We start from the raw sequence: 56,404 nt of genomic DNA on the forward strand, positions 1-56,404 counted from the left end.
GCCTAACGCCTGAATTAAGCCGTGCCGCGAAGCGGCATCGGCTTGAATGAAATGTTAGGGCTGCGGGCCCGTGGACCCAACCCCGTTGGAAGAACTGTACGACAAAGCGGCCCGGAACACAGGCTTGCCCCGAGACCTAGCGGGAGGCCCGGTGCGGCGCGCAACTCCGTGAGCCAGCGGCTTGCCCCACGTACGATCGGGACTGAATTTGCTGCGCGCGACTCTGGAGCACGGAGCTTGCACCGATGACTCTCGGCGCCGGAGGCCAACGCAAAGACACAAATTCCCCGTCAGCCCTAACGCCTGAATTAAGCCGCGCCGCGAAGCGGCGTCGGCTTGAATGAATTGTTAGGGCTCACAGCCGCATGCCCAGCCAAATTACTGCCTCAGTCGAGGCGGACACAATGGGCGTGAGAACCCTGGGCCAGAATGTACCGGCCTGAACGTGCCCGAGAGATTGATCGTGGTGCTGTTGCTCCTCAGCAACTATGGAAGAAATCGCTGACACGGCGGCGGGGTCATGGCCCTGCAGTACGACTAGTTGGTGCTCTAGGTGCCGAAGTACGACACTCTCAACGGCCGTGGTAGTTGCAGCAATAGCACTGCTACCGAGCAGGCCAGTTATGGCTCCGAGCACGAAGCCGCCCACGCCACAAAGCCAGTAGCTACGGCAGCGACGACGGTCACGTCGCTCCAGCTCAGCACCAAAAATTGCGCGGTGCCGTTGCTCGTGTGACCTGAACTCACGAAGCTCAGCGAGCATCTTTGGAGCGGTCAGACGAGCCATAAGGATCTGGCCGCTGTAGATGCCTATGGCGCCATGCTCGCCGGCATGGTTGACCTTGACGATACGGTCGCCAAGATCGTTGGCCACAGGTTGCACGGCTACTTCCATGTGAGCCCTAACGCCTGAATTAAGCCGCGCCGCGAAGCGGCGTCGGCTTGAATGAATTGTTAGGCATCACTCTCCGAGTCTGGACGGCAGCGAGCCATGAACAACGAGAAAGATTTGCCTACCGGATAAAAGGTGCTGTCTTGATAGGGAAAGCGAACATATACCGAGCCGAAGTCCGATGCCTTGAAGCACATGTAAAGATATCCGCCCGGCTCAACCTGGCCAATTATCACCATTCGTTCTTCCGGCTCTCCCAGTAGTTCCGATTCTATGATGCTTGTGGCTGTATAGAGGCTTGTAACCACGTCCTCTGGGCCGCTGCCAGGCACTTGGACCAAGTGGCGAACAAGCAAAGGCGGCTCTAGATGCTCTGTAGTGTGTGTGGTGAGGAACACGCGGTAGTCGGAAGGCAGCGCGGCACCAAGAGCTGACTCTAACTTTCTTACCGCCTCGAAAGACATGGGTTGTGATGCCTAACTACTAATAGACCCCACAGTGGGGCGTAGCGCCGACTTTGCTTCCAGCGGAGCGCCTCGTCAATCACGCGCGCCTTTGCAATCAGCTACTTGCCTGGAGGGGGTGCCCTACGGGTCCACGAAATAGACCTCCTGCCGTCCGGATATCCGGATACGCCCGCACTCATGCCGGCGTATCAACCGACGTCCAACGGACGTGCCGACGGCCGCAAGTGTTTGACGGCGCTGGCGTCGCCCGTAGTGCAGAGGTCGGTTCGCCGGTCTATCGGCAGCCGTGCCGGTCCGGTCGGCCGCGGATTCCGCACAACAAAAAGCCCCGCCGAAACGACGAGGCCTTCAGGATCGCTGGTGCCGGAGGTGGGACTCGAACCCACACGCTTTTAAGGGCGGCGGATTTTGAGTCCGCTGCGTCTACCGATTCCGCCACTCCGGCGCGGGCGCGCAGTATAGCGGACGGGGCGGCCCGCCCCGGGCGGCTACAGGCCCAGTCCGCCGTGACGGGCCATGCCGGCGGCGAGCACGAAGATCAGCGCGATCAGGGCGAACTCCACCTTGATCACCGTGCGTACGCGCGACACCTCGGCGGCGTTCGGGCGCCAGTCGGCCTGGGTGCCGGCGGCCTTGCGCCAGCGCAGGAAGGCGAGCGTCGGGTAGATCGACAGCAGCGCGGCCAGCACGAAGGCGCCGACCTTGGCGTGGAACCAGGGGTTGTGCAGGTAGAAGGCGCTGCCCTTGACGCCCATGCCCACGCGCATCAGTCCGGCGAGCAGCAGCAGGCCGGCGGTGGCGCCGTAGCCGCGGTCGATGCCGACCAGGCGACGGAGGGCGCCGGTGTCGAGCGGGCGCGAGAGCAGGGCGGACTGCACGGCCAGCATCGCGACCAGGCCGAACAGCAGCAGGTGGTGGGCGGAGGCGAGGATGAAGTCGCGCAGCATGGGGCGGTCCGTGCGGAAGGGGCGGGGCTATCGTCGCATGCGTCGACGCCGTGGTCGCGCGTCATCGGCCACGGGCGCGGTCCGCGCGCGCTCCGCCTCGGCGCGATCAGGCGCCGGTGTCGATCGGCAGGCGGGCGTCGACGCGCCGGTACCAGTCGTCGCCCATGGGTTCGAACTTGCAGCAGTGCTCGATCGGCGCCTGGTAGATGTGCACCGACACCGCCACCGCGGTGTCGCTGGCGTTGGCGATGCTGTGGTACTCGTGCGGCGGGATCAGGCTGCCGGCGCTGCCGGGACCGGCCTGCATGCCGCCGGCGGCGCGGAAGCGGACGCGGTCGCCGTCGGATTCCAGCAGTTCGAACTGGGTGATCTCCAGCGCGCCGTGCCACACGCCTTCCACGCACCACAGGCCGCAGTGGTCGTGCACCGGCGTGCCCTGACCCGGGCCCCAGGTCATGGCGACCACGCTGTAGCCGTGCTCGGGGCTGCGGTAGAGCTCGCGGCGGGCGTAGTGGTCGGCGATGGGCGCGTGCACGCAGTCGGGCAGGCGGATGGCGGGGTCTCGGATCAGGGCGCACAGGGTGCTGCGCAGCTGCGCGGTCACCGCGTGCTCGTCGCCGGCGGCCACGGCCGCGTCGATGGCGGCCAGGAATCGCTGCTGGCCCTCGAAGGGGAGGCCGGGCGGGGCGGCTGGGGTCATGCGGGGATTCTAAACCGTCACGGATGAAACTGTTGGACGGGGGGTGGGCGGGTTGCGGCCATCGGCGATGGTCGCGAATGGCGCGGGCGACGGGGCTGTCGAGGCGTTGGAGCTGCCCATGTGTAAGCCGGACAAGCGCCTGCGGGCCGTCGCCGTGGCCCCGGATGCGCTGCGCTTATCCGGGCTACGGGGCATCGGAGGCGTGTCGAGGGACCATGGGCATGGGCCCCGGATGGGGCCCGCGTGTGCGGGCGTCGGGAATCGAGCCAAGGGCAGCTGGCGACCGCTGCGGGCGGGATCAGCGGCCGGTTTCCGGGTGGGCCTGCCGTTCCGCGATTCGCGCGCGTCAGAGCCCGTCGAGGAAGCCGCGCACGGCCGGGCCGAAGCGGTCCATGTCCACCAGGAAGGCATCGTGGCCCTGCGGCGAGTCCAGGCCCAGGAAGCGCGCATCGGCGCCGCCGCGGGCCAGGCCTTCGGCGATCTCCTCCTGCTGCTCCACCGGGAACAGGATGTCGGTGCGCGCGCCGATCGCCAGCGCGCGCTCCACCCGCACCTGCGCCAGCGCGGCCAGGACGTCGCCGCCGGCGTATTCGGCCAGGTCGAACCAGTCCATCGAGCGGCTCAGGTAGAGGTAGCTGTTGGGGTCGTAGCGGCGCACGAAGCGCCGGGCGTGGCCTTCGAGGTAGCTTTCCACCTGGAACTCGAGGCCGAAGGGCTCCTCGTCCGGGCGGTCGGACTCCAGCCGCACGCGGCCGAAGCGTCCGTCCCACTCCAGCGCCGAGCGGTAGGTGATCACGCCCAGCTTCCGCGCGATGCGCATGCCGGATTCGGGATAGGTGGCCTCGTCGTAGCGGCCCTCGTTCCAGTTCGGGTCCAGCCGGATCGCCTCGCGCTGCAGCGAGCGCACCGCGATCGAGAACGGCAGGGCGCGGGCGCTGCCGCTGATGTTGACGTGCGCGCGGCTGATGCCCGGGTGGCGGTGCAGCAGGGCCAGCGCGGTCATGCCGCCCATCGAGTTGCCGACCACGCAGGCCAGGCGCTCGATGCCGAGGCGGCGCACCACGTGCGCGGCGCCGTCGGCGACGTCTTCGATGGAGACGTCGGGGAAGCTCAGGCGATACAGCTCGCCGGTGGCGGGATTCACGGAGGCCGGCCCGGTCGAGCCCTTGCAGCTGCCGATCGGGTTCACGCTCACCACGAACCAGCGGTCGGTGTCGATCGGCTTGCCGGGGCCGACCATCGCTTCCCACCAGCCGGGCGTGGGGTCGTCGTCGCGGCTGGCGGCGTGCGCGTCGGGCGACAGGCCGGTGAGGATCAGCAGGGCGTTGCCGGCGCTCGCATCGAGCGTGCCCCAGGTTTCATAGGCGACGCGCGCGTCGTGCAGCGTGCCGCCGCGCTTCATCGGGAACGGGGAGGGCAGGTCGACCCAGCGCGTGCCGGGCGGGATGAACTCGGTCATGCGGGGATTGTAAGGGGGTGCGGATACGGGCGACGGGCGGTCGGTTCCCGGCCGTCACCCGTCACCGTAGCCCGGATAAGCGAAGCGCATCCGGGGAAAACCGCCAAATCCGCGGCTCCGCACACGGGTACGAACGCGCATCCCGTCGCCGACGGGTGACGGGGCGAGGTGGCGGACGTGGACGTCGCGAGCGCCGGATGCGCGGTGCGCGTCCGCGCGGCGCCTCGGTGAAGGTGTGCGGCGGCGTGCCCCGGATGCGCTTCGCTTATCCGAGCTACGGGGCTACGGGGCTACGGGGCGATGTCGAGGGCGATGGGAGCGGTGGCGGGGAGGCGCACTCGCACGGGCGCGGACTCGAGGTCGGCTTCGCTTCGGTTGGCGCTGCCGGTGGCGGAGATGCGCGCCAGGACTTCCACTTCCTGCAGCGCGGAGAGCTTCGCGGTGGGCATCGGGCTGTCGCCGTCGTCGAGCACGATGTCGAGCGGCAGGTCGCGCACGGCGTGGCGTTCGACGGCGACCGGCATCGGTGGGCCGTCGGCGGCGCGGGCGATGACGAAGACCACGGCATCGGGCGACAGGCGCGCGCGTTCGGCCAGGCCCGGGGCGAGGGTGACGCGCACGCGCAGGCTGCCCGGTGTCGCGGATACGGACGCGCCGTCCGCGGAGGTTCTGGAGGATTCGCCGGCGGAAGGCGCCTGCGCCGCATCCGGCGGCAGCGGCGGCATGCCAGCCGCCTCGCGCGCCTGGTCGATCTGGGTGCGCAGAGCGGTGGCAGTGCTCGCATCGACCTTGGGCAGCAGCGCTTCCCAGGTGGCGACGGCGGCGGCATCCTCGCCGCGCTGGCGCTGGACCACGCCGACGAACCAGGCGGCGCGCTGGTTGTCGGGTTCGATCGCCAGCGCCTGGCGCAGCATCGCCAGGGCCTCGTCGTCGAAGCGGTTGCCGGGCGTGGCCTGGGCGCGCGCCTGCGCGGCCTCGAGCAGCAGCTCGGGGTCGTCTGGAATGTGTTCGAGCGCGGTCATGTAGGCATCGCGCGCCGCCTCGCGATTGCCGAGCGAAGACTGCGCGCGGGCCAGCAGGCGCCAGCCCTCGGGCTGCGCGGGATCGCGCGCGAGCGCGACCTGCAGTTCGGCGATCGCCTCTTCCATCGTCGGCGCCTCGCCGCTGTCGGCCATGGCCGGCAGGGCGGAGGGATCCAGCGCGGCCGGCGTGCCGACGATGCGGTACAGCGCGAACGCCAGCACCGGCACCACCACCACGATCGCGGCGAACATGCGCGGCGAGGCCTTGCGCAGCGGCAGCGCGACGAGGGCCGCGACCGCCAGCGCGGCCAGCACCAGCACCGCATGCAGCACCAGCGCGCCACTCACCATTCCTGGTCCTCCTCCACCGGCAGCGGCTGGCGGCCGCGCGCGCGCACGATGCGCGCCACCACCACGCCGCCGACCAGCAGCAGCAGGCCCGGCGCCAGCCACAGCGCCCAGGTATGGCCGCCGAAGCGCGGCCGGTAGAGCACGAATTCGCCGTAGCGCTCCACCAGGAAGGCGCGGATCTCGGCGTCGCTGCGGCCCGAGCGCATCAGGTCGAACACCTCGCGCCGCAGGTCGTGAGCGATCTGGGCGTTGGAGTCGGCCAGCGACTGGTTCTGGCACATCACGCAGCGCAGTTCGGCCACCAGGTCGTGGAAGCGGCGCGCTTCGGCGTCGTCGCGGAAGTCGAGCGGCGTGGCGTCGCGCACGGCCTGGGCGCGCGCGGGATCGGCACCGGCGAGCAGCAGCGCCGCCACCAGCGTGGCCAGCAGCCAGCGCGTCCACGCCACCCGCGGCGCACGCCCTGCATCGAGCGACGACACGGCACCCGGCAGACTGCGCGCGCTCACTTCGGCACCCCGATCGCATCCAGCGCGGGCAGCAGGCTCGAGGCCAGCGTCGCATCGTCGATGGGGCCGACGTGCTTCCAGCGCACGATGCCCTCGGCGTCGACCAGGAAGGTCTCGGGCGCGCCGTAGATCCCCCAGTCGATCGCCTTGCGGCCGTCGTAGTCCACCAGTACAAGCCAGTACGGGTTGCCGAACTGCTCCAGCCAGCGCATGGCGTCGGCGTGCTCGTCCTTCCAGTTGTAGCCGATCACGCGCACCCGCCGGGTTTCGGCGAAGCGGGTGATCACCGGGTGCTCGACCCGGCAGCCGGGGCACCAGCTGCCCCAGACGTTGAGCAGGTAGGGCTGGCCCAGCAGTTCCTGCGACGTGACCAGGCGGCCGGGTTCGTGCAGGACCGGCAGCGCGAACGGGGGCGCCGGCTTGCCGATCAGTGGCGAGGGCAGGGCCTCGCGGTCGGCGCGGTCGGACACCAGCACGCCGTACAGCAGCAGTCCGACCAGGCCGAGGAACACGACCGCGATCGCGGCGGCGGTGAGGTGGCGTGCGCTGGCCATCAGGCGGTGCCTCCGGTGTCTGCCGGCGCGGCGTCGTCGGTCGCCGCGCCTTCGCGTGCGCGTGCGCGACCGCCGCCCGACACCCGCCGGAAGCGCCGATCCGCCGCGGTGACGAACCCGCCCAGCGCCATCAGGAACGCGCCGGCCCAGATCCAGCGCACGAACGGCTTGACCTGCAGCCGCACCGCCCACGCGCCGTTGCCCAGCGGTTCGCCGAGCGCGACGAACACGTCGGCGAACACGCCGGCATGGATACCGGCATCGGTCATCACCTGGCCGCCGCTGGCGTAGGCGCGCTTTTCCGGATGCAGCAGCGCCAGCGGCGCGTCGTCGCGGAATACCTGCACCAGGCCGCGGTCGGCGACGTAGTTCGGTCCCTGCGCGCGCTCGACGCCGTCGAAACGGAACGAATAGCGGCCGATCTCGCTGGTCTGGCCGGGCATCATTGCCACTTCGCGCTGCACCAGCTGCGCCTCCACCAGCAGCGCGCCCACCAGGAACACCGCGATGCCGCCGTGCGCCAGCGCCATGCCCGCCATTTCCGGGGTGAACGCGCGGCCGCTTGCGCGCAAGCGGCTCCACACGAAGCGCAGGGTGCCGAGCGCCACCCACGCCGCGGCCGCGACGCCGGCCGCCGTCTTCAGCGGCCCCTGTGGCGCGAAAAAGTAGGCGATCACGCCCAGCACCGCGGCCAGCCCCAGCCACGGCAAGAGCATCGCAGTCGGCTTCGACGGCTGCTCCTGCTGCCAGCGCGTGAGCGGGCCGAACGGTACCAGCAGCACCAGCGGCGCCATCAGCAGCACGAACAGGGTGCCGAAGTAGGGCGGGCCCACCGACACCTTGCCCAGGTCCAGCGCGTCGGCCAGCAGCGGATACAGCGTGCCCAGCAGCACCATCGCGCAGGCCGCGGCCAGCAGCAGGTTGTTCACCAGCAGCAGGGTCTCGCGCGAGGCCGGCGCGAACGGCCGCCCCTGCGGCAGGCGCGGCGCGCGCAGCACGTACAGCGCCAGCGCGCCGCCGATCACCGCCGCCAGGAACGCGAGGATGAACAGCCCGCGCGAGGGATCGGCCGCGAACGAGTGCACGCTGGTCAGCACGCCCGAGCGCACCAGGAACGCGCCCAGCAGCGACAGCGAGAACGTCGCGATCGCCAGCAGCAGGGTCCAGCCGCCGAAGCTGCCGCGCTTCTCGGTCACCGCCTGCGAATGGATCAGGGCCGCGCCGGCCAGCCAGGGCATGAAGCTGGCGTTCTCCACCGGGTCCCAGAACCACCAGCCGCCCCAGCCCAGCTCGTAGTACGCCCACCACGAACCCAGCGCGATGCCGATGGTCAGGAAGCCCCACGCCACGTTGGTCCACGGCCGCGTCCAGCGCAGCCAGCGCGCATCCACCTGGCCCTCGAGCAGGGCGGCGATCGCGAACGCGAACGGCACCACGAAGCCGATGTAGCCGATGTAGAGCATCGGGGGATGGATGATCATCCCCGGGTCCTGCAGCAACGGGTTGAGGTCGTGCCCTTCCACCGCCGCCGGCAGCAGCCGCGCGAACGGGTTGGAGGTGAAGATCATGAAGGACAGGAAGCCGATCGCGACCAGCCCGATCACCCCCAGCACCCGCGCCGCCACCACCTCCGGCAGGTGCCGCGACCACAGCGCGACGGCCGCGTTCCAGATGCCCAGCATCAGCACCCACAGCAGCAGCGACCCCTCGTGCGAGCCCCAGACCGCGGTGAAGCGGTAGACCATCGGCAGCAGCGAGTTGGAGTTGTCGGCGACGTACTTGACCGAGAAGTCCTGCTGGACGAACGCGGCCGTGAGCGCGGCGTACGCGAACGCCAGCAGCGCCAGCTGGGCATAGGCCGCGGGCCGCGCCACCGCCATCCAGGCCGGCTTGTTGCCGGCCGCGCCGGCGAGCGGCAGGGCGGCCTGCAGCAGCGCCGCGAGCAGGGCGAGCAGCAGCGCGAGCTGGCCGAGTTCAGGCAGCATGCGCGGCTCCGTGGTGCAGGCTGCAGGGGAATGCGCCGCTGAAGCCGAGCGGATGCACCCGACTGGCGCTGCGGCGCTCATGCCGCATCGATGCGATGGCGGCGAATGCGTGCGCTCTCGCTCGCCCGTGCCACTGGGTCCCCGCCTGCGCGGGGACGATGAGACTCCTCACTCCTTCGCCCCTGCGCCGGGCGCCGCGTCGACGTTGTGCTTGCTGTGCGCCAGGCCCATCTTGTCGGCCACTTCCTTGGGCACGTAGGTCTCGTCGTGCTTGGCCAGCACGTCCTCGGCGACAAAGCGGCCGCCGTCCATGCGCCCGGTCGCGACCACGGCCTGGCCCTCGCGGAACAGGTCGGGGAGGATCTTGTCGTAGGTGACGTCCAGCTGCGCGTCGCCATCGGTGACGCGGAAGTGCGAGACCAGCGAGCCCTCGTCGCGCCGGAACGAGCCGGTCTCGACCATGCCGCCGAGGCGGAAGCGCGCGTCGCCCGACGACACCGCGGGCCCGGCGCTGCCGGACAGCACCTCGTTGGGGGTGTAGAGGTAGGCGATGTTCCGCTGCAGCGCGAACGCGACCAGGGTGGCGGCCAGGCCCGCCGCGGCCAGCAGCGCGAGCACGAACCACAGTCGGCGGCGACGGGTGGGGTTCATCGCTTGAGCTCCGGAGCGACGGTGGCGGTCGCACCGCGTGCGGCCTCGCGCCGGGCCAGCAGCCGCACCGCGCGCATGACCTGGGCGATGCGGATGCGCGGCGCCACGAAGTCCCACAGCAGCACCGTGGCGAACACGGCGTAGGCGGCGATCACGTAGCTGGCGTAGCTCATGCGGAGGCTCCGGCCAGGCGGCGCACCCAGTCCTTGCCGGCCTCGCGCTGCAGGTTGTCGGCGCGCGCACGCGCCAGCAGCGAGCCGATCGCCCACAGCTTGGTGCCGACCACCATCCAGATCAGCGGCGGCAGCATGCTGGCGTCCATCGAGGATTCGCCGAACACGCGGATGGTCTGGCCCTGGTGCAGGGAGTTCCACCACACCACCGAGTAGCGGATGATCGGCAGCATCACCACTCCCACGATCGCCAGCAGCGAGGCCGCGCGCGCGGCGGCGCGGCGGTCTTCGATCGCCGCGTACAGGCCGATCACGCCGAAATAGAGGAACAGCAGCACCAGTTGCGAGGTCAGGCGCGGGTCCCAGTCCCACCACGTGCCCCACATCGGCTTGCCCCAGATGCTGCCGGTGGCCAGGGTGATGACGGTGAACGCGGCGCCGATCGGGGCGCAGGCCATGGCCAGGATCTCGCACAGCTTGATCCGCCACACCAGGGCGATCGCGCCGTACAGCGCCATCAGCGCGAACATCGCCATGCTCATCCAGGCGCTGGGCACGTGGATGTAGAGGATCCGGAAGCTGTCGCCCTGCTGGTAATCGGCCGGCACCAAAAACAGCGCGCCGTACAGCCCCACGCCCATCGCCAGCAGGCCCGCCGCGAACGCCCACGGCGCCCAGCGGGCCGCGAAGCGGTCGAAGGTGGGGGGCGACCCGAGCTGGTGGAACCAGCGCACCACCGGGTTCATGTTGGACATCGGGCTGGCTGCTCGCAGGGGCGGGACCGCGGGAGGCGGCCGGAGGCCGGGTCTGGCCGCCGGCATCCTTGGCTAAGTGTCTATTTTTTCAGACTCGACCGGTGCGGCCAAGCCTGAGGGGGTGGACAGGATGCCCCAGTGCGCGCCGGGTGGACATGGCCGGGGCGGCAAATGGCGCGTGCGGATCGCGTTCGCAGCAGGATCCGGGACGTGCCGCGGGGACGCGGCAGGGTCGGGATCCGGCGGGCGTAGGCGGTGGGTGGGGCTGGCGCGCAGCGCCCCGGGGAGGTCCCGGATTATCGCGCGCGCTGGTGGGCACAAGGCGGGAAGCGGTTCGCGGAGATCCGGATGCGCTGCGCTTAACCGGGCTACGCAGGCGGGGAATCCGGCGGGTGGCGGCGGGAAGCGGATAGGCCCGCATCGCGCGCTCTGGTAGGCCCGGGGCGGGAAGTGGTTCGCGGAGATCCCGGATGCGCTGCGCTTATCCGGGCTACGCAATCGCGGGCGCCTGATCTGAAGTCGCCGTGCGCCGTTCTGCCGGGCGCCGGTTGCCGCGGTCGCCCCGGACCCCCAGGTAGCCCGGATAAGCGCAGCGCATCCGGGGGCAAGGCCAGGCCGGGCGCGTCCGGGTCGAGGCCGCGACGTGCGCTATTGCGCCGCGATCCGGATCGCGGTCGCCGCAGCCACGGGCGCCAGCACCAGCGCCATCAGCAACCCCGCGCCGAGCAGCAGCAGCCCGCCCGCCGGATCGTGCCCCTGCGCCGCGGCCGCCACGCTGCCGGCGCCGAATACCAGCACCGGCACGTACAGCGGCAACGCCAGCAGCGCCAGCAGCACGCCCGCGCGGCGCATGCCCACGGTCAGCGCCGCCACCACCGCACCGATCAGGCTCAGCAGCGGCGTGCCCAGCGCAAGGGCGCCCAGCAGCACCGGCCACAGCGTGCGCGGCAGGTACAGCAGTTCGGCCAGCAGCGGCACGGCCAGCAGCAGCGGCGCCGCGGTGGTGAGCCAGTGCATCAGGGTGCGCACCAGCACCAGCCAGGCCAGCGGCACCGGCGCCAGCCGCCACTGTTCCAGCGAACCGTCCTCGGCGTCGCCGCGGAACAGCGTGTCCAGCGCCAGCAGCCCCGACAGCAGCACCGCCACCCACAGCACGGCGGGCGCGGCGCGCGACAGCAGTTCGCGTTCGGCGCCCATCGCCAGCGCGAACAGCACGACCACCAGGATCGCGAACAGCGCCGGCTGCAGCGCGTCGCCGCGACGGCGCCAGAGCAGGCGCAGGTCGCGCACCATCAGGGCACGCGCGGCGGATGCCAGCGTGGGCGCACCGGCGCTCATGCCGCGGGAGCCTCGCGGCCGAGCGTGAGCAGGCGGGTGCGCACCGGCGGCGCGGCGTAGGCGCCATGCGTGGTGACCAGGGCGCCGCCACCGGCATCGAGGTGCGCGCGCACCATGCGGTTGACCAGTTCGATGCCGGGCAGGTCGAGGTTCGCGTACGGCTCGTCGAGCAGCCACAGCGGAGCGGGCGACAGCCACAGCCGCGCCAGCGCCAGGCGCCGCCGCTGGCCGGCGGACAGGTGGCGCACCGGCGCGTCATCAAAGCCGGCCAGGCCGACGATCGCCAGGGCCGCGTCGATGTCGAGCGTCGGCCGCCGGCCGAGCAGGCCGCACAGGTAATCGAGGTTCTCGCCGGCCGACAGGTCCACCTTCAGCCCGGGCAGGTGGCCGAGGTAGGCGACGTGGCCGGCGCGCGCAGCGGCCGCCACCGGCGCGTCCGACAGCCGCACTTCGCCCTGGCCGCCGTCGAGCAGGCCCGCCAGTACGCGCAGCAGGGTGGTCTTGCCGGCGCCGTTGCCGCCCTGCACCAGTAGCGCTTCGCCGGCCTCGACGCGGAAGTCCAGCGGGCCGAACAGCGGCATCTCGTCGCGGGCGAAGCGCAGGCCGCGCACGTCGAGCAGCGGCGCGGAAGCGGAAGGGGTGTCGGGCATCAGGCGCGATTCGGCCGGCGGTCGGCGATCGCGATCATTGTAGCCAGTCGACGTCGACGTCACCGGTCTCGTCGGGCGGGCGCGGGGCGTCCATCCGCAGCCGCACCGCTTCGCCCGGTCGCCACCACAGCGTGCCGAGCTGGCCGAAGCGGCGCGCCAGGGCGTCGAACGGCCCGACCTCCATGCCCATCACCAGCCAGCTCGGTTCGCGCCAGCTGCGGTTCCGGGCCGAGGCGAAGGCCGGGCGCAGGCCGTAGCCGCCGGCCACGAGCTGCGCGTGCAGGGCGTCGTCGTCGCGCCGGTTGTCGTCGTCGCTCCGCTCGACCGAGCGCGGGTTCCACGCCGAGAGCATCCCGAACGAGGTCGCTTCGGGATAGGCCAGCTCCAGTCCCGGCGTGGGCAGCCCGATGATCACGTCGTGCCACGAACCGTCGTACTGCCAGCGGTACTCGGCCGCCAGGTAGGCGTGCAGCAGTTCGGACACGCGGGACGGGTCCATGGGAAGCGGGGCAGCGGGCATCGGGGTCAATGCGTCCGGCGGTGGCCGGGGCTGCGCCCGGGGGAGGCAACCGGTGCGCGCAAGGCGGGCAGGGCGCGCACCGCGTGTGCCGCAGGCCGGGGAGGAGCCATGCCGCGCGTCTCCTGCGTGGGGGTTCGATAGGTGTAACCGATCGGACCCGGATCGTAAACTGCGCACTCCGCTCCGAACCCTGGCAAGCCTCTTGATGCTCCAGACCAAACTGCCGAAGGTCGGCACCACCATCTTCACCGTGATGTCGCAGCTGGCGCAGGAGCACGGCGCGGTGAACCTCGGCCAGGGCTTCCCCGACTTCCCGGTGCCGCCGCGGCTGGTCGAGGAGCTCGACCGGGCGATGCGCGCGGGCCACAACCAGTACGCGCCGATGACGGGGGTGCCGGCGCTGCGCCAGGCGATTGCGGCCAAGACCGCGCGCGTCTACGGCCACGCGCCCGATGCCGATACCGAGGTCACCGTGACCAGCGGCGCGACCGAGGCCATCTTCAACGCCATCCACGCCGTCGTCCGCGCCGGCGACGAGGTGGTGGTGCTCGACCCCTGCTACGACTGCTACGAACCCGCGATCGACCTGGCCGGCGCGCGCGCGGTGCACGTGCCGCTGGACCCGGCCACCTTCGCGCCCGACTGGCAGCGCGTGCGCGAGGCGATCGGCCCGCGCACCCGCATGCTGATGATCAACAGCCCGCACAACCCGTCCGGCGCGATGCTGTCCGCGGACGACATGCGCGAGCTGGCGGCGATCCTCGAGGGCACCGGGGTGTTCCTGCTGTCGGACGAGGTGTACGAGCACATCGTGTTCGACGGCGCCCGCCACGAATCGGTGCTGCGCCACCCGGCGCTGCGCGAGCGCGCGTTCGTGGTGTCGAGCTTCGGCAAGACCTACCACTGCACCGGCTGGAAGATCGGCTACTGCATCGCGCCGCCGGCGCTGAGCGCGGAGTTCCGCAAGGTGCACCAGTACAACGTGTTCTCCACCTTCACCCCGGGCCAGCATGCGTTCGCGGCGATGCTCCGGGACGACCCGGCGCACTACGAGCAGCTCGGCGCGTTCTACCAGGCCAAGCGCGACCGCTTCCGCGAGCAGCTGGCGACCACCCGGCTGGCGCCGCTGCCGGTGCCGGGCGGCTACTTCCAGCTGGTGGACTACTCGGACGTGAGCGACCTGGACGATGCCGCCTTCTGCCGCTGGCTGACGGTCGAGAAGGGCGTGGCGGCGATTCCGCTGTCTCCGTTCTACGACTCGCCGCCGCCGGGCCAGCGCCTGGCGCGGCTGTGCTTCGCCAAGAACGAGGCGACCCTGGACGCGGCGATCGAACGCCTGCAGCGGCTGTGAGGAGCGAGCGATGAACAACCTCCGTGTCTCTCTCGTGCAGGGCGCGACCCGCTGGCACGATCCGGCCGGCAACCGCGACTACTACGGCGACCTGATCGCCCCGCTGCACGGCACCACCGACGTGGTGCTGCTGCCGGAAACCTTCACCAGCGGCTTTTCCAACGAGGCCATCGGCGATGCCGAGACCATGGATGGGCCCACCGTGGCCTGGATGCGGGCGCAGGCCGCACGGCTCGGCGCCGCGCTGTGCGGCAGCGTGCAGCTGCGCGTGGACGGATCGGTGTTCAACCGCCTGCTGTGGGTCACGCCCGACGGCACGCTGCAGCACTACGACAAGCGCCACCTGTTCCGCTACGCGCGCGAACACGAGCGCTACGCCGCCGGGCGCGAGCGCCTGACCGTGGAGTGGAAGGGCTGGCGGATCTGCCCGCTGGTCTGCTACGACCTGCGCTTCCCGGTGTATTCGCGCAACCGCTACGACGTCGAACGCGCCGGCGCGCCGGACTACGACCTGCTGCTCTACGTCGCCAACTGGCCGGCGGCGCGCGCCTACGCGTGGAAGACGCTGCTGCGCGCGCGCGCAATCGAGAACCTGTGCTACGTGGCGGGCCTCAACCGCGTCGGCACCGACGGCAACGGCATCGACTACGACGGCGACAGCGCGGTGATCGACTTCCTCGGCCACCCGGTCAGCGAATGCACCGACGCCGAGGTGGTGGTGACCACGACCCTGCTGGCGGACGAGCTCGCGAAGCACCGCGAACGTTTTCCGGCGATGCTCGACGGCGACGCGTTCGAGCTGCGCTGAGGCGGCGGTCAGCCGTTGTAGAGGTAGTACACGCGCCGGGTGCGCGGCGACACCACGATCATCCCGATGCGGCCGTAGGCGTAGTAGCTGCCGGGCGTATTCACGGCCTCGGCCGCAGCGCGCAGCTGGTCGCGGTCGGCATCGATGCAGAAGCCGTACGCGCAGACGTACTGCAGGATCTCGTGGCGGCCGGTCGTCGGATCGGGCGGCCAGCGCCCGTCCGGCGCCAGTGGCGTGGCACGCCAGCCGCTGTAACGGCCGCGCCAGCGGCGCGATGCCTCCGGCGGCGGCATCCGCTCCAGGTAGTCCACGCCGCCGGCCGCGATCGTTCGCGCGGCGCCCCCAGGCAGACGGTAGGCGATGAAGCCGGCCTCGTTGCCGCCCGGCCCGAACCCCCAGGCCTCTTCTTCCGCGTAGACCACCTGCCAGACACCCAGCGCCGGGGGCACATGGCCCAGCCGGTGCGCGTGAACCATCGCCGCGCAGCCGCCCCCGGCGAGCACTGCCGCGCACGCCGAGAGCGCCAGCATCGCGCGCGGCGCGACCACGACTGCGGTCACCAGCGCCACGACCAGTGCCAGGGCGAAAGCGAACATCGACAGGAGCGCGATCACGCATGGCCCCGCGGCCGCGACCCGCTGCGACGGGAATGGAAATAGATCCGCTCCGCCGCCCAGCGCAGGGGCGGGGTGCCGAGCAGCAGGTCGAACACCCAGTCGCGCTGCAGGTGGTCGAAGGCCCAGCGCAGGGTGCGCTTGCTGCGGAACCTCGGCGCGGCGCGTTCGGCGATGCGGGCGGGGTCCGGGCCGCCATGCCGCAGATGCGCGGCGATGGCCGTGCCGACCGCCTCGCCGTGCCGCCAGGCCGAATGGATGCCGCCGGCGGTCACCGGCGAGACGATGCCGGCGGCATCGCCGGTCAGGATCACGCCCGGCGCGGCCAGCGGACGCACCGGTCCGCCGCAGGGAATCAGGCCGGCGCGGGTGGCGCTGGGGGTCAGGTCTGGTTCGATTCCCAGGCGCTCGCCCACGCGGCGGCGCAGCGTGTCGATCTCCGGCACGCCGGCGCGATCGGCACGGTGGCGGAACGCGAGGCCGAACTGCACGCCCGTGGGACTCTGCGCCGCCCAGCCGATGTAGCCCGGCGCGAGTGCGTGGTCGATGAAGCAGTGCAGGCGCCCGGGCTCGCGCAGGGTCGCGCCGTCGAACTCGTGCTCGACGCCGTAGAGGAACTCGCGCACGCGGCCCAGCCCGGCGCGCATCGCCACCCGGGACTTGGCGCCGTCCGCGCCCACCAGCCAGCGGCAGGTGCCCAGGCCGTCGACCTGCCAGCCGCCGTCGATGCGGCGCGCGTCGGTGAACGACTGCATCAGCCGCAGGTCCACGCCGGCGCGCTCGAGCTCGGCCGCCAGCCAGCGCATGACACCGGGCGTGTCGGTGGCGAGGAAGTAGTAGCCATCGCGCTGCAGGGCCAGGCTGCGCAGGTTCGGCGCGTACAGGCGCACGCCGTCGATCCGGCGGACCAGCGACGGCGGCAGCGCCGCCAGCGCGGTGCCTTCCGCCGCCTCGCGCACGATGATGCCGGTGGTGTGCAGGCGGATGCCGGGGTCGCGCTTGCGTTCGAGCACGCACACGCGCAGGCCCGCCCGGCGCGCCGCGAGCGCGCAGGCGGCGCCGGCGAAGCTCGCGCCCACGATGACCACGTCCCACTGCATGCGATCGGTATCCGGCACGGGCGCCCTGGAGGTTCAGAGGAAGTCACAGCGTGGACGCGCCGCGTGGCCGCGCGATGGGCCCGCAGTGAAGCGGGGATGAAGCGGGAGGCTGCGGAACTGCTTCACCCGCTGCGACGCCACGCGGCTCTGGCGAGCCGCGCTCGGTCGGCGGCACGCGTGGAGATGCATGCATGGCGCGGGAGGCCAGGAAGATATGTGCGCGCGAGCCGTTGCGCCGTGAGCGAAGGGTGCGCGCGTCCAGCCGACGTCGGTGCAGGCGGCCGGGCGGCACTCCCGCAGTCGTCGTGGAATACGGACTGCCACCGGGTGCCGCAGCCGCCGGGTGACGGTCCGCGCCGGGTGACGGTCCGCGCCGGATCCCGACCCGCGCGTGGCGGAGCCGAATCGGACGATTCCTACACCGGGCAGGTGCATCCACCGATGCCCCTGCAGCGCCCCGCTGCTTATCGTGGCGCCCGTTCCCGATGCGGTGTAACGGCCATGGACGGTCCGCAGACATCCGGCCGCAGCGCGCGGCCGCCCTTCGGCCCCGTCGTGGCGGCGGGGCTGGTGCTGGGCGTGCTCGCGGCCTCGCGACTGCCGGCATTGCCGCCTGCCGCCTTACTGGCCGCACTGCTGGTGCTCGGCGCCGTGGCCTGGGCGCGGACGGTGGACTGGCGCCGGCCGGCAGGGGCGCTGCTGGTCGGAGTCGCGCTGTTCGGGCTGCACGCGGAATGGACGCTGTCGCGGCAGCTGCCGCCCGGCCTGGAGCGGGGCGATTTCGCGCTGGCGGGGCGGGTGGTGCAGCTGCCCGAACACGAACCGCGCCGGACCCGCTTCGCGTTCCGGGTCGACCGCGACGACGCGATGCCGCCGGCGTTGCGCGGGCGGGTGCTGCGGCTGTCCTGGTACGACGACCGCGCCTCGCCCCGGGACCACCGCTTCGGCATCGAGGCCGGCAGCCGCTGGCGGTTCACCGCGCGCCTGCGCGCCCCACGCGGGCTGCGCAACCCCGGCCATGGCGACAGCGAGCAGCAGATGCTCGCGGCGCGCATCGCCGCCACCGGCTACGTGCGCGATGGCGAACCGTTCGACCGGTTGCGGCCCGCATCCGGCATCGACGGCTGGCGCGAGCGTACGGCCGCGCGCATCGACACGGCGGTGGCGCGGCCGTCGTCGCGTTTCGTGCGCGCGCTGGCGCTCGGCGATACCCGCGCCCTGGCCGATGCCGACTGGGATGCGCTGCGTGCCACCGGCCTGACCCATCTCATCGCCATCTCCGGCTTCCACGTCGGCCTGGTGGCGGGGTTCGCCGCGCTCGCGTTCGCCGCCCTGTGGTGGCTGCTGCCGGCGCTCGGCCGCAAGGTGCCGCGCCCGCAGGCTGCGGCCGTGGGCGCGCTGGTGGGCGCGGCCGGGTACGCCGCCGTGGCCGGATTCGCGCTGCCGACCGTGCGCACGGTGCTGATGGTGGCGGTGGTGGTGCTGGCGCGGCTGTGGCGGCGACCGATGGGCGTGGCCGATGCGCTGGCACTGGCCGCCATCGCGCTGCTGCTGGTCGATCCGCTGGCGGCGCTGACCGCGGGCTTCTGGCTGAGCTTCGCCGGCGTGGCCTGGCTGGTGTGGTGCCTGCCGCGCGTGGGCGCGCAGCCGCTGGTGGGCGGCTTCCTGTCCGCGCAATGGGTGGCCACGCTGGGCCTGCTGCCGCTGACCGCGGCGCTGTTCGGCCAGGCATCGCTGGCCGGCCCGCTCGCCAACCTGGTCGCGATTCCGTGGTGGAGCCTGGTGGTGGTGCCGCTGGCGCTGGTCGGGACCGGCCTGGAAGCGCTGCATGGGGGCTGGGGCGACGGGGCATGGCGGCTGGCGGCATCGGCGTTCGACCTCTCGTGGCCGCTGTTCGAATGGCTGGCGGCCGGACGCGCGTCGCTGTGGTGGCTGCCCGAGGCGCGCTGGTACGCGCTGCCGCTGGCGCTGCTGGGCGCGTTCTGGCTGCTGCTGCCGCGCGGCGTGCCGGGCAAGGCGCTGGCGCTGCTGCTGTGGCTGCCGCTGCTGTGGCCCGACCGGCAGCTGCCGCGCCCCGGCGAGTTCGACCTGGTGATGCTGGACGTGGGGCAGGGCACCGCGCTGCTGGTCCGCACCGCGCGCCACGCCGTGCTCTACGACGCCGGGCCGGCAGTACCCGAAGGCTTCGATGCCGGCGACCGCGTGGTGGCGCCGTCGCTGCACGCGCTCGGCGTGCGACGGCTGGCGGCGACCGTGATCAGCCACGGCGACGCCGATCACGCCGGCGGTTTCGCGTCGCTGCGCCGGCGGTTTCCGGACGGCCCCGTGTTCGCCGCGCGCGAGGCGGCCATCGAGGGCGCCGCGCCATGCCTGGCCGGCACCGTCTGGACCGCGGACGGCGTCAGCTTCCGCTTCCTACACCCGGACGTGCACTTCCCGGCCATGGGCAACGATTCGAGCTGCGTGCTCAGGATCGAATCCGCGCACGGCAGCGCGCTGCTGGCCGGCGACGTGGGCGAGGTGGTCGAACGCCTGCTGGTGCACGACCACCCCGGTGCGCTACGCAGCGACGCAGTGCTGGTCGCCCACCACGGCAGCGGCAGCTCGTCGGATCCGGCGCTGGTCGCGGCCACGCAGGCGCAGGTGGCGCTGGTGTCGGCCGGCCACGGCAACCGCTTCGGCCATCCGCAGCGGGCGGTGGTGGAGCGATGGGAGCGGGCCGGTGCGCGGGACGCGCTCACCGCGCGCGATGGCGCGGTGGTCGTGCGCCTGCGCCGCGACGGGGTGCGCAGGGAGGCGCGCCGTCACACGCATCCCAGGCTCTGGGACGCGCAGCGGCGCATCGGCGACGTGCGCTGAGTCACTCGGGGGCGGCTGGGCACTGGGCTATCCTATCGGGCAGTCAGGTCAGGCCTACGGGCCGGAGGGGAGTGCGTGCTCGAACTGGTGAAGGCCGGCGGCTGGCCGATGATTCCGCTGCTGCTGCTGTCCGCGGTGGGGCTGGCGATCATCGTCGAGCGCTTCTGGGCGCTGCGTCGCAAGGCGGTGCTGCCGCCGGGGCTGGGGCAGGAGGTCCGCGCCTGGGCCGCGCGCGGCAAGCTCGATCCCGCGCACATCGACTCGCTGCGGCGCAACTCGCCGCTGGGCGCGCTGCTCGCCGCGGCGCTGGACGTGCGCCATCGCCCGCGCGAGGAGATCCGCGAGCGGGTCGAGGACGTGGGCCGCCACATCGCGCACCGGATGGAACGCTTCCTCAACGCGCTCGGCACCATTGCCGGCGCCGGCCCGCTGCTCGGGCTGTTCGGCACCGTGGTGGGCATGATCCAGATGTTCCTCGGGGTGATGGACCACGGCGTGGGCGACGTCAACCAGCTCGCCGGCGGCATCGGCAAGGCGCTGGTGTGCGCGGCGGCGGGCATGATCGTGGCGGTGCCGGCGCTGGTGTTCCACCGCTACTTCCGTGCCCGGGTGGACGGCTACATCGTCGACATGGAGCACGAGGCGATCCAGCTGATGGACGTGATCGATCCGCGCGCGCGCCGCGCCGCCGCCGCGGTGGCGGCCGTCCCGCCCGACGCCCAGCCGGCCCAGGCCTGAGCCGATGCGCATCCGCGACCGCCGCGCCGAGGACGTGCCGGAGATCAACCTGGTGCCGCTGATCGACGTGATCCTGGTGCTGATCATCTTCTTCGTGATCACCACCACCTTCGACGCGCGCTCGGTGCTCAAGCTCGAACTGCCGCGTGCCGGCGGCGAGCCGAACACCCAGTCCGAGTCGCTGAGCCTGCTGATCAACGCCGACGGCCGCTACTTCGTCGGCGACCGCGAGGCGCTGCGCACCGACGTCGAATCGCTCAAGCGCACGATCGTGGAAGTCGCCGGCGACGATCGCGAACGGACCGTGCTGCTGCGCGCCGACGCGCGCACCCCCTGGCAGGCGGTGGTGACCGCCTACGACGCGCTGGGCCAGCTCGGCTTCACCCGCATCGCCAACGCGACCGCGCCCGAAGCGCCCGCCCCGGCGGCGCCGTGACTGGGAGCGCCGCCCACGCGACTGCCGACGCCCAGGGCGCCTGGCCCGTCTACCGGCGGCTGCTGGGGCACGCCTGGGTGTACTGGCCATTCCTGCTGGTGGCGGTGGTGGCGATGGTGATCGAGGCGCTGGCGGGCGCCGCGTTCGTGTGGCTGATGGAACCGCTCACCAACGACGGCTTCGTCGACCCCAAGCCCGAGATGGCGATCGTGTTGCCGCTGTCGATCGTCGGCCTGTTCCTGCTGCGCGGCATGGCCACCTTCGCCACCGACTACGGCATGGCGCGGGTGGGGCGCAGCGTGGTGCGCGACCTGCGCGAACTGGTGCTGGGCAAGTACCTGCGCCTGCCGAGCAGCCGCTTCGACACCGAATCGGTGCCGGCGATGGTGAGCCGGCTCAACTTCGACACCGAGCAGGTCACCCAGGCCAGCTCGGACGCGCTCAAGGCGATCCTGACCGACGGCCTGACGGTGCTGTTCCTGTTCGGGCTGATGCTCTACACCAGCGTGAAGGTGACGCTGGCGATGATCCTGATCGCGCCGCTGATCGGGGTGCTGGTGTGGTACGTGGGCGGCCGCTACCGGCGCATCAGCCGCGGCATCCAGGACGGCATGGGCGACCTCGCGGCCAGCGCGGAGCAGTCGCTGGCCGCGCAGCAGGACGTCAAGGTCTACGGCGCGCAGGGCTTCGAACGCGCGCGCTATTCCGGCTTCGCCAACCGCATCCTGCGCCTGAACATGAAGGTCGAGACCACGCGCGCGGCCTCGTCCGCCCTGGTCCAGATCCTGGCCGCGCTGGCGCTGGCGGCGATCGTGTGGGTGTCGGTGCGCGAAGCGCTGGTCGGGCGCCTGAACCCGGGCGAGTTCGTGCAGCTGATGACGGCGATGATGGGCATCATCCCGTCGCTGCGCCGGATCACGAACGTTCAGAGCGTGATCGGGCGCGGCGTGGCGGCGGCCGAGCGGCTGTTCTCGGTGCTCGACTCGGCCGAGGAACCCGACACCGGCGCGCGCCCGGTGGCGCGCGCGCGCGGCGAGCTGGTGTTCGACCACGTCTCGCTGCGCTACGCCCGCGACGACGACGAGCGCCACGCCCTGCACGACATCAGCTTCCGCGCCGCGCCGGGCACGGTGACCGCGATCGTCGGGCGCTCCGGCAGCGGCAAGACCAGCCTGGTGCGGCTGGTGCCGCGCTTCTACGAGCCGAGCGCCGGCACGATCACGCTCGACGGCGCGCCGCTCGACGACTACCGCCTGTCCGATCTGCGCCGGCAGATCGCGCTGGTGGGGCAACGGGTGATGCTGTTCGACGACAGCGTCGCGGCCAACATCGCCTACGCCGCCGAGGCCACGCCCGAAGCGCTGCGCGCCGCCGCCGAGGCCGCCAACGCCTGGGAGTTCATCGAGCGTCTGCCGCAGGGCATGGACACGCCGATCGGCGAGAACGGGGCGATGCTGTCCGGCGGCCAGCGCCAGCGCCTGGCGATCGCGCGCGCGATCCTGCGCGACGCGCCGATCCTGATCCTGGACGAGGCCACCGCCGCGCTCGATACCGAATCCGAGCGGCTGGTGCAGGAAGCGCTGAACCGCCTGATGCCCGACCGTACGACGCTGGTGATCGCGCATCGCCTGTCGACCATCGAACACGCCGACCAGGTGCTGGTGCTCGACCAGGGCCGGCTGGTGGAGCAGGGCACGCATGCCGAGCTGCTGGCGCAGGGCGGGCTGTACGCGCACCTGCACCGGATGCAGTTCCGCGACGGCGGCGAGGCGTGAGCCGAGGGTCCGGCCACGCGCCGCGCCACTGGTACGCCGATGCCCCGGTGCCGCTGGCCGCGCGCGCGCTCGCCGGGCTGTACGGCGCGGTGGCCGGGCTGCGCCGCGATCTCTACCGCCGCGGCGTGCTGCGGCGACAGCGCGTGGCCGTGCCCGTGATCGTGGTCGGGAATCTCGTCGCCGGCGGCAGCGGCAAGACGCCGCTCACCATCGCCCTGGTCGAACGGCTGCGCGCCGCGGGCTGGACGCCGGGCGTGGCCAGCCGGGGCTACGGCCGCGCGGACGCCGGAACGCCGCGCTGGGTGGAGGCCGGCACCGACCCGGCGCTCGGCGGCGACGAGCCGGTGCTGGTCGCCACCCGCACCGGCGCGCGCGTGCGCGTGGACCGCGACCGCGTCGCGGCGGCGCGCGCGCTGCTCGCCGAGGGCTGCGACATCGTGGTCTGCGACGACGGCCTGCAGCACTACCGGCTGGAACGCGACCTGGAGATCGAGGTGATCGACGGCCGCCGCCGCTACGGCAACGGCCGCCTGCTGCCGGCCGGCCCCCTGCGCGAACCGCCCGCGCGCGGCGAGGGCTGCGACTTCCGCGTGCTCAATGTCGGCGAAGCCACCGACCTGGCCGCCGGCTTCGGCGAGTGGCCGATGTGGTTCGAGGCCGGCCCCGCGCGCCCCATGCGCGGCGGCCGCTCCAAGCCGCTGTCCGCCTTCGCCGGGCAACGCGTGCACGCGGTCGCGGGCATCGGCGATCCGGAGCGCTTCTTCGCGATGCTGCGCGGCCACGGCATCGCGGTGGTCCCGCACGCCTTCGGCGACCACCACGCCTACACGGCGGAGGACCTGCGCTTCGGCAGCGACCTGCCGGTCCTGCTGACCGAAAAGGACGCGGTGAAGTGCGCCGCCTTCGCCACCGACCGCTACGCCAGCGTCGGCATCGACGCGCGCCTGCCCGAAGCGTTCTGGGTGGCACTGCTCGACCGGCTGCCGGCAGCGCCCCGCAAGGAGTCCGCGAGCCCATGACCGACACCGGCTTCGTCGTCGCCATCCCCGCCCGCCACGACGCCACCCGGCTGCCGGGCAAGCCACTGCGCCTGCTCGGGGGCGAGCCGCTGGTCCTGCACGTCGCCCGCCGGGCGCTGGCCGCCGGGGCGCGCGAAGTGTGGGTGGCGGCGGACGACGCGCGCATCGCGGCCGCGCTGGAGGGCAGCGGCGTGCGGGTGGCGATGACCGGCCACCACCACCAGTCCGGCACCGACCGGCTGGCCGAGTGCGCCGACATCGCCGGATGGAGCGACGACACCATCGTGGTCAACCTGCAGGGCGACGAGCCGTTCGCGCCGGCCGCGGGCATCCGCCGCGTCGCCGCGCTGCTCGCGGACGGCAGCGCCGGCATGGCGACTCTGGCCGAGCGCATCACCCAACCGCCCGTGCTGTTCGATCCCAACACGGTCAAGGTGGTGGTGGCCGACACCGGCCACGCGCTGTACTTCAGCCGCGCGCCGATTCCCTGGCACCGCGACGCGTTCGCGCGCGACGGGACGATCACGGTCCCGGGCGAGTGGCTGCGGCACATCGGCATCTACGCCTATCGCGCCGGCTTCCTGCGCCGCTTCTCGGCCATGCCGCCGGGCCGCCTGGAGCGGATCGAATCGCTCGAACAGCTGCGCGTGCTCGAGGCCGGCCTGCCGATCGCGGTGGCGCTGTCGCCAGAGCCGTTCCCGCAGGGTGTCGACACCCCAGAGGACCTCGCCCGGGCCGAAGCACTGCTGCGCGGATGATGGCCCCGACTGGCCCATCGACTCCCTGGGACCGGGTCAGCCCGTCGGCATGACGTCGAAGGCGATGCTGATCCGCGGTTGGGAGTCTTCGAACGGAATGGTCCGGTGGTAGAAGTACGAGGGGAAGAGCAGCAACAGGCCTTCTTCGGGTCGCATGGTGTTCAGCAGGGGCTCGGCCCTCCCACCGATCGCGCCAGCCACGCGTCCGAACTCCAGGCAGCCGGCGTCGTTTCTGGCGCCGTGCATCGAGGGCGGGAGGCGCACGTAGTAGACCCCGCTGACGCTGCCGTCGGGGTGGAAGTGCGGCTGCTGGTGGCCGAGGCGATCGAGCACCACGGCCCATCCGGTCAGGCGCCATCGTTGCGGGAGTCGCTGCGTGTACGGGTGGGTCGGCAGCGATGCGCGCAAGGCGGCGACGAAATCCTGTATCGCCAGCTCGATCGCCGACACCAGTGCGGCGATCGCGGCGTCGGTCGATGCGAACAGCTCCCCGGTCTGGCGCCCTCCACGGGTGGCCTTGTCGCGTGGCTCGAATTCAAGATCGCCTGCCGCCAGGACGTGGCGCGCGAGCGCGCCGTTGAACGCGTGCATCGAATCGAATCCGGCGGGTACCGGGAGCGAGCGGCGGAGCAGCAATCGGTCCACATCCAGGATGGCCAGGGCCTCGTCCCGACGTCCCAGCTCCAGTAATGCCACTGCCTTATACGCAAGCGGCTTGCACAAGTGAGCGGGGGTGATGCGCAGATATCCCTCGCACGCGGCCAGCGCCGCTGCCGGGCGACCGTCGCGCAGCAGGGAAATGCACAGGTTGTTCCATGCATCCATGTCCCGGGGGTCGCGCCGGATCGCGATCTCGAACGCATTCGCCGCTTCGGCGTTGCGTCCCGCCGCCTGCAACGCCACACCGAGGTTGTAATGTGCGCGGGGTGCGTCCGGCCGCACCCGCAGAACCTCCCGGTACCAGCCCAGAGCCTCGTCGTGTCGCGCCTGGTCGACGAGCAGGCCCGCCAGCCGGGTCATTGCCGCGACGTGGCCAGGCTCGATCGAGAGCGTGACGCGGAGCGCTTCCATCGCTGCATCGGCATCACCGGCGTCCGCGAGCGTGCATCCAAGGTTGAAGCGGGCCAGGGACGAACTCGCGTCCACTGCAACGGCCTGCCGATGGCTTTCCAGGGCGTCCCGCACACGTCCCAGGCGTCGCTGGGCGATTCCCAGGTTGACCAGCGCAGGCAGGTGATCGGGATGCAGAGCGACGATGCTTTCGAAGGCGGTCGCGGCGGCGGCGAAGGCCCCCGACTGTGCGTGGGCCGTGCCGAGCGCTTCCCACGCTTCGATATAGCCGGGCGCGAGTGAGGCTGCGCGTTCAAGCTCCTTGATGGCGAGGCGCGAACGGCCCGCCTGCAACTCGAGTACGCCGAGTGCATAGTGGACTTCCGCATCTCCGGGATCCGCGCTGAGCGCAGCCCGGTACAGCCTGGCGGCTTCTTCCAGACGACCTGCGCGGTGGCACCGCACGGCTTGCGCGAAGTGGGCGCTGGATGGCCTGTCATCTGTCACGGGCGCGATTATAGGATCGGTGGTCTACGGGCGGCAGACGCTCCACTCTATAATCGATCGAATGAAGGTCCCCCATCGCATCCTGCTCGTGTGCCTGGGCAACATCTGCCGCTCGCCGCTGGCCGAAGGGCTGCTGCGCCATCACCTGGCTGCGGCGCGGCTCGGGCACCGGGTCGAGGTGGATTCCGCCGGCACCGGCGGCTGGCATGCGGGGGAACCGCCGGACCGGCGGACGATCGCCAATGCGCGGACCCACGGGATCGACCTGTCGGCCCTGCGCGCGCGCCAGCTCCGCCCCGCCGACTACCACGAGTTCCACTGGCTGCTGTGCGCCGACCGCGCCAACCTCGTCGAGGTCCGGGCGCGCGCGCCGGTCGATGCGCCTGCGCGCAGCGCGCTGCTGCTGGAATGGGCGGGGCTGGGGCAGGGCGCGGAGGTCCCCGACCCGTACACCGGTGGCCCCGAGGCCTTCGAGCATGTCTGGGGGCTGGTCGATCGCGCCACCCGGGCCATCGTCCAGGGCTTCGCGGACCGGACCCGGGCGATTGACGCATAATCCCCGCAGATGGATGCGACCACCGCCCCCGAATTCCCGCCGAACATCGAGTGGCTGAACCTGCTGGCGCCGCTGCGCATGGCGCAGCTGCGCGGCAAGGTCTGCGCGCTGGCGTTCGTGAACGCGGGATCGGCCTGGTGCCAGCACCGCCTGGCCGACCTCGCCCGCCTGCGCGCCCGGCACGGCGAACGCGTGAACGTGGTGGCCGTGCACGTGCCCAAGTTCGAGAGCGAGCGCGACGGCCGCCGCATCGGCAAGCGCCTGAACCGCCAGCGCTACGACTTCCCCATCGGCCACGATCCGGACTGGACCCTGTGGCAGCACTACGGCATCGAGGCCTGGCCGACGGTGGTGCTGATCGACGGCGAGGGCCGGATCCGCGACCGCATCGTCGGCGACGGGCCAGTCCGCGAGCTGGACGCGCGGGTCAGTGCGCTGGCGGCCGAGCTGGTGCCGACGCTGCCCAGCGCCGATCCCATCGAGATGCGCCGCGGCGGCGAACCTCCGCTGCCGCTGCGGTTCCCGACCGGGCTGGTGGTCTCCGGGAACTACCTCTACGTGGCCGACAGCGAACACCACCGGGTGCTCGAGTGCGACCAGGCCGGCCGCGTGCTGCGCCAGTTCGGCAGCGGCGGTCCGGGGTTCATCGACGGCCCGATGGAGCTGGCCGCGTTCAACCGCCCGCACGGCATGTGCGTGTGGCGCGACGCACTGTACGTCGCCGACAGCGGCAACCACGCCGTGCGGCGGGTGGAACTGCGCAGCGGCGACATCGACACCATCTGCGGCGCGGGTCGCGCCGGCACGCCCGCCGAAGGGACGATCCTCGACCCGCGGTCGATCGCCCTGGACCAGCCGCGCGCGATCGCGCTCAGCGGCGCGGCGCTGTTCATCGCCACCGCCGGGGACAACCGGTTGTGGAAGTACGACCTGGGCAAGCAGGCGCTGTCGCTCGTTGCCGGCTCCGGACGCCTGGCGGTGACCGACGGCAACGGCGCGGGCGCCGCCTTCGCCGAACCCTCGGCGCTGGCCGCGGTGCAGCAGGTGCTGTACGTGTGCGACGCGGCCGGCTCCGCGATCCGCAGCGTCAACGTGCGGTCCGGCGCCGTATCCACACTGGTGGGCCAGGACCAGTGGCAGTACGGCAACACCGACGGCGCCCGCACCGATGCGCGTCTGCAGCAGCCGCTGGCGATCGCGCTGGATCCGGATTCGCCGCTGCTGTGGATCGCAGACGGCGGCAACGACGCCCTGCGCTGCCTGCGCCTGGGCGGAGGCGAGCTGTCCACGGTCGAACTGCCGCAGCGGCTGCACGGGTCGGCCGGCCTGGCGGTGGCCAACGGCACGGTCTGGATCGCCGACACCGATGCCCATGCCGTGCTCCGCTTCGATTCGCGCACCGGGGCCCTGCGCCACGTCCCGATCGGCGAATGACGGACGCAGTATCCGGGTCCGCCGCCCGCGCGGCCGACGCGACCCCCTTCGACGGCAAGGCCTTCGCCCGCGGACTGAGCCTGGCGCCGGGCGTCTACCGCATGATCGCGGCCGACGGCAGCGTGCTGTACGTCGGCAAGGCCGGCGCGCTGCGCAAGCGCGTGGCCAGCTACTTCAGCAATGCGCCGCGCCCCTCGCGCACCGCCGCGATGCTGGCGCAGGTCGCACGCATGGAGGTGACGGTCACCCGCACCGAGGGCGAAGCGCTGCTGCTGGAGAACCAGCTGATCAAGTCGCTCAAGCCGCGCTACAACGTGCTGCTGCGCGACGACAAGAGCTATCCCTACGTGCTCGTCACCCAGGAACCCTGGCCGCGCCTGGCGCTGCACCGCGGCCCGCGCAACGTGCCGGGACGCTACTTCGGCCCCTACCCGGGCGTGACCGCGGTGCGCGAGACGCTGAACATGATGCACAAGCTGTTCCGGCTGCGCAGCTGCGAGGACAGCGTGTTCCGGAACCGCTCGCGGCCCTGCCTGCAGCACCAGATCGGGCGCTGTACCGCGCCCTGCGTGGGCCTGGTGGCGGCGCGCGAGTATGCCGATTCGGTCCGCCGCGCGACCCTGTTCCTGGAAGGCCGCAGCGACGATCTCGCGCGCGAGCTGGGCGATGCGATGGAGGCGGCGAGCGCGCGCCTGGACTTCGAGGAGGCGGCGCGCCTGCGCGACCTGCTCACCGGCGTGCGCTCGATGCAGGCGCGGCAGTACGTGGACGGCCGCGCGGCCGAGCTCGACGTGCTGGCGGTCGCGATGCAGGGCACCCAGGCCTGCGTGCTGCTGCTGGCGTTCCGCGACGGCCGCAACCTCGGCACGCGCGCGTTCTTCCCCCGCACCAACGGCAGCGACAACCCGGCCGAGGTGCTGGCCGCGTTCGTGTCGCAGTACTACGCCGAGCAGCCGCCGCCGCGCGAGATCGTGCTCGACCGCGCGATCGAGGACGTGCCGCTGCTGGAAGAGGCCTTCACCGCGGCGGCCGGCCGCAAGGTGCAGCTGCGCTGCAACGTGCGCGGCGAGCGTGCCGGCTACGTCGACCTGGCGCGCCGCAACGCCGAGCTGTCGCTGGCCACCGAACTCGGCAGCCAGGCCGCGCAGCAGGCGCGGATGGACTCGCTGCAGGCGCTGCTGGGGCTGGACGCGCCGCCGGCGCGTATCGAGTGCTTCGACATCAGCCACACGATGGGCGAGGCCACCGTCGCCTCGTGCGTGGTGTTCGACCCGGACGGCCCGGTGCGCGGGCAGTACCGGCGCTACAACATCGCCGGCATCGAGCCGGGCGACGACTACGCCGCCATGCAGCAGGCGCTGCAGCGACGGTTCCGGCGTGCCGCCGAGGCGCTGGAAACGGCGGCCGCGGACGCGACAAGTGCGCCGCCGGTGGCGGGGTCCGAGGGCGCGACGCGCGAGCGCCGGGTCGATGCCGTGCTGCCGGACCTGCTGCTGATCGACGGCGGGGCAGGGCAGGTGGCCCAGGCCCGCGCCGTGCTCGCGGCCAACGGCCTCCAGGACCGGGTGATGGTGGTGGGCGTGGCCAAGGGTGAGGAACGCCGCGCCGGCCACGAACGCCTGCTGCTGCCCGACGGAGGCGAACTGCGCCCCGGCGCGGATTCGCCGGGCCTGCAGCTGATCCAGCAGGTGCGCGACGAGGCCCACCGCTTCGCGATTACCGGCCACCGCGGCCGCAGGCAGAAGGCGCGCAACGTGAGCCGGCTGGAGGACATTCCCGGCATCGGCCCGCGCCGGCGCGCCAGCCTGCTCAAGCATTTCGGCGGACTGGCGGGGCTCAAGGCCGCGGGCGCCGAGGAGATCGCCAAGGTGGAAGGCATCAACGAGGCGCTCGCCGGCCGGATCTATGCGACCCTGCACGGATTGCAGGAAGCCGCTCCCCCCGGCGCAGCCCCATCATCCAAATGAAGTTGACCGTTCCCACCTGGCTTACCTTGCTGCGGATCGTGTTGATCCCGGTCCTGGTGGCCGTGTTCTACATGCCCTCGCAGTGGACCAATTTCGCCTCGGCCTTCGTGTTCATCCTGGCCGCGGTGACCGACTGGCTGGACGGCTGGATCGCGCGCCGCTTCCACCAGTATTCCGCCTTCGGCGCGTTCCTCGACCCGGTGGCCGACAAGCTGATGGTCGCGGTCGCGCTGTTCCTGATCGTGCAGGGGCACCCGACGCCGTGGATGGCGTTCTGGGCGGCCGTCATCGTGGGCCGCGAGATCGCGGTCTCGGCGCTGCGCGAATGGATGGCCGAGCTCGGCCAGCGGGCGACGGTGAAGGTCGCGGCGATCGGCAAGATCAAGACCATCGCCCAGATGGTGGCGCTGTCGTGCCTGCTCTACGCGATCAACCCGCGCCACCCGCTGCAGCCCGGCACCGACATCTGGATGGGCGAGACCGTCTTCCACATCGGCGACTGGCTGCTCGGGGCCGCGGCGCTGCTCACCCTGTGGTCCGGCCTGGCCTACCTGCGCGCGGCCTGGCCGGTCCTGCGCGCGGCCGAGCGATCGGCTGTTGACAGCACCCGGGCAGGCGGTAAAATGCGCGGCTCAACGCGGGAATAGCTCAGTTGGTAGAGCGCAACCTTGCCAAGGTTGAGGTCGCGAGTTCGAGTCTCGTTTCCCGCTCCAGTTCCAGCAGGCCCCGGCACCGCCGGGGTTTTGTTTATGCGGCCCCGGGACGTGTATCGTTCCGTCCTGGCGGCAGTCACCGGCCTGGTGGCAGAGTGGTTATGCAGCGGACTGCAAATCCGCGTACGCCGGTTCAATTCCGACCCAGGCCTCCATCCTTCCGCCGTCGTTGGCGCCAGCCGTCCGCTGGCGCGACAGGCCCATGCCCGGGTGGCGAAACTGGTAGACGCAAGGGACTTAAAATCCCTCGGCCGCAAGGCCATGTCGGTTCGATCCCGACTCCGGGCACGCACATTCCGGGAGCCCGATGAGCCGTTATTCCGCGTACGCCGCCTGCCTCGTGCTGACCCTCGCCTCGCTGCTGCTGGCGATGCGCATGCCGGGATGGTGGTGGGCGGTGGCGGTGTTCGGCGCCCTGGCCGTGCTCGGCACGGTGGACCTGGTGCAGCGGCGCTCGACGCTGCGGCGCAACTATCCGCTGCTGGCGCACCTGCGCTACGGCCTGGAGTCGATCCGGCCGGAGATCCGCCAGTACTTCATCGAGGACAACCTGGTCGAGGTACCGTTCTCGCGCGAGAAGCGGGCGCTGGTGTACCAGCGCGCCAAGGGCGAGCGCGACACGGTGCCGTTCGGCAGCGAGCATGATCCCTACAGCGTGCACTACGAATGGATCAACCATTCGGTGGTACCGGCGCACGCGGACTCGCACGATTTCCGGGTGCTGGTCGGCGGCAACGGGTCGACGCCCTACGACGCCAGCGTGTTCAACATCTCGGCGATGAGTTTCGGCTCGCTGTCGGCCAACGCGATCCGCGCGCTCAACGCCGGCGCGCGGCGCGGCGGCTTCTACCACGACACCGGCGAGGGCTCGATCTCGACCTATCACCGCGAGCATGGCGGCGACCTGGTGTGGGAGATCGGATCGGGCTATTTCGGCTGCCGCGACGATTCGGGCCGCTTCAGCGAGGAGCGCTTCGTCGCCAACGCGCGCGACCCGCAGGTGCGGATGATCGAGCTCAAGCTCTCGCAGGGCGCCAAGCCCGGCCACGGCGGGGTGCTGCCGGCGGCCAAGGTCACGGCCGAGATCGCCGCCGCGCGCGGCGTGCCGCAGGGCGTGGACTGCGTGTCGCCGGCGGCGCATTCGGCCTTCTCCACGCCCATCGGGCTGCTCGGATTCATCGCCCGGCTGCGGGACCTGTCGGGCGGCAAGCCGACCGGGTTCAAGCTCGCGATCGGGCATCCCTGGGAGTGGTTCTCCATCGCCAAGGCGATGCAGGAGACCGGCGTGCTGCCGGATTTCATCGTGGTCGACGGCGCCGAGGGCGGCACCGGCGCATCGCCCTCGGAGTTCATCAACCACGTCGGCCTGCCGATGCACGAGGCGCTGATGCTGGTGCACAACACCCTGGTCGGGCTCGGCCTGCGCGACCGGGTGCGGCTGGTGGGGGCGGGGCGGATCGCCAGCGCGTTCGACATCGCGCGCACCGTGGCGATGGGGGCGGACTGGTGCAACGCGGGCCGCGGCTTCATGTTCGCGCTGGGATGCATCCAGTCGCGGACCTGCCACAGCGACCATTGCCCCACCGGCGTGGCCACCCAGGACCCGCGACGCTGGCGAACGCTCGACGTCGAGGACAAGGCCGCGCGCGTGGCCAACTTCCACGGCAACACGCTGCGCGCGCTGCGCGACCTGCTCGGTGCGGCCGGGCTCGACCATCCGTCGCAGCTGGGGCCTGAACACATCCTGCGGCGGGTCTCGGCCACCGAGGTGCGATCGCTTTCGGCGCTCTACCGGTTCCTCGAACCGGGCGAGTTGCTCGACAAGGTCCCCGAGCATGCGGTGTTCCGCACGTTCTGGCAGATGTCGCGCGCCGACACGTTCGCGCCGCCCGACCGGGTGCTGGAGATGCGGCGCAGCAAGCTGCTGTAGGCGGCGCGGCGCTCAGGCGTCGGGATCGATGTCGGACGCGTCGCCGGTCTGCCCGGTGCGGCGCGCGACCACCGCGGTCGCGGTGACGTCGGCCGAGGTGTTGGCGACGGTGGCGAACACGTCGGGGATGGTGTCCACCGCCAGCAGCACGCCCAGCGGCTCGACCGGCAGGCCGAGCGACTGGGTGATCGGCATGTTGTTGGTCATGAAGCTGACCTGGCCGGGCAGCCCGACCGAGCCCATGCTCACCACCACGCTCAACGCCACCGCGGTGCCGAGCTGGACGGCCGTCAGGTCCACGCCGTACATCCAGGCGATGAAGCAGGCGACCACGATGTACTGCGGCGGGCTGGCGATCCGGAACAGCGACACCGCCATCGGCAGTACCAGCGAGGTGATCGCGAGCGGATAGCCCAGGCGATGGCGCGCGCTCTCGATCATTACCGGAAGCGAGGCCAGCGAGGACTGGGTGCTGGCCGCGATCGCCTGCACCGGCAGCAGCGCCCTGGCGAAGCGGCCCAGGCGCTCGCCGGCGACGATGGTGGCGACCAGGTACAGCAGCAGGGTGATCGCGATGTACAGCGCGCACTGGGTGAGGATGTAGTAGCCCAGCGCGCTGAGCATGTCGATGCCCACGCGCGCGCACACCGCCAGCACCAGGGCGAACACGCCGACCGGGGCCGCCCACAGCACCCATCGCACGATCACGATCATCGTGTCGCCGAGGGTGCGCACGAGTTCGAGCATGCGGGCGCGGCGATCCGGGTCGATCCGGGTGAGGGCGAAGCCGAAGAACATCGCGAACACCACCAGCGGCAGCATCATGCTGTTGGCCGCGGCCGCGATCGCGTTGCTGGGAATGATGTTGACGATCCAGGCGCCGATGCCGGGCGCTTCGGCCAGGGTTTCCGGTGCCTGGATCGCGGCCCGGAACGAGGCGATCACCGCCTCGTCGCGCGGCACCATCGACAGGAATGCCGGCGCGGCCACCGCGGCGAACGCGCCCGCCAGCGTTAGCAGCACCAGGAACACGCCGATCGCCGTGCGCGCGGTGCGCCCGGACGCGGCGGCATCGGCGGCGGAATTCACGCCCACCACCACCAGCGCCGCGACCAGCGGCACCACGGTCATCTGCAGCGCGTTGAGCCACAGCCGTCCGACCGGCTGCACGGCATCGGCCACCTGGATCGCACGCGCCGGATCGAAGGCCGCGAGCAGCAGTCCGACGGCGGCGCCGAGCGCGAGCGCGATCAGCACCCGCGCGGGCATGGACAGGCGGGGGCGCTTGGCGACGGCGTCGGAGGTCATGGAGAGCGGGTCATCCGGAAACGGGAGGGGACTGGATAGCACGATGCGACCCGCCGTGCCGACGATCCGGGGCCAGCAGCCATCGCGTCGGGAGTCCGTTGCGTGGATCCACCGGTGCACCGGCCCCCTGGGCAGGGCGGCGGCGCCATCGACACGGCCGGCTCAGGCATCGAGCAACGAGCGCACGTGCTCATGGTAGTCGGCCAGCTGGCGGCGGCGCGACTCGTCGCCGCACAGCAGCAGGAACACCACGTCCAGCAGTTGCTGCAGCGCGGCCTGGTAGAGCAGCGGCTCGACGTGGCTGGCCTCGTCGTGCGCCGACACCAGCAGCGACAGGTCGGCGTGGGCACGCAGCGGGTTGGCGGTGTGTCGCGTGACCGACACCACCTTGCCGCCACGCGCGCGGAACAGCCGCGCCAGCTGGCACAGCGTGGCCGCCTGGCCGCGTTCGGAGAACAGCAGCAGTACGTCGTCGGGTTTCGAGGTCGCGACCTCGGCCGGCACCAGCACCGGGTCGAAATGATGGATCGCCAGGAACCCCAGCAGCGACAGGCGGATCGCGAACGCGCGCGCCATCACGCTGTCCTCGCCGATGCCGACCACGAACACCTTGCCGGCGTCGCGCAGCATCGCGGCCACGGCCTCCACCTGCTCGGGCGGATTGAGCAGGCGCGTTTCCTCTTCGGCCCGCGACTTGGCCTGCCAGAGGCCGCGCGCCAGCGCGGCCTGGCGGTGGTCGCCCGCGTCGGTGGCGGCCGGCACGTCGGCATCGCCGTTGCGCGCAATGGCCTCGCCGATCGAGTACTTGAGGTCCGGATAGCCCTTGAAGCCGAGTTTCTGGCTGAACTTGACCACGCTCGACTGGCTGATGCCCAGGGCGTTGGCCAGCTGCTGCGAGGAGTAGTCGCGCAGCAGGTGGGCGTTGTCGAGGATGAAGTCGGCGATGCGGCGCTCGATCGCCGACATCTGGCCGCGCTCGGAGCGGATGATCAGCAGCGGCTGCATCGCCGGGGCCTCAGGGACCGAGCGGCCGGTAGCCGCGGATCGCGCGGATGCCCAGGCCCGGCGCCTCCGACACCGAGATCTCCGATTCGTTGAACGTCACCCCGCCGTCGACCGGGTCGAAGGCGCACAGCGACGGCCCGTCGAGGTCGACCTTGGTGATCACGTCGGACTTGGCGATCGCCACGTGCACCGCCGCGGCGACGCTGATGCTGGTTTCGATCATGCAGCCGATCATGCACTCCACCCCGTAGATCGCGGCGATGTCGGCGATCCGGATGGCGTTGGAGATGCCGCCGGTCTTCATCAGCTTGATGTTGATGATATCGGCGGCGCGCTGCTCGATCAGTTCGATCACCTGCAGCGGGCCGAACACGCTCTCGTCGGCCATCACCGGTGTCTTGACCCGGTCGCTGACGTATTTCAGGCCGGCGATGTCCTGCGCCCGCACCGGCTGCTCGAGCAGCTCCAGGTGCACGCCGGCGTCCTCCAGCGCGTGCATCGCGTGCACGGCCTGCTTGGCGGTCCAGCCCTGGTTGGCGTCCAGCCGGAGCAGGGCGCGGCCCTCGACCGCGGCGTGGATCGCCTTGACCCGCTCCACGTCCAGGCCGATGTCCTTGCCGACCTTGATCTTGAGCGATTCGAAGCCGCGATCCACCGCCGACAGCGAGTCGGACACCATCTTGTCGATGTGGTCGACGCTGATGGTGATGTCGGTGGTGATCACCGGCTCGCCGCCGCCGAGCATGCGGTACAGCGGCGCCTCGTACAGCTGCGCCCACAGGTCGTAGACCGCGATCTCGACCGCGGCCTTGGCGCTTGTGTTGCGCTCGAGCGCGGTCTGCACCAGGCGCACGATGCGGTTGAGGTTGGCTACGTCCTCGCCGACCAGGCGCGGCGCGATGACCTTGCCGATCGCCTCGATCATCGAGCCGTGGGTGTCGCCGGTGATGACCGCGGTCGCGGCGGCCTCGCCGTAGCCGACGTGGCCGGTGTCGGTGTGGATCGAGACGATCAGGTCCTCGACCGTGTCCACCGTGCGCAGCGCGGTCTTGAACGGCGTCTTCAGCGGCACCCGGACCATGCCCAGGCGGACGTCGGTGATCTTCATGCTGGTTTCCCCGCGGCGCCGCGCGCCGCCTTCCCTGGTGCGGTCACGGACGGACGCGCTGGATGCTGGTGATGCGATCGACGGTGGCGGTGGTGGCATCGGACATCTTCGGCAGCAGCGGCGTCACCACCACGCCGTTGAGCCGGTAGCGGCGCAGCTGGCCGTCGTCGCCCAGCAGCGACATGCCGCTGGTGTCGTGGATCACGTACACGTCGTCGTTCGCGTGCCCCAGCACCATCATCACGTGGCCCGGGATGTAGAGCAGGTCGCCGATGTCCGCCTCGCGCAGCAGTTCGAGCCTCCGGTCGTGGCCGATGCCCTCCATCGCGATCCGGTCCAGACCCGGGCTGCGGGACTGGTCGCTGGTGTTGCGCGGGATCAGCAGGCCGAAGCTGCGGTAGACCTCGGATACGAAGCCGCTGCAGTCGCGGGCGTTGTAGCGGTGGCCCCAGCCATAGCGTTCGCCGAGGAACTTGAAGGCCTGGCGGATCAGGTTGGCGCGGGTGAGCGGGAGGTAGTCGTTCGCCACGTCGGCCGAGCGCGGGATCAGGGCCGGGGCGAAGGCCAGCGTGCCGTCGTCCTGCCGCACCGGCAGCTCCACCGCGTGTCCATAGCCCGGGTACTGGCCGTTGAGCGGCTGGTCGTCGGGCCAGGGCGCCAGCGGCACGCGCACGCCCATGTCGAGCTGCACGTTCGAGACCTCGGGGCGCTCGGGGGTATAGACCGTCTCGGCGCGCGCGCCGGTCACGACCAGATACGGGATGCGGCGGGTGTAGGCGAAGATCTCGGCCTTGTCGCCGAATGCGACCGCGTCAGCCTCGGTCCAGGCCGCGTAGGTCTGGCTCACCACGAACAGCCAGCGGCGGTCGCGGCTGCGGTGCACCACGGCCACCGGCATGCCGGGGAACAGCGCGCTTTCCTGGAAGCGGTCGATGTCGCGGTCATCGGGTGAACTGAACACGCGCAGGTGGGTGGGGAAGGTGCGCAGGTCGGCGCGGCGCACCACCATCGCGTAGCGCGTGACCTGGGTCTGCGGGATGGCGTCGAGGTCGAGCGCGGCGACCAGCCGGTCGACCGCGCGCGCGCTGCCTTCCTTGCCGGCTTCGTCGTAGAGCGTGCGGGTCGGGCGCGGCGAGGCGCCCTCGATCCAGGCGCGCACCTGCTCGGCTTCGAGCGTGACCGGCAGCCCTTCGACATCGTGCAGGGCGGGCTCGAGGCGCTGCATGTCCGCGTTGTGGGCGGCGATGCCCTCGGCGTCGAGGATCAGCGCGTCGGGCGCGTCCAGGCGGTCGATCCAGTACTGCGGCGACAGCTGGGCCTCGACCACGCCGGGCACGACCTCGCGGTCGGGCGCCGGCACCTGGGCGAAACCCGGCGACGCGAGCAGCAGCCAGGCCGCCAATGACCCCGCGAGCCATCCGCGTCGTGCCGCCGGCAGGTTGCGCTGCTTCAAAAGGATGCTCCGGGGAAATGGGGCGAAACCGCGGGGAAGGAATACATCATTCAAATTGCTTCAGTGTCAAGAATAATTTATTGACGAGGTCTTTCGGCCATGTTACACAGCCGGCAACACCTGCAAGAGGTGGCCGCGCGCCGTGGGGAACCGCATCCGTCCAGCAGCTTCGAGCCCGACCGGGCGCGGCGATCCGTGCCCGGCGATGCACTGGCCGCAGCGGCGCTCGGCACGCAGCAGCGTGCTCGTGCTGGGCGCCCTGGTGCTGCTGGCGATCGCGGGGCAGGGCAGGGCCGGCACCGGGCCAGTGGATGGCCAGGTGGCAGACGTGATCGAACTGGTCGACGCCGGCCGCTTCGCCGACGCGCAGGCGCTGATCGATCGCGGCCTCGCGGCGCATCCCGGTCCGGCGGACGCCGAAGCGCTCGCGTTCCAGCGCGAGCGGATGCGGCGCATCCTGCTCGACTTCACCCTGGACGAGGCGGCGCTCGAAGCCGCGGTGCGTCGCCAGGTTCCGGACCTGAAGCGCAGCGAATTCGAGCGCTGGCGGCGCGACGGTCTGTTCGAATCGATGGTGATCGACGGCCAGTCGCGCTATTTCAACCGGGCGCCGCACAATCTCTTCCGGCTGAGCGAAGAAGCGAGGGCGCGCCGCGCCGATCCGCGCCCGTTTCGCGACAGCCCGTTCGAACTGCGCCAGCACCCGCACCACGCGGAGGTCCGCCGGCAGGCCCTGGCCGAAGGACGCCCCGGCGTCGCACCGCGCCGCGTCCGCGTGACCCAGTCGCTGACGGTGAAGGCCGATGCGGTGCCGGCCGGCGAGACCGTCCGCGCCTGGCTGCCGTATCCGCGCGCGATCGAGGGGCAGCAGGAAGCGCTGCAGCTGCTCGGCACGCAGCCGGCGACGCATGTGCTCGCGCCGGACTCCGCCCCGCAGCGCACGGTGTGGCTCGAGCAGCCGGCACGCGCGGGGCAGCCGATTCGCTTCTCTGTCCGTTACGAACTGACGGTCTTCGGCCAGTACGTGGACGTGGATCCGGCCAAGGTGGTCCCCGTCGTGCCGACGGCGGAGCTCGCGCCGCTGCTGGCCGAGCGCGCGCCGCACGTGGTGTTCACCGACGCGATGCGCCTGTTCTCCGCCCAGGTGGTGGGCGACGAGACGAATCCGTACCTGATCGCCAGGCGGTTGTTCGACGCCGTCGATCGCATCCCCTGGGCCGGGGCCCGCGAGTATTCCACCATCACCAACCTCGGCGACTACGCGCTGAAGGCCGGCCACGCGGACTGCGGCCAGCAGACGCTGCTGCTGATCACCCTGCTGCGGCTCAACGGCATCCCGGCGCGCTGGCAGTCGGGCTGGATCTTCTCCGACGCCGGCTACGACAACATGCACGACTGGGGCTGGCTGTACCTGGCGCCCTACGGCTGGCTGCCGATGGACGTGACCTTCGGCCGGCTGGCGGGGGACGACCCGGCGCTCGAGCACTTCTACCTGGGCGGCTTCGACGCCTACCGCATCGCCTTCAACGACGATTACGGCCGCGACTTCGTGCCGGCCAAGACGCATGTCCGCTCGGAGACGGTCGACCTCCAGCGCGGCGAAGCCGAGTGGGACGGCGGCAACCTGTACTTCGACCAGTGGGACTACGACTTCGAATGGGAACTGCTGCCGCTTCCGGCCGCCTCCCGCACCTGAGCCACGCCAACCACCGCATACGTTTTCTTCGGGGAGAACCGCAATGAAGGCCAGCCACACGAGATTCCGACGCGCCGCGCTGTGCATCGCCCTAGGCGCCTGCATCGCCGCCACCACGCCGGTGGTGTTCGCGCAGAGCGTGACCGGCGCGGTCGCCGGCCGCGCCAGCGCCGGCGACCAGATCACCGTCACCAACGCCAGCACCGGGCTGACCCGGTCGGTGGCGGTCGGCCCCGACGGCGCCTATCGCCTGAGCCAGCTGCCGGTGGGCGACTACACGCTCACGGTCACGCGCGGCGGGCAGCCGGTCGGCGAGCCGATCGCGGTCAATATCGGCCTGGGCGGCACCACCAACGTCAACCTCGGCGGCGACGGCGCACTGGTCAACCTGGACGCGGTGCAGGTGGTGGGTTCGCGCGTGGTGAACCGGGTCGACGTGTACTCGACCGAATCGGCGACGAACATCACGAGGGAAGAGTGGGCGCGCCTGCCGGTGGACCAGAGCCTGAGTTCGGTCGCGCTGCTCGCCCCCGGTGTCATCGGCGGCAACTCATCGTTCGGTGGCATCTCCTTCGGAGGCTCGTCCGTCGCCGAAAATTCGGTGTTCATCAACGGGCTCAACGTCACCGACTTCTACCGGCGCCAGAGTTTCTCCACCGCCCCGTTCGCGTTCTTCCAGGAGTTCCAGGTCAAGACCGGCGGGTACTCGGTCGAGTTCGGCCGCGCGACCGGTGGCGTGATCAATGCCGTCACGCGCGCGGGCGGCAACGAATTCGACGGCGGCGTGGAGATCACCTTCGAGCCGGCAGCCTGGAGGGCGCGCGCCGACGACCACGAATTCAGCGCGCAGAACTCGGACGGAACCACGTCGACCGCGGTCTACCGCGCGAGTCGGGACACGAGCAGCTTTGCCAAGGCCAATGTCTGGGCATCCGGCCCGATCGTGAAGGATCGCCTGTTTTTCTTCGCCATGTACGAAGAGCGCGACAGCAATTCCAGGTACAGCAGCACCGGCGGCGGCGACTGGTTCAAGGGGTCTTCCGGGGACGGCTTCTGGGGCACGAAGCTGGACTGGCGCATCACCGACGACCACCTGCTCGAACTGCTTGCCTTCTCGGACGAGACCGAGACCGCGACCAGCACCTTCGCTTACGACTGGGACAGCGGGGAGATCGGCGAACTCACTGGCGACAACACCGTGCAGGGCGGCGGCAAGAGCGGTTCGCTGACCTACACCGGTCACTTCGGCGAGAACTTCGTCGCGAAGGCGATGTACGGGATCAACCAGAGCCGGAGCTTCTCCTTCTCTCCGGCGGACGGCCCCTGCGAGCAGATCTTCTTCGACGCCTCCTACCGCCCGACTTACGAAGCGATGGGGTCTCCGGTCCTGGGCTGTCATCCCACCTCGGCCATGATCGTGTCGCACGAGGATGAGCGCGAAGTCGGACGCCTGGACTTCGAGTGGTCGCTGGGTTCCCACCAGCTGCGCTTCGGCATCGACCACGAGTTGATGACGACCGACCGTACCAGCTTCTATCCTGGCCCCACCGGCATGCGCTATACGGCCTACACCGTGGCGCCCGGGGCCGAGCTGGACAACGGCAGCGTGGTGCCGCCCGGCGTCGACGCAATCCTGATGGGACGCCGCAGGATTGATGGCGGCGTGTTCGAGACCGAGGCCAGCGCCTACTACGTCGAGGACACCTGGAGCGTGACGCCGAGTTTCCTGCTGAACCTGGGCCTCCGCGTCGACAGCTTCGAGAACAAGACCGCAGCGGGCGGCAGCTTCATCAAGATGGACGACCTGGTTTCGCCACGTCTCGGCTTCTCCTGGGACATGAAGAGCGACGGCAGCACGAAGCTGTTCGGCAACCTGGGGCGTTACTACCTGCCCGTGACCAACAACATCAACTACACGTTCGCCGGCGGCCTCACCGACGAGCGCACCTTCTACGCGCTGGACGGCTGGCGCGAGGTCGCGAACCCCGTGACCGGGGCGCCCTACATGCAGCCGATCATCGGCGCGCAGATCGGCCCGGTCGACACCAGCTACAACGTCTCGGCCGGCGATCTGCGCCAGAGCGTGGACCGCGACCTCGATGCGGTCTACCAGGACGAAGCGATCCTCGGCTATCAGCAGATGTTGAGCCAGGCATGGTCGTGGGGCGTCAACGCGACCTACCGTCGCATGAAGAACGCGCTGGACGACGTGCGCATCAACCACACGCCCTGCGGCCCGGTCGGCTTCAACCTGTGGCCGATCGCCAACCCCGGCAAGCCGTTGACGATCTGGGGCGACGCGAGCATCGGCTGCGAGACGGAAGGCTGGATCACCATCGACACCTCCCAGGACGGATACGTGATGGGCGGCAGCGGGCAGGTGGTCGGGTACTCCGAACCGGAGCGCACCTACAAGTCGATCGAGATGCAGATCGACCGCGCGTGGGACGGCAAGTGGGCGTTCAACGCGTCGTACATCTGGTCGAAGTCCGACGGCAACCACGAGGGTCCGGTGAACTCGGACACCAACTACGGCGATACCGGCATGGTCCAGTACTGGGATCATCCTGCGAACAATCAGGACTACGGCCCGCTCTTCAACGATCGCCGGCACCAGGTGAAGCTGCGGGGAAGCTATGCGTTCAACGAGCAGTGGTCCATTGGCGCAAGCCTGACGGCGCTGTCCGGTGGCCCGATCAACGAGTTCGGCGTGACCTGGCCCAACGACACCACTGGCGCCGCGAGCTTCGTCACTGAAGGCTCCGGCGGCGGATCCTTCTGGCACTGCGTGCAGAACTGTTCCGGGGCGGTCACCGAACGCATCTACGAGTATGCGCCGCGCGGATCCGGTGGACGCCTGCCATGGACCTACAACGTGGGGGCCAACGTCACCTGGACGCTGCCCGTGGAGGGTACCGACCTGAAGGCGCGATTCTCGGTGTTCAACCTGCTCAACGATCAGGAAGTCATCAACGTCCGCCAGCGTTACGAGCTCGGCCCGGGCGTCGTACGCGGTCTTCATGGCACGGGAACCCGCTGGCAGTCGCCGCGCTACGCGCAGCTGGTCGTGACCTGGAACTTCTGACATCGACGGCGCCTCCCGTCTTCACGGCCACCGCGAGGTGGCCGTATTTTTCTCGCAGGGCGGGACGCGGGAATCGGTGGATACGTTCGACGCATGACATGGCGTTTCCATGTGACAGGAAATTGACACCCGCACCGATCGCGTGTAATCAGCATGCAAGGGGGAACACCAGCCATGCATCGCATCGGGTGCCATGAAGCAGTCGATGCATGCATGACTGCATCGAACTCGCATCGGGGGCACCACATGGCAGACGTCCGAATCCGCACCTTTCCTGTCACCGCTTCCGCGCTCGCGCTGGGGGTATCCATCGCATTGTCCGGCGGCGCGCACGCGCAGGAGCCGGCCGCGACGGACGACGACGAAGCCACCCGGACGCTGGACCGGATCAGCGTGACCGGTTCGCGCATCAAGCGGGTCGATATCGAAGCGGCGCTTCCCGTCACGGTGATCCGGAAGGAGGAGATCGAGGCGCAGGGCATTTCGTCGGCCGAGCAGCTGCTGATGTACATGAACATCGCCGGCAACGGATCGGACAACCTCGCCGCCAACGCCGGCATCGCGCCCGCGGACCTGCGGGGCAACAACGGCGTGTCGGGTGCGAACCTGCGGGGGCAGGGCGCGGACGCCACGCTCGTCCTGCTCAATGGTCGCCGCGTCGCGACCCACGGCCTGCGTGGGACGGCGGTAGATCTCAACTCGATCCCGTTCGCAGCGATCGACCGCGTCGAAGTGCTTCGCGACGGCGCCTCGGCGGTCTACGGCACCGACGCGATCGGCGGCGTGATCAACTTCATCACCCGCACCGACTACCAGGGAGCGCAGGCATCCGCGTTCGTCGACCTCACCGAGGATGGCGGCGGCAACATCTATCGCACCGACTTCCTCGCGGGCGGCGGCGACCTCGACACCGACCGCTGGAACGCGTTCATGAGTATCGGTGCCAGGAAGAACGACGTCCTGCGCGGCAACGACCGCGACTTCTCCAACACGTTCCAGCCCGAGCGCGGCCTGTCTCCCGATACGCGCGGCACACCCTTCGCGACCATCTTCAACCAGGCCGGTGGCATCACCGGCACCGGGCTGGTCGCGCCCGACGGCGCGGTCGTGAACGGCGTCAACACGCTCGATCTCCCCGGGGGCCCCGGCTGCGAGGCCGGCGGCGACCGGATGGGTGCTTACGATCACCGGCTCTGGGCCTCGGATCCGGCCAACGTCGCCTCCCGCTACGGCTGCGCCTGGGACTACCCGGCGGCGGCGGTCATCCAGCAGCCGCTGGAAACACTCCAGGCGATCGGTCGCGCCACCTTCCGGATCGACGACAACCACCAGGCCTACGTCGAGTTCATGGGGTCCCGCGCCACCGCGAACCGCATCTTCGAACCCAACCAGATCTCCTCTTCCGCCCTCGAGACGGCCGTCTTCAATCCGTCAACCTGGTATCCGCTCAACGAGCGCACCCAGGCCACCTACGACATGGTCTACGACGCGCTCGCAGGCTATTTCGGCGAAGCGCAGCTGGACTACGGCGCGCCGATCGCCTATCGCTGGCGCTGCCTCGCGTGTGGCCCGCGCGAGATCGAGACCACCACCAAGGCGTACCGGTTCATGACCGGGTTCGACGGCAGCCTCGGCACCTGGGACTACACGCTGGGCCTGTCGCGCGCCTCGAGCGAGTCCGAATCGGAACTGGGCACCGGCTACCATTTCGTCGAAGGCCTGGAGGCGGCGTTCGCCGGTGGCCTGCTCAATCCCTTCCTCATGCCCGGCCAGGCACAGAGCCCCGAGGCGCTGGCTGCGCTGGAGGCCGCCTCGGCGCAGGGCGTGGTGCTGTACGGCGGCAAGTCGACGGTGACCACGTTCGATGCCGCGTTCACGGGCAGCCTCGGCCAGCTGCGCGGCGGCGACCTGCAGGTCGCGGTCGGCGTCGACGTGCGGCGGGAGCAGTTCGAGTTCAACGGCGACCGCCGCGATGCGGCGACGCGGCCCGCCATCTTCAACGCGCCGTTCGACGACGCCAATGCCTTGCCGGAGGTGAGCCGCGACGTCAAGGCCGTGTTCGCCGAGATCTACCTGCCGTTCTTCGAGAGCCTGGACGTGACCCTCGCAGGACGCTACGACCACTACACCGGCTTCGGCGGCACCGCCAATCCGAAGGTGTCGTTCAAGTGGCAGCCGATCGACTGGGTGGCCGTCCGCGGCGCGTACAGCACCGGCTTCAAGGTGCCCGAGTTCAGCAAGCTGTTCAGCGGCATCACCGCCTCGCAGAACAACGCCCTGGACCTGGCCGATCCGGCGACGTGCCCGGGCGGAGTGGTCAACGTGTCCGTCCCGGGATGCGGCCAGATCGATCCGGACATCCTCACCGGCGGCAATCCCGCACTCAGGCCGGAGGAGTCTCGGCAGAAGAGCCTGGGCGTGGTCATCTCCCCGGTGGACTGGTTCAACATGAGCCTGGACTGGTGGCAGATCGAGCGCATCAACACGATCCGCACCGGCCCCGACCTCGACGTGCTGCGCGACAACTACGCGCTGTTCGAGGACAACTGGATCCGGGACGAAACGGGGGAGGTGGTGTTCATCGACCGCCGCTTCGTGAATTCGGGCGGCACCCTCATGAGCGGCGTCGAACTCGACGCCAATCTGCGCGGCGCCCTGGCCGGCGGCGACTGGAACCTCAACCTCAACGGCAGCTACCTCGACAACTACCAGGAGAAGCTGTTCGAGTTCCTGCCGTATTCGGACAACCAGGTCGGCCAGTACATCCGCTACTGGAGCATCCCGTTGCGCTGGAAGCACTCGGTGGCGTTCTCCTGGGCGCGGGGGGACTGGTCCCACACGCTCAGCCAGCTCTACCGCCACGGCTACCGCGACGAAGAGCCCACGAGCGTCGCCAACGGCCACTACGTGCCCTCGCAGTGGGATCCCGACGTGGATCGCTACATCACCTACAACTACAGTGCCAGCTACTCCGGCTTCGAAGGCATGAAGCTGACTTTCGGGATCAAGAACCTGCTGGACGAGGACCCGCCCTTCACCGCGCACAAGAACGACTGGGCGAGTGGCGCCGGCTGGGAGCCCCGGATCGCCGATCCACGCGGCCGCGCGTACACGCTGCTCGTGGAATACACCTTCTGGTGAGCATGCTGCCGCGATTCCAGCCTGGACCGCTCCGCCTGGCGGCGCTCCTGCTGGCGTGCGCGTGCATGGCTCCTGTGGCGGCCGCGGCCGCGGTCGCGAACGAACGCCCGGGCACCGACACGATCGACGCCGTGGTCGACGACGCAATCGCCCGCTACCAGCCCCCCGGGCTGGCCGTGGGCGTGGTGGTCGACGGCGAGGTCGTGTACACGCGCACCCACGGTGAACGCGTGGCCGGGGCAGGGGAGGCGATCGACCGCGACACGCTGTTCAAGATCGCGTCCAACAGCAAGGCCATGACCGCCGCGCTGCTGGCGCGCCTGGTCGACCAGGGCAAGCTCGCCTGGACCGACCCCGTGGTCGAGCACCTGCCGGACTTCCGGATGCACGACGACTGGGTGACGCGCGAGATGCAGGTGCGCGACCTGCTCATCCACAACAGCGGGCTGGGCGCCGGGGCAGGGGACCTGATGCTCTGGCCGGGCCCGAACCGGTTCACCCGCGCCGACGTGATCCGCGGCCTGCGGCACCTGAAGCCGGTCTACAGCTTCCGCTCGCGCTACGCATACGACAACACGCTCTACATCGTCGCCGGCGAGGTGGCCGCGGCCGCCGGGGGCGCGCCATACGACACGCTGGTCCGGCGCGAACTGTTCGCGCCGCTGGGCATGGACCGCTGCCAGATCGGCGAGTGGCGGCGCGACGCGGTCGGCAACCTGGCGCAGCCGCATGCACAAGGCGAGGGCGGCGTACCGGTGGCCAGCGGCGTCGACGAGGACGTGATCCCGGACGTCCCGATGATGGCCGCCGGCGGCATCCGCTGCAGCCTCGACGACATGCTGCGCTGGACGCGGATGTGGTTACAGCCCGACAGCATCGGCCTGGATGCGGAGGGTCGCCCGTGGCTGTCGCGAGCGCAGCGCGAGGAGGTCTGGCGCACGCACATGCCGATGCCGCTGACGCAGCGCATGCGCGAATGGGACGCCAGCCACTTTTCCGCCTACGGCTATGGCTGGCGGCTCACCGATGTCGACGGCACCTGGAAGGTGTCGCACACCGGCACCCTCTCGGGCATGTACTCGGCGCTCACCCTGCTGCCGGAGCTCGATGTCGGATTCGTCGTGCTGATCAATGGCGATGCGGACGAGCTGCGCACTGTGCTCACGCAGGCGCTGGTGAAGCGCTTCACGCGGCCCGATGCGCCCGAACTGGATGTCGCCCACTATGCGGGCCTGCTGGAGCGCGAGCGCGCGTCGCGTCCGGCCGCGGCCCGGGACGCCGCGCTCGCGCAGCCTCGCACCGCAGTCACCCAGGACGAGTTGGCGTCGGTCACCGGCCGCTACCGCGACCCGTGGTTTGGCGAGGTGGCGTTGTGCGGAACGGGCACGACTGTCGAGTTCCGCTCCGCCATGTCGCCACGGCTGCAGGGCACCGTCATGCGCAGCGGCCAACGCCTGCTGGTGGACTGGACGGATCCTGGCGTAGACGCGGAGGCGTGGCTCGACGTGAGCGGATCGGACGGGCAGGCCACCGGCCTGGCCATGGCCAAGGTCGATCCGGAGGCGGATTTCAGCTATGACTACGAAGACCTGGATTTCCAGCGCATCGGCGACTGTCCGGCGCCCTGAGCGCGTCCTGCGCGCGTGCGCGGTCGTGCTCGCGCTGGCGTGCGCCGCGTGCGCGACGCCAGCTGCACGGCCGGGGCAGGGGACTGCACCGGACGCGACGCCCGAGGCCGTGGGGATGGTGGACATCCGCACCCTGGTGCCGGACATCGACACCGACATCCGCTACGCCGGGCGCGACAACTTCACCGGTACGCGCGTGGAGGGCTACGAGGCGGCGAAATGCTACCTGCTGCGTCCGGCGGCCGAGGCGCTCGCCGCGCTGGAGCGCGAGCTGCGACCGCAGGGCCTGCGCCTGAGGATCTTCGACTGCTACCGGCCCGCGCGCGCCGTGCGCCAGTTCGTGCGCTGGGCCGCGGACGCGTCGGACCAGCGCACCAAGGCGGCGTACTACCCTGCGCTCGACAAATCCACGCTGGTCCCCGGCTACATCGCCGACCGCTCTGGCCACAGCAAGGGCGCGACCGTCGATCTCACCCTGATGCGCTGCGAGGGGCCGTCACCGGGCACCTGCCGGCCGCTGGACATGGGCACGCCGTTCGACTTCTTCGATCCACGCGCGAACACCGCACACCCGCATCTCGAGCAGGCACAGCGCGATAATCGGACGCGGCTGGTGGCCGCAATGTCGGCCCACGGGTTCGAGAACTACCCGATGGAGTGGTGGCACTACACCTTCGACCTGCAGCCGCCGCCGGACGTCTTCCATGACGTTCCGGTGCGCTGAGACCGGGAGCGGACGATCAGCCGATCTTCTTGAAGGTGTTCGTGTTGCCGAGCTTCTCGATCTTGCCGCCGCTCTTGCGGAAGGCGGCAAGGTCACCTTCGAGCTGCTCACGGGTGAGGGTGGCGGTCTGCTTGCCGCCGGAGCGGCCGGACTTGCGCAGGACGGTGCTGTTGCTCTTGCTCGGGGGCATCAGGACTTCACTTGTTGCGAAACAACGGTGAAGCATAGCGGGCCCGGTGTAAAAAAACGTCAAATGGCGTGTGCCGGCCGGATCGCCGCAGGTTCGGCGGAGATCGCCGCAAACAGGGGCCAATCTCACGCAAACTGAGATCAGGCCGATTTCACATGGCGCTCAGGGGGCCGCGCCGGCCCAAGCCAGCGCGCCACGGCTGCCCAGCACGCGCGCGGTCCCGGACCCCTCCAGCGTCCGCAGCGCCTGTCGTCGCAGCGACGGCTGACCCGCCACCGCGTCTCGCGCCACCGCGACCTCGAATTCGCGCGCATTCGCGTCCATTGCCGTGGCGGTCACGCAGCTCTCCAGCGCCATTCCGGTCAACAGCAGCCGGCGCACGCCCAGCTTCGCCAGCAGGACGGCCAGCGGCGTGGCGAGGAAGGCCGAGTGCTTGGGCTTGAGCACGAAGTAGTCGCGCGCCGTCGGGGCCAGCAGCTTGGCGATCGTCGCCGGCGGCCCGTCGATGTTCAGCACCATCGCCACCAGCTCGCGGAAATCGCAGCGCCAGTCTGCGAAATTGTCGTTGGCGAAGATCACCGGCCAGTCGCGCGCATGGAAGCGTGCACGCAGCCACTGGATCTTGCGCGCCGCGGCGATCGCGCCGGGCGCCATGCGCCCGGCGTCGGGGAAATCCAGCCGGTTGATCATGTCGATCACCAGCAAGGCGCCAGACGCGCCGGCACCGTCACGGCTCATTCGGGGGTCTTGGCCGGAATGAAGGGCGAGACCGGGTCGCTGGCCGGAAACGTTTCCTCCAGCGCCTCGTCCTGGTTCTCGCTCTCGTGGATTTCGCGCTCACGGCGCTCGTGTTCGGTTTCGGCGCGCCCGTCGTCCGGACTGCGGGGTGGATCCTTGCGGTTGGGCATCACGGAGTCTCCAGATGGGTTGGGGGGCGCAAGGCATAGCGCAGAAGGCGTTGAATCGACGTGACCCGGCTGCGGGAATCGGCATCCTTCATTTCGCATAATGCCTACTCCGGGAGCCTCCGAAGCATGACCGTTCGTCGGGAAATCCGCTCGCGCTGCGGCCGGGAAGGTCACCAGCAAACCGACGAACATCGCCGCCGCTAGCTTGCGCCAGACGCGCTTTTCGTCAGCGGAAATCGCCCGAGCTTCGCCTACGATGCCAAGCACGCGATGTAGCGGAATCCCCGTGATTTCAGCCAGTTTCGCGCAGAGAACGGGGTCAGGCGCGGCCTGCCCTAGACGCCATTTCGATACGGCTTGCTTGCTCACTTTCAGGCGCTGCGATAGCGCGTAGTCCGAGGCCAGGTTGCCGGCGCGGCGCGCTTCGTCCAGCAGGTCTTGCACGTTCATGGTCCCAGCCCTGTTGACAGATTGGTCAACGGGGATGTTACATCCCGCCCGGTCCCAGCCTCTGGGACCCGCCCCGCCCGGTGCCCTAGCCGGGGCAGGGGCGTCACTAGGGCGCTAGGGCAGGGGATAGGGGCAATGGACGAACTCGACTACCGCCACGCGCTCATGCGCCCGATGTACGAAGCGCGCACCGCTGTGCGTGAGATCCCCACCGGGGACATCTGGGCATGAGCGGCCACAACTTCTGCGCCGACTGCGGCGACCATCTGGATAGCGCGTCGTCGCTGTGCGAGGACTGTTCTGCCGCGCTTGCCGCTGAACTCGGTCAGTGCGTCGAGTGCGGCGCTGAGGGTGAGGAAGTCGAAGACGACGGCGATCCCGACAGCCCGTATGCGGGCGCCCGGTTCTACTGCCGCAGCTGCGAGGCCGTGTGGTGACCCGCTGCCTGCTCTGGGGTGCGAACTCCATCGTTTTCGCTGCGCTCGCTGCGCATCCCAACCTCACGGGTGCATGGGCGGCGGGCGCTGCCGGCGTCGCCGCACTGTGCTGGCTGCGTGGCTTTCAGGTTGCCCGCTGTGGCTGATGTGATCGCCCGCGAGTTCGGCAAGTTCGTGGAGGGTCGGCGCTGCGCGCAGGCCCAGCTGGATGCCGCGCTGCGTCGCTGCGAACTGATCGGCGCGCACCCCGATGCGTGCGAGCGCGTCCGCGCGGCGCTCGATGAGCGCAAGGCGTGGGACGACGCAATGCGTCACGTCCCGATCTTCGTGGAGTCCGCCGCGTGAGCCGGGGCGTCGCTCTTGGACTCCCCTCGTCTAACAGGGGAGTCAGTGAAACTGAACGTATCGGGGTGGTGATCGACTGGATGGCCGCTTCGGTTGATCTTCTGGCCGTTCTGGACGCCAACGGCGACACCGACGACCGCTCCGCGCTGCTCAACGATCTCAACGGCACGGTCGGAACGAACGTCGCCGAGGTCTCCGGCATCGTTGCGCGCCACTTCTTCGGCGACGTTTTCCAAGTCGGCGATCCCGGTCGCGGCCGCTTCTACGCGTGGCGCTGCAAGCTGGAGAACGAAAGCGGCGACATGGTCGGCCTGATCGAACTTGGCGGCCCTGCCACGGTGCGCAATGACGGTACGATCACCGCGCGGATCGAACTTACGGGCGTGGGCTGCCGCCTGTACGAAACCAGCAGCGGCAGCGACCATGCGGAGCGGTGGTCGCTGCTCGCTTCGCTGCTGGGCCTCTGCGATGCGCGCTTGACGCGCATCGACATAGCGGCAGACGACTTCGCCGGCCAGTACCCCATCGCCTGGGCACTGGATCAGTACGAAGCGGGCAGCTTCGACCGGCGCGGCCAGCGCCCCAAAGCCCGCCTGATCGATGACATGGGCAACAAGACGGGCAAGACCCTGTACGTCGGGAGCCGCCAGTCCGAGAACCAGCTGCGCATCTACGAAAAGGGCAGGGAGCAAGGCGACCCGGATAGTCCTTGGGTCCGCTTCGAAGGCGAGTTCCATCACAGCAACCGCCGCGAATTGCCGCTCGACATGCTGACCGATCCCGCGCCGTATCTGGTGGGCGCGTACCCGGTTCTCGATTTCGTCAGCGGCATCGGCGAACGCCTCCGGGTCGCCGCGGCCGAGGTCGCCGCCAACTGCGTGCGCGCCGTGACGCATTTCCGCCGCCAGTACGGGCCGATGCTCAACGCGATGCTGCACGCCTCGGGCGGCGATCAATCCACGCTAGCCAAGCTGGTGCTTGGCGCAACCCGCTCCACGCTGCCGGCGTGGTGCCCCAATGCGGACGCGGCGGCGCAACTGCTGTCCGTCCTGCTGTTCGCCCCGTCCGGGGTACCTGAGGCCGGGAACGGCCATTCCACCGCAGAGCCTAAGGAGGCCTGACTATGAAGTGCATCGTCACCGAAGCGACCATCAACACCCGCGAGGGCGTCGCCCGCGAAACCGGCAAGCCGTATCGCATGGACAACCAGCCCGCCACGCTGGAATTCCCGAACGGCGAGCGCCGCAACATCGAGTTGCAGCACGACCCGAAGGATGCGCCGCTGCCGGTCGGCGAGTACGTGCCCAAGCCGACCGCGTACTACCTCGACAGCAAGAAGAACATCGTCGTCTCGCGCCGCGCCCGTAGCTGGGAGCCGGTGCAGACCGCGAAGGCTGTCAAGGCCGCCTGACCGTGGCCCTGTGCGTAGCCCTGGCACCCGATGGGACATTGCAGCCCACGGGTCAAGCGCTGTCGGAGTGCGGGGGCTACGCCCTGATTTCCCCCGTCGAGGCCTCGCAGCTGGCGTTGCTGGAAAGCTTCTTCGCGCTGCCGGATCCAGCCGAGGCCTCGGCCATGTTCACCCTCATTGTTACGTCCATCGTTGGTGCGTTCCTCACGGGGCGCGCCTTCGGAAAGCCGGCAAACCTCGTCCGTTAATCGAGGCTCACCCACGAAAGGAGTAGCTGTAATGGCAACCCTGTTCGCCGACGTCGATGTCGCCGACGTCATCCTCGCGCTGGCAGCGGGTGCGGGCCTGATGGCCCTCATCAACTTCACCGCGTTCGGCGGCCGCAAGGCCGCTTCCATCGCCCGCTGATGGAGGACAGACCCGCACCACGCACGGCACCTGCCGTGCGTCGTGCGGGTCGATTTCCGTTATGACCCTCTCGATGATCCTCGTTGCTCTGTTCGCCATGTGCTGCGGCGTCGCAGCCGTCAAGGGCTTGGACGAATGAAAACCTTCTGGAAGTTGACCCGCTGGGCGCGTGCGCTGCGGTTCTGGTTCTTCATCATCGCCGCCGGGCTTGCGTATCTCGGATGCAGCGGCGAGGCGCGTGCACAGACGTGCAACCCGAGTCCGGCGGTCAACGGCGGCAATTGCACGCGACCGGAAGCGCTTGCGATGTGCAACGAACAGCGCTTGGCGTACAGCCCGAACCCGAATCACACGGTATGCGCGCTCGCGACCAATAGCTACATCGCCAGAACGTATCCGGGTGGATCGTGGATCACCGGGGCGCCGCACCATCGGTATCAGTTCTACTGGTCCAACGAGTGTCCCGCAGGCAGCGCGTGGGACCCCGCGACCAATACCTGTACGCGAGGGTGCGCGACGAAACCGTCGCTGCCGAATCGCGCTTTCCCTGGAACGGGTGGTGCGTGCGTCGAGGGCTGCGCGTATAGCGTCGTGTTCGACCCCTCCACGCCCGGCGCGTCCGGCACGCTTGAAATCGGCGGCACCGCGTACCACTGGGGTACGCTCGCCCCGACCGGTGCCGAATGCAGCACGACGACGGAAGTGCGCGAGCACAACCCGAATCGCTCTACATGTGTAGCGACTGGCGGCGGTTTCTCCGAGTGCGTTGAACCCTCGGGCCGGCACTGCGTCACTGGTGCGCAGGGCGGCCGATACTGCTGGGAGCCGGGCCAGACCGGTCCTCGATCCAACAGCCAAGGCACGGAAGGTGCAACGCGCACGCCTGAGGGCGAGACGCCGCGCAAGCCGCCGAATATGCCGGACGCGACGGGCACGACCGGCGCGACCACGACGATCAACAACACGACGACGACGACCACGACGTACACCGGATCCGGTGGGACGCCGGGTCAGGGTGAGACGGGAGAGGGTGGTCGCGATGGCCCCGGCAGCGGCGATGGCACCGGAGACGGTGAGGGCGAGGGCGACGGTCCCGGCAGCCCCGGTGCTACGCCCGGTGATCAGTACGAACCGGGTGAAGCGACGGTCGGCTCTGTCGTGTCGGATTACCTCGCACGCATTGGCGATGCGCCGATCATCGATGCGGTCGGCGGCTTCTTTGAAGTGAGCGCAAGCGGTTCGTGCCCGACGTGGACGCGGACGTTCTTCGGCAAGTCGGTCACGATTGATTTCTTCTGCATGAGCGAGATGCAGCCGGTATATACCGGCATCGGCATTTGCATGCTGGTGGTGTTCGCGTGGGCCGCGTTCCGCATCGGCTTTCTGGACTGAGGGCGCATCATGCAGGCGGGATGGCTTGATGATCTAACCAACTGGCTGCGCGACACGCTCGGAGGCCTCTGGGATGACTTCGTGGAGTTCATGGGCGATCTGCTCATCAGCGCGCTTGAAGCGCTCTGCGACTTCTTCGCGAGCCTGATCGAGTCGATCCCGGTCCCCGACTTCATCACGCAATATTCGCTCGACGGCCTCGTCTCGCAGCTGCCGCCGAACGTGCTGTGGTTCCTCGGCGTGATCAGGTTCCCTGAGTGCATTGCGCTGCTCGGCCTCGGTGTTGCGTTCCGGCTCATCCGCAAACTATTCACGCTGGGGCAGTGGTGACATGCTGATTTTTAACGAAGGACTGCCGCGCGCCGGCAAGAGTTACGACGCCGTCGCCAATCACCTGATCCCGGCGATCAAGTCCGGCCGGCATGTGTATGCGCGGCTCGATGGCCTCAATTTCTACGCCATCGCCCAGGTCTCGGGTGTGCCGGAGGATCGGGTGCGCGAACTGCTGCACGTTGTCGATCCGGGCGATGTTCCGGCGCTGTTCCGCATCACCGTCCACGCCGACAAGACGAAGTCGCTGAACCCGCAACTGCGGCGCGACTCGCTGTTCATCATCGATGAGGTACACGAGTTCTGGGTTGCGGCGCGCACCGATCTTGAGCCAGAGGTGGAGTGGTTCTTCGCCTACCACGGGCAATTCGGCCTCGATGGCGTGCTGATCTCGCAGGCGTACAAGCGTGTTCACGATGCGATTCGGCTGCGCGTTGAGCGCAAGCATCTGTTCCGCAAACTCAATTTCCTCCAGAAGCTGAAGCGCCGCAGCAAGGAAGATGTGTCGAAGCGCTACGTTAAGCGTTCGATGATCGCCATGGAGCCGGACCGGTTCATGGTGCTGACCAGCGAGGAATACGAGTACAACCCCGAGATTTTCCCGTGCTACACCGGCTACCGCCCGGGCGTCGAGAACGTCGCGCCCTACGATCCGGGCTTCGGCGGCATCTTCTCGCGCGCGCAGAAGATCGCTTATTTCAGCTGCATTGGCCTCGTCGCGTTCGCCGGTATCTATTTCGCGACCAAGTACAGCGGCGGCGATCAGCCTGCTGAGGATGCGGTCCCAGTGAGCTCGGCGCCTGCGGGCGATGCGCTCCCATCGGAGCCGGGGACGTTCTTCCAGCCAGAGCCGGCCATGATCGCAACTGCTGCGACCGTCGCGCCGACCGGTGCTGCGCTCGCGACGGCGCGCGAGGTCCGCGCGGAGGAGGGTGACCCGATGGTTGCCTACTTCGTCAACCTGACCCAGACCGCCCGGCCGCGTCTCTCGGCTGTGGTGGAGAGTGACAACGGTCGCTATGCCCTGATCGAGTGGCGCATCGGCAACGCCCAGGTCTTGGAGCGCGTCGATTCCCGCGATCTAGAAGCGCTCGGGTTCGTGGTCACGATCCATGAGCGTTACGCCACATTGGAGGCCGAGGGGCAGAAGTTGCTTGCAACCCGGTTCCCGCTCGATTCGCCCTACAGCGGCCCCGGTGCCGGTACGGGTGCCCCCACGACAGTGCCTTCGTCGGATGGCCTCGATCTCGCGCCGGGTGGCCCCAGCGGCGCATCTAGTGCGGCTGGTAGCGGCTATGACCAGATCGCCGCGTATGGTCACTTCCGCCCGGGCCTGTAGGCGAGGGGAGCGCGGCAGGGTGCATCCCGGCCTGCTGAATCAGATCCGGATCTAACCCGGTGACGCTCTTGACTCGGTGCGATCGCTAGGCGCCGGCCCGGCTGGCTGGGTACGGCCATCCACCGCCCAGCCAACACTGCACCCCTGCAAACCCGCTCCTAGCCTGCGACCGCCCCGAATCGCTCCCGGTGCCAGTCGTCTTGCCGGATGCGCAGGACGGTCACTACGTGGCCGCTGCGGGGCTTCCTGCGCGCCCTGAGCGCGTCCCGCCGCTGCTCGGCTTCCTGCCGCCAGAGGATGCCGCGTAGCCGCTCCGGCGAGATCCGTTCGCCGTCCGGTGCGATGAGATCTCGCCCAGCCAAGCGCCAGCCGTCCCACGGCCCATGCAGGTGCGTTCGGTTGTGGGCGACGCGGTCGTGCAGTTCGCGCGCGCAGGCGTTAGGGCAAGGGCCATCAGGCCAGCACGGGGGACGCATAGGCGGCTCCACGGCGGCGGGTCAGCCTGCCGGCGGTGGCGTGAAGCTGGCGCAGGATCCTGCGCACATTTCGCATAATGCCTATTATGTCAGAACCGGAACTGGTCGGTCTCCCCGGTGTCAGCGTCAGGGCTTGGGCCGGCTCAAGAGCAGCCTTGCCTGGGTGCCCCACCCGCCGATGAAGATGTCGTCCACACCGTCGCTATCCAGATCGCCCACGGCCATGCCCCAGCTTCTGCCGATGGTCTCCTCCGGGATGACGGCGGGCGTCACGTCGGAGAAGCGGCCACTGCCGTCATTGGCATAGGCGCGGACCTGCAACGGCACGAAACCGGGGACCTGGATGGGTCCGACAATGATGTCCGGCGCGGCGTCATGGTTGAAATCCACGATCGTGCCGCCCCAAGTCGAGAACGTGTTGAGGGGCACCCGGTCCACGGTCTCGTCGATGAAGCGGCCCTGGCCGTCGTTGATCAGCAGGCGCACCTGTGGGTCCTTGTCCCAACCCTGGTTGTTGCTGGTCAGGTTGAGCATGAGGATGTCCAGCGACCCGTCCCCGTTGGCATCGAACACGTGCATCTGCCGTGTTTCGAACGGCGCCACGAGGTCCAGCCGCTCCGAAGCATCCGAAAACCTGCCTTCGCCATCATTGAGCAGAAGCCTGCTCGGCGGAGTCTCGTTGGCCACCAGCATGTCCAGGTCGTCGTCACCGTCCAGGTCCACGAGAACGATGTCCTGGGTGTCGTCGTCCACCGCCGGAAGATGCGTTGCGGTCGCGTCGGTGAAGTGCCCCGGCCGCTCCGGGTCGTTGAGCCAGAGGAAATTCTGTCCCGACTCGGATCCAGAATTGCCTATCACGATGTCGGGGAAGCCGTCACCGTTCACGTCGCCGACCGCCAACCCGTTGCCCTCGCTCAGCGCCGGGAGGCGATCCGTGACTTCAGCGAATTCGCCGCCGCGACCGCCCAGGAAGAACTGGTGCGAC

Annotated in this window: 52 protein-coding genes, 4 tRNA genes and 2 pseudogenes (1 of these 58 cut by a window edge); 30 read left to right on the forward strand and 28 right to left on the reverse strand. The window is 70.1% G+C overall.

Translation table 11 applies throughout. The features are described from left to right. Window positions 1–355 precede the first annotated feature (355 nt). From QFW80_RS03900 to QFW80_RS03970, 16 genes are all read right to left on the reverse strand, one after another. Entirely contained in the window at window positions 356–895 is a 540-nt protein-coding gene (locus QFW80_RS03900) for a demethoxyubiquinone hydroxylase family protein (protein ID WP_280599973.1), read from the reverse strand. A gap of 59 nt (window positions 896–954) precedes the next feature. Further along, window positions 955–1,356: an SMI1/KNR4 family protein gene (locus QFW80_RS17570; protein WP_425603496.1), complete on the reverse strand. Its 402-nt coding sequence runs from the start codon at window positions 1,354–1,356 to the stop codon at window positions 955–957. 361 nt (window positions 1,357–1,717) lie between these two features. Further along, window positions 1,718–1,804: transfer RNA gene (locus tag QFW80_RS03905), tRNA-Leu, on the reverse strand. Window positions 1,805–1,847: 43 nt separating this feature from the next. Then, entirely contained in the window at window positions 1,848–2,306 is a 459-nt protein-coding gene (locus QFW80_RS03910) for a DUF2214 family protein (protein ID WP_280599974.1), read from the reverse strand. Window positions 2,307–2,412: 106 nt separating this feature from the next. Further along, window positions 2,413–3,006, reverse strand: coding sequence for a cysteine dioxygenase family protein (locus QFW80_RS03915; RefSeq protein WP_280599976.1), 594 nt, complete (start codon window positions 3,004–3,006; stop codon window positions 2,413–2,415). Between the two features lie 346 nt (window positions 3,007–3,352). Further along, a complete protein-coding gene (metX, locus tag QFW80_RS03920; protein ID WP_280599978.1) occupies window positions 3,353–4,465 on the reverse strand; it encodes a homoserine O-acetyltransferase MetX in 1,113 nt (370 codons plus the stop codon). Window positions 4,466–4,755: 290 nt separating this feature from the next. Next, window positions 4,756–5,838: a tetratricopeptide repeat protein gene (locus QFW80_RS03925; RefSeq protein WP_280599980.1), complete on the reverse strand. Its 1,083-nt coding sequence runs from the start codon at window positions 5,836–5,838 to the stop codon at window positions 4,756–4,758. Next, complete coding sequence (locus QFW80_RS03930) at window positions 5,832–6,284, reverse strand: cytochrome c-type biogenesis protein (RefSeq protein WP_425603506.1); 453 nt, start codon at window positions 6,282–6,284, stop codon at window positions 5,832–5,834. The genes QFW80_RS03925 and QFW80_RS03930 overlap by 7 nt, the downstream gene beginning before the upstream one ends. A gap of 56 nt (window positions 6,285–6,340) precedes the next feature. Further along, window positions 6,341–6,898: a DsbE family thiol:disulfide interchange protein gene (locus QFW80_RS03935; protein WP_280599981.1), complete on the reverse strand. Its 558-nt coding sequence runs from the start codon at window positions 6,896–6,898 to the stop codon at window positions 6,341–6,343. After that, on the reverse strand, window positions 6,898–8,883 hold the full coding sequence (locus QFW80_RS03940) for a heme lyase CcmF/NrfE family subunit (RefSeq protein ID WP_280599983.1): 1,986 nt from the start codon (window positions 8,881–8,883) through the stop codon (window positions 6,898–6,900). The genes QFW80_RS03935 and QFW80_RS03940 overlap by 1 nt, the downstream gene beginning before the upstream one ends. A gap of 168 nt (window positions 8,884–9,051) precedes the next feature. Beyond that, window positions 9,052–9,534: a cytochrome c maturation protein CcmE gene (gene ccmE, locus QFW80_RS03945; protein ID WP_280599985.1), complete on the reverse strand. Its 483-nt coding sequence runs from the start codon at window positions 9,532–9,534 to the stop codon at window positions 9,052–9,054. Further along, window positions 9,531–9,707: a heme exporter protein CcmD gene (gene ccmD / locus QFW80_RS03950; protein WP_280599987.1), complete on the reverse strand. Its 177-nt coding sequence runs from the start codon at window positions 9,705–9,707 to the stop codon at window positions 9,531–9,533. Before ccmD ends, ccmE begins: the two co-directional genes overlap by 4 nt. After that, the gene (gene ccmC, locus QFW80_RS03955; RefSeq protein ID WP_280600609.1) at window positions 9,704–10,453 is read right to left on the reverse strand and encodes a heme ABC transporter permease CcmC; all 750 of its coding nucleotides are present in this window, start codon (window positions 10,451–10,453) and stop codon (window positions 9,704–9,706) included. Before ccmC ends, ccmD begins: the two co-directional genes overlap by 4 nt. A 657-nt stretch (window positions 10,454–11,110) precedes the next feature. Then, entirely contained in the window at window positions 11,111–11,800 is a 690-nt protein-coding gene (gene ccmB / locus QFW80_RS03960; RefSeq protein ID WP_280599988.1) for a heme exporter protein CcmB, read from the reverse strand. Beyond that, a complete protein-coding gene (gene ccmA / locus QFW80_RS03965; RefSeq protein ID WP_280599989.1) occupies window positions 11,797–12,450 on the reverse strand; it encodes a heme ABC exporter ATP-binding protein CcmA in 654 nt (217 codons plus the stop codon). The genes ccmB and ccmA overlap by 4 nt, the downstream gene beginning before the upstream one ends. 34 nt (window positions 12,451–12,484) lie before the next feature. Next, complete coding sequence (locus tag QFW80_RS03970; protein WP_280599990.1) at window positions 12,485–12,949, reverse strand: DUF3293 domain-containing protein; 465 nt, start codon at window positions 12,947–12,949, stop codon at window positions 12,485–12,487. 223 nt (window positions 12,950–13,172) lie between these two features. Here QFW80_RS03970 and QFW80_RS03975 point away from each other — a divergent pair, with 223 nt between their 5' ends. Next, the gene (locus QFW80_RS03975; RefSeq protein WP_280599991.1) at window positions 13,173–14,321 is read left to right on the forward strand and encodes a pyridoxal phosphate-dependent aminotransferase; all 1,149 of its coding nucleotides are present in this window, start codon (window positions 13,173–13,175) and stop codon (window positions 14,319–14,321) included. 10 nt (window positions 14,322–14,331) lie between these two features. After that, complete coding sequence (locus QFW80_RS03980) at window positions 14,332–15,129, forward strand: amidohydrolase (protein WP_280599992.1); 798 nt, start codon at window positions 14,332–14,334, stop codon at window positions 15,127–15,129. Window positions 15,130–15,137: 8 nt separating this feature from the next. On the opposite strand, the gene QFW80_RS03985 is transcribed toward QFW80_RS03980, so the two are convergent. Beyond that, entirely contained in the window at window positions 15,138–15,743 is a 606-nt protein-coding gene (locus tag QFW80_RS03985; RefSeq protein WP_280599993.1) for a hypothetical protein, read from the reverse strand. Further along, window positions 15,740–16,843, reverse strand: coding sequence for an NAD(P)/FAD-dependent oxidoreductase (locus QFW80_RS03990; protein ID WP_280599994.1), 1,104 nt, complete (start codon window positions 16,841–16,843; stop codon window positions 15,740–15,742). Before QFW80_RS03990 ends, QFW80_RS03985 begins: the two co-directional genes overlap by 4 nt. 501 nt (window positions 16,844–17,344) lie before the next feature. On the opposite strand from QFW80_RS03990, the pseudogene QFW80_RS03995 reads away from it, so the two are divergent. From QFW80_RS03995 to kdsB, 6 genes and pseudogenes are all read left to right on the forward strand, one after another. Further along, window positions 17,345–19,884 (forward strand): annotated as a pseudogene (locus QFW80_RS03995) (DNA internalization-related competence protein ComEC/Rec2); the annotation flags it as partial. Further along, window positions 19,778–20,440, forward strand: coding sequence for a MotA/TolQ/ExbB proton channel family protein (locus QFW80_RS04000; RefSeq protein ID WP_280599998.1), 663 nt, complete (start codon window positions 19,778–19,780; stop codon window positions 20,438–20,440). The pseudogene QFW80_RS03995 and the gene QFW80_RS04000, both read left to right, overlap by 107 nt. A 4-nt stretch (window positions 20,441–20,444) precedes the next feature. Further along, complete coding sequence (locus QFW80_RS04005; protein ID WP_280600000.1) at window positions 20,445–20,876, forward strand: ExbD/TolR family protein; 432 nt, start codon at window positions 20,445–20,447, stop codon at window positions 20,874–20,876. Beyond that, on the forward strand, window positions 20,873–22,651 hold the full coding sequence (gene msbA / locus QFW80_RS04010; protein WP_280600002.1) for a lipid A export permease/ATP-binding protein MsbA: 1,779 nt from the start codon (window positions 20,873–20,875) through the stop codon (window positions 22,649–22,651). Before QFW80_RS04005 ends, msbA begins: the two co-directional genes overlap by 4 nt. Then, window positions 22,648–23,670 (forward strand): tetraacyldisaccharide 4'-kinase, encoded by a 1,023-nt coding sequence (lpxK, locus tag QFW80_RS04015; protein WP_280600003.1) that lies wholly within the window; start codon window positions 22,648–22,650, stop codon window positions 23,668–23,670. The genes msbA and lpxK overlap by 4 nt, the downstream gene beginning before the upstream one ends. Continuing rightward, complete coding sequence (gene kdsB / locus QFW80_RS04020; RefSeq protein WP_280600005.1) at window positions 23,667–24,428, forward strand: 3-deoxy-manno-octulosonate cytidylyltransferase; 762 nt, start codon at window positions 23,667–23,669, stop codon at window positions 24,426–24,428. Before lpxK ends, kdsB begins: the two co-directional genes overlap by 4 nt. Window positions 24,429–24,464: 36 nt before the next feature. Here kdsB and QFW80_RS04025 read toward each other — a convergent pair whose 3' ends face one another. Further along, on the reverse strand, window positions 24,465–25,985 hold the full coding sequence (locus QFW80_RS04025) for a 2OG-Fe(II) oxygenase family protein (RefSeq protein WP_280600007.1): 1,521 nt from the start codon (window positions 25,983–25,985) through the stop codon (window positions 24,465–24,467). 61 nt (window positions 25,986–26,046) lie between these two features. On the opposite strand from QFW80_RS04025, the gene QFW80_RS04030 reads away from it, so the two are divergent. From QFW80_RS04030 to QFW80_RS04065, 8 genes are all read left to right on the forward strand, one after another. After that, entirely contained in the window at window positions 26,047–26,541 is a 495-nt protein-coding gene (locus QFW80_RS04030) for a low molecular weight protein-tyrosine-phosphatase (protein ID WP_280600008.1), read from the forward strand. Between the two features lie 9 nt (window positions 26,542–26,550). After that, a complete protein-coding gene (locus tag QFW80_RS04035; protein WP_280600010.1) occupies window positions 26,551–27,975 on the forward strand; it encodes a thioredoxin-like domain-containing protein in 1,425 nt (474 codons plus the stop codon). After that, window positions 27,972–29,942, forward strand: coding sequence for an excinuclease ABC subunit UvrC (gene uvrC / locus QFW80_RS04040; protein ID WP_280600011.1), 1,971 nt, complete (start codon window positions 27,972–27,974; stop codon window positions 29,940–29,942). Before QFW80_RS04035 ends, uvrC begins: the two co-directional genes overlap by 4 nt. Beyond that, window positions 29,939–30,589, forward strand: a complete 651-nt coding sequence (pgsA, locus tag QFW80_RS04045; RefSeq protein WP_280600012.1) for a CDP-diacylglycerol--glycerol-3-phosphate 3-phosphatidyltransferase — start codon at window positions 29,939–29,941, stop codon at window positions 30,587–30,589. Before uvrC ends, pgsA begins: the two co-directional genes overlap by 4 nt. Then, a tRNA-Gly gene (locus QFW80_RS04050) sits at window positions 30,580–30,655 on the forward strand. Before pgsA ends, QFW80_RS04050 begins: the two co-directional genes overlap by 10 nt. A gap of 81 nt (window positions 30,656–30,736) precedes the next feature. After that, window positions 30,737–30,810 (forward strand) — tRNA-Cys (locus QFW80_RS04055). Window positions 30,811–30,859: 49 nt separating this feature from the next. After that, window positions 30,860–30,943: transfer RNA gene (locus QFW80_RS04060), tRNA-Leu, on the forward strand. Window positions 30,944–30,962: 19 nt separating this feature from the next. Then, complete coding sequence (locus QFW80_RS04065; protein WP_280600014.1) at window positions 30,963–32,585, forward strand: FMN-binding glutamate synthase family protein; 1,623 nt, start codon at window positions 30,963–30,965, stop codon at window positions 32,583–32,585. Window positions 32,586–32,597: 12 nt separating this feature from the next. On the opposite strand, the gene QFW80_RS04070 is transcribed toward QFW80_RS04065, so the two are convergent. The 4 genes from QFW80_RS04070 to QFW80_RS04085 all read right to left on the reverse strand — a co-directional run bounded on the left by QFW80_RS04070 (window position 32,598) and on the right by QFW80_RS04085 (window position 37,465). Next, entirely contained in the window at window positions 32,598–33,893 is a 1,296-nt protein-coding gene (locus QFW80_RS04070) for a dicarboxylate/amino acid:cation symporter (RefSeq protein WP_280600015.1), read from the reverse strand. Between the two features lie 162 nt (window positions 33,894–34,055). Then, window positions 34,056–34,898: a MurR/RpiR family transcriptional regulator gene (locus tag QFW80_RS04075; protein ID WP_280600017.1), complete on the reverse strand. Its 843-nt coding sequence runs from the start codon at window positions 34,896–34,898 to the stop codon at window positions 34,056–34,058. Window positions 34,899–34,908: 10 nt separating this feature from the next. Further along, the gene (locus tag QFW80_RS04080; protein WP_280600019.1) at window positions 34,909–36,006 is read right to left on the reverse strand and encodes a dipeptide epimerase; all 1,098 of its coding nucleotides are present in this window, start codon (window positions 36,004–36,006) and stop codon (window positions 34,909–34,911) included. Window positions 36,007–36,049: 43 nt separating this feature from the next. After that, on the reverse strand, window positions 36,050–37,465 hold the full coding sequence (locus QFW80_RS04085) for a C40 family peptidase (protein WP_425603507.1): 1,416 nt from the start codon (window positions 37,463–37,465) through the stop codon (window positions 36,050–36,052). Window positions 37,466–37,664: 199 nt separating this feature from the next. On the opposite strand from QFW80_RS04085, the gene QFW80_RS04090 reads away from it, so the two are divergent. The 5 genes from QFW80_RS04090 (at window position 37,665) to QFW80_RS04110 (ending at window position 47,733) form a co-directional block, all read left to right on the forward strand. Continuing rightward, window positions 37,665–39,155: a transglutaminase-like domain-containing protein gene (locus QFW80_RS04090; protein ID WP_280600021.1), complete on the forward strand. Its 1,491-nt coding sequence runs from the start codon at window positions 37,665–37,667 to the stop codon at window positions 39,153–39,155. 43 nt (window positions 39,156–39,198) lie between these two features. Then, complete coding sequence (locus QFW80_RS04095; protein WP_280600022.1) at window positions 39,199–42,240, forward strand: TonB-dependent receptor; 3,042 nt, start codon at window positions 39,199–39,201, stop codon at window positions 42,238–42,240. 246 nt (window positions 42,241–42,486) lie between these two features. Further along, a complete protein-coding gene (locus tag QFW80_RS04100; RefSeq protein WP_280600024.1) occupies window positions 42,487–45,381 on the forward strand; it encodes a TonB-dependent receptor in 2,895 nt (964 codons plus the stop codon). 65 nt (window positions 45,382–45,446) lie between these two features. Next, complete coding sequence (locus tag QFW80_RS04105) at window positions 45,447–47,009, forward strand: serine hydrolase domain-containing protein (protein WP_280600026.1); 1,563 nt, start codon at window positions 45,447–45,449, stop codon at window positions 47,007–47,009. A gap of 115 nt (window positions 47,010–47,124) precedes the next feature. Next, a complete protein-coding gene (locus tag QFW80_RS04110; RefSeq protein WP_331488478.1) occupies window positions 47,125–47,733 on the forward strand; it encodes a M15 family metallopeptidase in 609 nt (202 codons plus the stop codon). Window positions 47,734–47,749: 16 nt separating this feature from the next. Here the strand turns inward: QFW80_RS04110 and QFW80_RS04115 are convergent, their stop codons facing one another. From QFW80_RS04115 to QFW80_RS17575, 3 genes and pseudogenes are all read right to left on the reverse strand, one after another. Beyond that, entirely contained in the window at window positions 47,750–47,923 is a 174-nt protein-coding gene (locus QFW80_RS04115; RefSeq protein WP_280600029.1) for a hypothetical protein, read from the reverse strand. Window positions 47,924–48,085: 162 nt separating this feature from the next. Next, entirely contained in the window at window positions 48,086–48,661 is a 576-nt protein-coding gene (locus QFW80_RS04120; protein ID WP_280600031.1) for a cysteine hydrolase family protein, read from the reverse strand. A gap of 455 nt (window positions 48,662–49,116) precedes the next feature. Next, window positions 49,117–49,281: pseudogene (locus tag QFW80_RS17575) on the reverse strand (helix-turn-helix domain-containing protein); the annotation flags it as partial. Between the two features lie 227 nt (window positions 49,282–49,508). Here QFW80_RS17575 and QFW80_RS04130 point away from each other — a divergent pair. The 9 genes from QFW80_RS04130 (at window position 49,509) to QFW80_RS04170 (ending at window position 54,943) form a co-directional block, all read left to right on the forward strand. Continuing rightward, on the forward strand, window positions 49,509–49,718 hold the full coding sequence (locus tag QFW80_RS04130) for a hypothetical protein (RefSeq protein ID WP_280600033.1): 210 nt from the start codon (window positions 49,509–49,511) through the stop codon (window positions 49,716–49,718). A 147-nt stretch (window positions 49,719–49,865) separates the two neighbouring features. Continuing rightward, window positions 49,866–50,063 (forward strand): hypothetical protein, encoded by a 198-nt coding sequence (locus QFW80_RS04135; protein ID WP_280600034.1) that lies wholly within the window; start codon window positions 49,866–49,868, stop codon window positions 50,061–50,063. A 68-nt stretch (window positions 50,064–50,131) separates the two neighbouring features. Further along, window positions 50,132–51,184 carry a replication initiation factor domain-containing protein gene (locus QFW80_RS04140; RefSeq protein ID WP_280600036.1) on the forward strand — a complete coding sequence of 351 codons (1,053 nt, stop codon included), beginning with the start codon at window positions 50,132–50,134 and terminating at the stop codon, window positions 51,182–51,184. A 2-nt stretch (window positions 51,185–51,186) separates the two neighbouring features. Continuing rightward, on the forward strand, window positions 51,187–51,474 hold the full coding sequence (locus tag QFW80_RS04145) for a hypothetical protein (RefSeq protein WP_280600037.1): 288 nt from the start codon (window positions 51,187–51,189) through the stop codon (window positions 51,472–51,474). Between the two features lie 38 nt (window positions 51,475–51,512). After that, window positions 51,513–51,722, forward strand: a complete 210-nt coding sequence (locus QFW80_RS04150; RefSeq protein ID WP_280600039.1) for a hypothetical protein — start codon at window positions 51,513–51,515, stop codon at window positions 51,720–51,722. Between the two features lie 31 nt (window positions 51,723–51,753). Beyond that, a complete protein-coding gene (locus tag QFW80_RS04155) occupies window positions 51,754–51,882 on the forward strand; it encodes a hypothetical protein (protein ID WP_280600040.1) in 129 nt (42 codons plus the stop codon). A 135-nt stretch (window positions 51,883–52,017) separates the two neighbouring features. Beyond that, window positions 52,018–53,274: a hypothetical protein gene (locus QFW80_RS04160; protein ID WP_280600042.1), complete on the forward strand. Its 1,257-nt coding sequence runs from the start codon at window positions 52,018–52,020 to the stop codon at window positions 53,272–53,274. Window positions 53,275–53,283: 9 nt separating this feature from the next. After that, window positions 53,284–53,604 carry a phage coat protein gene (locus tag QFW80_RS04165; RefSeq protein ID WP_280600044.1) on the forward strand — a complete coding sequence of 107 codons (321 nt, stop codon included), beginning with the start codon at window positions 53,284–53,286 and terminating at the stop codon, window positions 53,602–53,604. 1 nt (window position 53,605) lies between these two features. Continuing rightward, complete coding sequence (locus tag QFW80_RS04170; protein ID WP_280600045.1) at window positions 53,606–54,943, forward strand: zonular occludens toxin domain-containing protein; 1,338 nt, start codon at window positions 53,606–53,608, stop codon at window positions 54,941–54,943. 158 nt (window positions 54,944–55,101) lie between these two features. Here QFW80_RS04170 and QFW80_RS04175 read toward each other — a convergent pair whose 3' ends face one another. Both QFW80_RS04175 and QFW80_RS04180 read right to left on the reverse strand, forming a co-directional pair. Continuing rightward, the gene (locus tag QFW80_RS04175; protein WP_280600046.1) at window positions 55,102–55,419 is read right to left on the reverse strand and encodes a DUF3653 domain-containing protein; all 318 of its coding nucleotides are present in this window, start codon (window positions 55,417–55,419) and stop codon (window positions 55,102–55,104) included. Between the two features lie 126 nt (window positions 55,420–55,545). After that, window positions 55,546–56,404: the 3' portion of an FG-GAP repeat domain-containing protein gene (locus QFW80_RS04180; RefSeq protein WP_280600047.1), read on the reverse strand. The gene runs 386 nt beyond the window's last position; 859 of the gene's 1,245 nt are visible here — the last part of the coding sequence; its start codon lies beyond the right edge, outside the window; its stop codon occupies window positions 55,546–55,548.

Source organism: Luteimonas rhizosphaericola (assembly GCF_029888045.1).
In the GTDB taxonomy this organism is placed as follows: domain Bacteria; phylum Pseudomonadota; class Gammaproteobacteria; order Xanthomonadales; family Xanthomonadaceae; genus Luteimonas; species Luteimonas rhizosphaericola.

Excerpts from the sequence above, each read along its gene's own strand:
- QFW80_RS03900 (WP_280599973.1), bottom strand. The coding sequence starts at position 895 with ATGGAAGTAGCCGTGCAACCTGTGGCCAACGATCTTGGCGACCGTATC.
- QFW80_RS17570 (WP_425603496.1), bottom strand. The coding sequence starts at position 1,356 with ATGTCTTTCGAGGCGGTAAGAAAGTTAGAGTCAGCTCTTGGTGCCGCG.
- QFW80_RS03910 (WP_280599974.1), bottom strand. The coding sequence starts at position 2,306 with ATGCTGCGCGACTTCATCCTCGCCTCCGCCCACCACCTGCTGCTGTTC.
- QFW80_RS03915 (WP_280599976.1), bottom strand. The coding sequence starts at position 3,006 with ATGACCCCAGCCGCCCCGCCCGGCCTCCCCTTCGAGGGCCAGCAGCGA.
- metX (WP_280599978.1), bottom strand. The coding sequence starts at position 4,465 with ATGACCGAGTTCATCCCGCCCGGCACGCGCTGGGTCGACCTGCCCTCC.
- QFW80_RS03925 (WP_280599980.1), bottom strand. The coding sequence starts at position 5,838 with ATGGTGAGTGGCGCGCTGGTGCTGCATGCGGTGCTGGTGCTGGCCGCG.
- QFW80_RS03935 (WP_280599981.1), bottom strand. The coding sequence starts at position 6,898 with ATGGCCAGCGCACGCCACCTCACCGCCGCCGCGATCGCGGTCGTGTTC.
- QFW80_RS03940 (WP_280599983.1), bottom strand. The coding sequence starts at position 8,883 with ATGCTGCCTGAACTCGGCCAGCTCGCGCTGCTGCTCGCCCTGCTCGCG.
- ccmE (WP_280599985.1), bottom strand. The coding sequence starts at position 9,534 with ATGAACCCCACCCGTCGCCGCCGACTGTGGTTCGTGCTCGCGCTGCTG.
- ccmD (WP_280599987.1), bottom strand. The coding sequence starts at position 9,707 with ATGAGCTACGCCAGCTACGTGATCGCCGCCTACGCCGTGTTCGCCACG.
- ccmC (WP_280600609.1), bottom strand. The coding sequence starts at position 10,453 with ATGAACCCGGTGGTGCGCTGGTTCCACCAGCTCGGGTCGCCCCCCACC.
- ccmB (WP_280599988.1), bottom strand. The coding sequence starts at position 11,800 with ATGAGCGCCGGTGCGCCCACGCTGGCATCCGCCGCGCGTGCCCTGATG.
- ccmA (WP_280599989.1), bottom strand. The coding sequence starts at position 12,450 with ATGCCCGACACCCCTTCCGCTTCCGCGCCGCTGCTCGACGTGCGCGGC.
- QFW80_RS03970 (WP_280599990.1), bottom strand. The coding sequence starts at position 12,949 with ATGGACCCGTCCCGCGTGTCCGAACTGCTGCACGCCTACCTGGCGGCC.
- QFW80_RS03980 (WP_280599992.1), top strand. The coding sequence starts at position 14,332 with ATGAACAACCTCCGTGTCTCTCTCGTGCAGGGCGCGACCCGCTGGCAC.
- QFW80_RS03990 (WP_280599994.1), bottom strand. The coding sequence starts at position 16,843 with ATGCAGTGGGACGTGGTCATCGTGGGCGCGAGCTTCGCCGGCGCCGCC.
- QFW80_RS04005 (WP_280600000.1), top strand. The coding sequence starts at position 20,445 with ATGCGCATCCGCGACCGCCGCGCCGAGGACGTGCCGGAGATCAACCTG.
- kdsB (WP_280600005.1), top strand. The coding sequence starts at position 23,667 with ATGACCGACACCGGCTTCGTCGTCGCCATCCCCGCCCGCCACGACGCC.
- QFW80_RS04030 (WP_280600008.1), top strand. The coding sequence starts at position 26,047 with ATGAAGGTCCCCCATCGCATCCTGCTCGTGTGCCTGGGCAACATCTGC.
- QFW80_RS04035 (WP_280600010.1), top strand. The coding sequence starts at position 26,551 with ATGGATGCGACCACCGCCCCCGAATTCCCGCCGAACATCGAGTGGCTG.
- uvrC (WP_280600011.1), top strand. The coding sequence starts at position 27,972 with ATGACGGACGCAGTATCCGGGTCCGCCGCCCGCGCGGCCGACGCGACC.
- pgsA (WP_280600012.1), top strand. The coding sequence starts at position 29,939 with ATGAAGTTGACCGTTCCCACCTGGCTTACCTTGCTGCGGATCGTGTTG.
- QFW80_RS04065 (WP_280600014.1), top strand. The coding sequence starts at position 30,963 with ATGAGCCGTTATTCCGCGTACGCCGCCTGCCTCGTGCTGACCCTCGCC.
- QFW80_RS04070 (WP_280600015.1), bottom strand. The coding sequence starts at position 33,893 with ATGACCTCCGACGCCGTCGCCAAGCGCCCCCGCCTGTCCATGCCCGCG.
- QFW80_RS04075 (WP_280600017.1), bottom strand. The coding sequence starts at position 34,898 with ATGCAGCCGCTGCTGATCATCCGCTCCGAGCGCGGCCAGATGTCGGCG.
- QFW80_RS04080 (WP_280600019.1), bottom strand. The coding sequence starts at position 36,006 with ATGAAGATCACCGACGTCCGCCTGGGCATGGTCCGGGTGCCGCTGAAG.
- QFW80_RS04090 (WP_280600021.1), top strand. The coding sequence starts at position 37,665 with ATGCACTGGCCGCAGCGGCGCTCGGCACGCAGCAGCGTGCTCGTGCTG.
- QFW80_RS04095 (WP_280600022.1), top strand. The coding sequence starts at position 39,199 with ATGAAGGCCAGCCACACGAGATTCCGACGCGCCGCGCTGTGCATCGCC.
- QFW80_RS04100 (WP_280600024.1), top strand. The coding sequence starts at position 42,487 with ATGGCAGACGTCCGAATCCGCACCTTTCCTGTCACCGCTTCCGCGCTC.
- QFW80_RS04105 (WP_280600026.1), top strand. The coding sequence starts at position 45,447 with ATGGCTCCTGTGGCGGCCGCGGCCGCGGTCGCGAACGAACGCCCGGGC.
- QFW80_RS04110 (WP_331488478.1), top strand. The coding sequence starts at position 47,125 with ATGGTGGACATCCGCACCCTGGTGCCGGACATCGACACCGACATCCGC.
- QFW80_RS04115 (WP_280600029.1), bottom strand. The coding sequence starts at position 47,923 with ATGCCCCCGAGCAAGAGCAACAGCACCGTCCTGCGCAAGTCCGGCCGC.
- QFW80_RS04120 (WP_280600031.1), bottom strand. The coding sequence starts at position 48,661 with ATGAGCCGTGACGGTGCCGGCGCGTCTGGCGCCTTGCTGGTGATCGAC.
- QFW80_RS04130 (WP_280600033.1), top strand. The coding sequence starts at position 49,509 with ATGAGCGGCCACAACTTCTGCGCCGACTGCGGCGACCATCTGGATAGC.
- QFW80_RS04145 (WP_280600037.1), top strand. The coding sequence starts at position 51,187 with ATGAAGTGCATCGTCACCGAAGCGACCATCAACACCCGCGAGGGCGTC.
- QFW80_RS04155 (WP_280600040.1), top strand. The coding sequence starts at position 51,754 with ATGGCAACCCTGTTCGCCGACGTCGATGTCGCCGACGTCATCCTCGCG.
- QFW80_RS04160 (WP_280600042.1), top strand. The coding sequence starts at position 52,018 with ATGAAAACCTTCTGGAAGTTGACCCGCTGGGCGCGTGCGCTGCGGTTC.
- QFW80_RS04165 (WP_280600044.1), top strand. The coding sequence starts at position 53,284 with ATGCAGGCGGGATGGCTTGATGATCTAACCAACTGGCTGCGCGACACG.
- QFW80_RS04170 (WP_280600045.1), top strand. The coding sequence starts at position 53,606 with ATGCTGATTTTTAACGAAGGACTGCCGCGCGCCGGCAAGAGTTACGAC.
- QFW80_RS04175 (WP_280600046.1), bottom strand. The coding sequence starts at position 55,419 with ATGCGTCCCCCGTGCTGGCCTGATGGCCCTTGCCCTAACGCCTGCGCG.